This is a genomic window from Micromonospora echinospora (genome assembly GCF_900091495.1).
Classification (GTDB): domain Bacteria; phylum Actinomycetota; class Actinomycetes; order Mycobacteriales; family Micromonosporaceae; genus Micromonospora; species Micromonospora echinospora.
The window spans coordinates 2,960,408-3,017,498 of sequence record NZ_LT607413.1 but is presented as its reverse complement, the minus strand read 5'-3'; the positions used below and the strand labels follow the sequence as shown (position 1 = coordinate 3,017,498).

The window sequence follows — 57,091 nt, the reverse complement described above, 5'->3', positions numbered from 1 at the left end:
GGACGAGGCTCACCGGGCCCGCCTTTCGTTCGTGGCTGCGGGGATCCGCTCCGCCGCACTCCTCGCGCTCACGGGTGCACCACCTCCAGCAGGGCCTCGACCGGCGCCTCGGCCACGCCGAGCACCAGCGTCGGCACCAGTCCGATGACCAGGGCGAGCAGCACCAGCGGGGCCCAGGCGACGAGTTCCGCCCCGGCGAGACCCGGGGAGAGACCCGCCACCGCCGGGCCGGGTCGCCCGTGGGTGACCCGGCGCAGCAGCCGCAGCAGGTACGCGGCGGTGAGCGCCCCGCCGACCGCGGCGAGCACGCCGAGCGTGATCCAGAGCGCCCCACCGACCTCGATGGCGGCCACCACGGCGAACGCCTCGCCCCAGAAGCCGGCGAGCCCGGGCAGGCCGAGCGAGGCTACTGCGGCGAAGGCGAGCAGCCCGGCGAGGCGGGGTGCGGTCTCCCGCAGCCCGGACAGGTCGGCCAGCTCGCCGGTGTGGGTACGGTCCTTGATCGCTCCGGCGAGGAAGAAGAGCAGACCGGTGATCACACCGTGCGCGACGTTGCCGATCAGGGCCGCCTGGATGCCGGTGGCGGTGAGCGTGGCGATGCCGAGCAGCACGAAGCCCATGTGTCCCACGCTGGAGTACGCGATCAGCCGCTTCAGCTCGTCCTGGGCGAGGCAGACCAGCGAGCCGACGAGGATCGCCGCGACGGCGAGCACGCCGAGCGCCGGCGCGGCCCAGCGGGCCCCCTCCGGGGCCACCCCGACGGCGACCCGGACCAGGCCGTACGTGCCCATCTTGAGCAGCACCCCGGCGAGGATCACGCTGCCGACGGTGGGGGCCCGGGTGTGCGCGTCGGGCAGCCAGGAGTGCAGCGGCCAGAGCGGGCTCTTCACCGCGAAGGCCAGCCCGAGCAGGATGAACGCGGCCAACTGGGTGCCCCGGGACAGCTCCGACCCGCCGGTCAGCGCCACGATGTCGGCGGTGCCGGCGGCCGACACCACGACGTACACCCCGACCAGCAGCAGCACCGATCCGGCGAGGGTGTAGAGGGCGAACTTGCGGGCCGCCGCGCGGGCCGCGTCCCGGTCCACCGGCCGGTAGGCGGCGTGTCGTCGGGACGGCCCGGCACCGCCCGTGCCGCCCCAACCGGCGATCACCGCGTACATGGGCAGCAGGACGACCTCGAAGAAGAGGAAGAAGAGGACCAGGTCGAGGGCGAGGAAGGTGCCGAGGATGCCGACCTCGATCACCAGCAGCAGGGCGACCAGGACGCTCCCCCGGCCGCCGTCGGGGACCCGCCAGAGGGAGTACCCGCAGCAGAGCAGGGTGAGCAGGGCGGTCAGCACGACCAGCGGGTACGAGATGCCGTCCACGCCGAGGTGGAACCGCAGCTCCAGGGCGGGCACCCAGGGCACGTCGAGCCGGTGCCAGGGGAGCACCCCGGGCGTGTCCGCCGTGTACGCCGTCCAGGTGCCGTCGCCGGTGGCGAGCAGCGCCGCCGCGACCAGGGTGAGCGCGGCGGCTGCCGTGCCGGCCAGCCGACCGGCCCGGTCGCCCGGCAGCGCGGCGGCCAGCACCGCGCCGAGCGCGGGCAGCGCCAGCACCGCCACCAGCAGGACCTGACCGGCCGTCACGCGACACCCCCGGGCCGACCGGGCGGACAGAACGGGTGGGTCGTCATGCGACACCTCCGACCAGGACAGCGGCGAGGCCGATGAGCAGGACGCCGGCCAGCACCGCCACCGCCGCCCGGGGCAGGGCCGCCCGGTGCAGCGCGGCCAGTCCGCCGCCGAGGCCGGTGGCGGCACGCCCGCTCCCCTCGACCGCCCCGTCCACCACCCGTTCGTCTCCGGTGCGCGCGAGCCGGGCCAGGCCGACGACCGGGCGTACCACCAGGGTGTGCTGGGCGTCGTCGAGCCGGAACGCGGCGGCGAACACCGGCCGCAGCGGGCCGAGCGCGGACGCCGGGTCGGCGGTGGGGTCGCGCCGCCACCGCCACCCGGCGAGCCCCGCCCCGGCCAGCAGCAACGCCAGCGGCAGCAGCAGTTCGGGGCCGAGGTGGACCAGGTCCCCGTCAGCGCCGAGCCGGTCGGTCAGGGCGGGGGTGAAGCCGGCCAGGCCGAGCAGGGCGGCCGGCACGGCGAGCAGCAGGATCGGCCACCGCATCGCCGCCGGCGGGTCGTGCGGGTGGGCCAGCGGTGCCCGGCTGGCGCCGAGGAACGTGCGCAGCAGCAGCCGGGTGGCGTACCAGGCGGTGACCGCGACGCCGACCAGGCCGGCGAGCCAGACCAGCCAGCCGACCCAGGTCGGGGCCGGGCCGCCGCCGTGCCGGGCGGCGTCCTCGGCGGCGGCGAGCACGCCCTCCTTGCTGAAGAAGCCGGAGAGCGGCGGCACCCCGGCCAGCGCGGCGAGCCCGACCAGGGTGCACCAGAAGGTGACCGGCATCTGCCGGCGCAGTCCACCCATGCCGGACATCAGCGTGGTGCCGACCGCGTGGATCACCGCACCGGCGGCGAGGAAGAGCAGCGCCTTGAACGCGGCGTGGGTGAGCAGGTGGAACAGGGCCGCCGAGGAGGAGCCGACGGCCAGCGCGCCGGTCATGTAGCCGATCTGGGAGACCGTGGACCAGGCGAGCACCCGTTTCAGGTCGTCCTGGGCGGTGGCGGCGAACGCGCCGAGCAGCAGGGTGACCGCGCCCATGACGCCGAGCACCGCCAGCGCGACAGGGGCCGCCTCGAACAGCGGGTACAGGCGGGTGACCGCGTACACGCCGGCGGCGACCATGGTCGCGGCGTGGATCAGCGCGGAGATCGGGGTGGGACCGGCCATCGCGTCCGGCAGCCAGGTGTGCAGCGGGAACTGGGCGCTCTTGCCGGCCACCCCGGCGAGCAGCAGCAGGCAGGCGGCGGTGAGCGTGCCGGTGGCGTGGTCGTGGGCGAGCACGTCGGCGATCCGGAAGCTGCCGGCGCTCACCCCGAGCAGTGCGATGCCGAGAAGGAAGCCCACGTCACCGACCCGGGTGACCAGGAACGCCTTCATCGCGGCGGCCGGGGCCTGCGGCAGCCGCCGGTCGTGGGCGATGAGCAGGTAGGAGCAGACGCCCATCACCTCCCAGCCGACCAGCAGCGGGATCAGGTCACCGGAGACCACCACCAGCAGCATGGCGCCGGTGAAGAGGCTGATCTGCGCCGCGTAGGGCGGGTAGCGGTGGTCGACCTCGACGTCGTCGTCCGGGCCGCGCCGCAGGTAGGCCACCGAGTAGACCTGGACGGCGAGCGCGACCGCGGCCACCGCGACCGCGACCAGTGCCGCCGCGCCGTCCAGCCGGACGCCGAGGGTCACCCGCAGGTCGCCCAGCTCGATCCAGGTCCGGGTGTGCTCGGTCGGGCCGTCGAGGGTGACCAGCAGGGCCACCGCGAGCAGCAGCGCCCCCGCCGCCCCGGCCACCCCGAGGCCGATCGCCACCCGCCGGGCCCGCTCCCCGCCGCCGGCCCGGCCACGCGGGGAGGGCGCCAGCAGCAGCCCGGTCAACCCGGCCACCAGCGGTACGGCCGGCAGCAGCGCGCCGAGGGTCTGGACACGGTTCACCGGGCGGCCTCCTCGGGGCGCTCGGCCGACTCGGGACGGGCGTGCTCGGGGCGCCCGGCCGGCTCGGGACGCTCGGTGAGCGGGACCTCGTCCACCGCGACGGTGGCCCGCAGCCGGTAGAGCTGGAGCACGATGGCCAGCCCCACACCGATCTCGGCGGCGGCGAGGACGATCACGAACAGCGCGAAGACCTGCCCGCCGTGCGGCAGGGCGGCCCGGACGGTGGTGTCGGCGGTGACCAGGATCAGGTTGACCGCGTTCAGCATCAGTTCGACGGCCATCAGCACCAGCACGGCGTTGCGCCGGCGCAGCACGCCGTAGACGCCGAGCCCGAAGAGCAGGGCGGCGGTGACGTACGGGATGACCGGCCTCATCGGACGTCCCCGGCCGCCGAACCGTCGGTCCCGGGTCGTTCCCGCGTCACGTCGTCGGCCTCCGGTCGTTCCCGCGTCACGTCGTCGGTGCGCCGGTCGGCGGTCGCGTCGTCGTCCGGCCGGGCGACGGGCGAGCCGATGTCGGGGCGGGAGATGACGACCGCCCCGACCAGGGCGGCGAGCAGCAGCACCGAGAGCAGCTCGAACGGGAGGACCCAACTGCCGAAGATCTCCGCGCCGAGGCGTTCGGCGGTGCCCGCCTCGGGCAGCTCCACCGTCGTCCACCGGTACGCGTCGATCAGCAGCGCGCTCAGCCCCAGACCGGTGCCGCCGCCGACCAGGGCGGCCGGCCAACCGGGCCGGTCCAGGTCGTCGGAGGCCCCGATCGGGGCACGGGTGAGCATCACCGCGAAGAGCAGCAGCACCACCACCGCGCCGACGTAGATCAGCACCTGCACCCAGGCGACCAGTTCGGCGGTGAGCACGAGGTACATCCCGGCCAGCGCGCCGAGGCAGACCACCAGGTGGAGACCGGCCCGGACCAGGTGGCGCGTGGTCACCACCAGGGCGCCGGCACCGACCGCCACCGCGCCGAGCGCGAGCAGCAGCACGTCCACACCGGTCACTGTCGGGTCCCCTCCGTGCCGCCGTCGGGGCGGGCCCGGGTCGGTCCGGCGGCGGGGGCGGGCCCGGCGGCGGCCTTGCGCGCGGCGGTGGTCTCCTCCTTGGAGGGTTCCCCGTTCGGGTCGTGCGCGGGCGGCGGCGGGACGGTCGCCATCCACTGCCCCAGGTGGTCCTTGTCGTGCAGGAGGTCCCGGATGTCGTATTCGGCGTACTCGAACTCGGGCGACCAGTAGAGCGCGTCGAACGGGCAGACCTCGACGCAGATGCCGCAGTACATGCAGAGCGAGAAGTCGATGTCGAACCGGTCGAGCACGTTGCGCTGGCGGGGGCGGGCCGCGCCGGGCACGGCCACCTCCTCCTTGTGCGAGTCGATGTAGATGCACCAGTCCGGGCACTCCCGGGCGCAGAGCATGCAGACCGTGCAGTTCTCGGCCAGCAGGGCGATCACCCCACGGGAGCGGGGCGGCAGTTCGGGGGCCACGTCCGGGTACTGCTGGGTGGTCGAGCGGCGGGTCATCGTCTTCAGCGTGACCGCCAGTCCCTTCGCCAGTCCGCTTCCGGGCACACCGCTGTCACTCATGTCGCCATCCTGCCCTGTGTCCCCGGCGTGCGCGACCACCACCCGGCAGTTGCCGGCGGTACCGTGACCGGTGGGGAGAACGACGCACCGGTAGGCACCGCGAAAGGACAGCCCGATGACCGCCGCGCTGCAGAACGACGATCCGCCCGAGGGCGGGTGGACGACCGACGATCTGGACGCGCAACCCGACGACGGGCGTCGCCGTGAACTGCTCGATGGAGTGTTGCTCGTGTCCCCCTCCCCCACCCGGCTCCACCAGACCATCGCCGGCCGCCTGATGGTCGCGCTGGAAGAGGAGTGTCCCGACGAGTACGACGTGACCCAGGCGGTCGAGGTGCGGCTCAACCGCACCCGGTCGTTCATCCCGGACGTGCTGGTCACCACCGCCGAGGCCGCCGCCGGCAACCCCGCCCACTACGCGCCGCACCAGGTGATGCTGGCGGTGGAGATCGTCTCGCCGAGCACCCGCTCGATCGACCGGGTGCTGAAGCCGGCGCTCTACGCCCAGGCGGGCATCCCGTACTACTGGCGGGTCGAGGTGGAGGACGAGGCAATCGTGGTCTACACGTCCCGGATCGACCCGGTGGACGAGGTCTACACCGAGACCGGGCGGTGGACGAAGGTCGTCGACACCGGGGAGCCGTTCCCGGTGAACCTGCCGATCGCCCGGATCACGCCCCGGGGCCGGTGACCGGCGGCAACACCTCCACACCGAGTTGCAGCAGGAGCTGGAACAGCTCGTTGACGCTCCACACGTCCACGATCCGGCCGTGCGGGTCGAACCGCAGGAAGCTCGCCCCGGAGTAGCTGACCACCTGTCCGGTCGGCGGCACCGGCCCGAACTGCCCGGTCTGGGTGCCGGCGGCCCGCCACCGTACCGCGACCCGGTCGCCACCGGCCGCCACGTCCACGATCTTGTAGCGGAGGTCGGGGAAGGCCGCCCGGCGGTCCCGGTGCCAGGCCAGCGTCGCCGCCGGGCCGGTCCCGCCCAGCCCCGGGCACTCCGGCGCGATGAGGTCATACGCCGTCTCCTCCCGGCCGCCGTTCCAGACGTCGGTGACGAGGCGACGGGCCAGGGCCTCCAGGTCGGTCACCCGGCGAGCCTAGCCGTGGACGGTCGGCGGCCCGGCCGACGGACGCCCGACGGCGACGGCCGGCGGACGGCCCACCGCGACGGCCGGCGGCGCGTGAGTCGGCGGGCGTGAGTCGGCGGGCCCGCCGTCGGCGGATCGGACATGATGGGGACGGCAGACGATCTGGCGCACCGCGAGGGGGCGACGTGAGCGACACCGGCAGCGGCTCGACGACGAGCGACGACGAGGTCCTGCAGCGGAACGGGGGCAAGTACGTCGAGCCGGGAGGCGAGTTCACCCGCGACCAGCGCTACATCGCCACCCGGATCACCGCCGACGGGCGGGACGGCTATCCGGTGGAGCCCGGCCGGTACCGGCTGGCGGTGAGCCGGGCCTGCCCGTGGGCGAACCGGCTGATCATCGTCCGGCGGCTGCTCGGCCTGGAGGAGCCCATCTCGATGGCGGTGGCCGGCCCCACGCACGACAAGCGGAGCTGGACCTTCGACCTGGACCCGGACGGCCGGGACCCGGTGCTCGGCGTCGAACGGCTGGCCGAGTCCTACTTCAAGCGCTTCCCCGGCTACGACCGGGGCATCACCGTGCCGGCGATCGTGGACGAGCCGACCGGGCAGGTGGTCACCAACGACTACGCGCAGATGAGCCTGGACCTGTCGACGGAGTGGACCGCGCACCACCGGCCGGGTGCCCCGGACCTCTACCCGGACCGGTTGCGCGCCGAGATCGACGAGGTCAACGCGCTGGTGTTCAAGGACGTCAACAACGGCGTCTACCGGTGCGGCTTCGCCGGCAGCCAGGAGGCGTACGAGCGGGCGTACCGCCGGCTCTTCGAGCGGCTGGACTGGTTGAGCGACCGGCTGGCCGGCCAGCGCTACCTCGTCGGGGACACCATCACCGAGGCCGACGTGCGGCTGTTCACCACGCTGGTCCGTTTCGACCCGGTCTACCACGGCCACTTCAAGTGCAACCGGCAGAAGCTCACCGAGATGCCGGTGCTGTGGGCGTACGCGCGGGACCTGTTCCAGACTCCCGGCTTCGGCGACACGATCGACTTCGACCACATCAAGCGGCACTACTACGAGGTGCACCGGGACATCAACCCGACCGGGGTCGTGCCGCTCGGGCCGGACCTGGCGAACTGGCTGACCCCGCACGGCCGGGAGGAACTGGGCGGCCGTCCGTTCGGTGACGGCACCCCACCCCCGCCGCCCCCGGCGGCCGAGCGGGTCGACCCCGCGCACACCCCGCTGGGCTGACATCGGCCCTGGATGCCCTCCCGTCCCGCCTGGCCGTCCGGGTGGGGCGGGCGGTTCCACAGGCACCCGGAACACCGCAAAGACATCGACATTCCTCACGCCTTAACATAACGTTCAATCGAACCTGATCGAATTGTTGGCGATTCGGCCGGCTCGCGTCGGCCGACGTCCGACCACAGTGTCCACTGTGGACGACGATTCCTGAGGAGGATCGAACCTTGCGGAAGCCAGGTGGCAGAACGGTACGCCGGGGCGTACTGGCCGGCATGGTCGTCGTTGCGCTCGTGGCCGCCGTCACCGCTCCGGCGGCGGCAGCCCCGCGTGCGGCGACGCCGGAGCGGCCCGTGCCCGCCCCGTTGCGGGCGGGCGGGCCGGAGGCCGCGCCGGACCGGTACATCGTGGTGCTCTCCGATGCGCCGGCCGGCACCGACCGGGCCGCGCGGACCGCGCAGGCGCGCGTCGCCTCCGTCGCGGAGCGGGCCGGCGGCACCGTGCTGACCCGCTACACGCAGGTCCTCGACGGGTACGCGGCCCACCTGCCCCCGGCCGCCCTCGCCGCGGTGCGCAACGACCCCGCCGTGGCGTACGTCGAGCGGGACACCCGCATCCGGGGCGGCCTGACCAGTGACGTGTCGACGCAGGCCACCCAGCCGAACCCGCCGTCGTGGGGGCTGGACCGCATCGACCAGCACTACCTGCCGCTGAACAACAGCTTCGGGTACACCTCGACCGGCTCCGGCGTCACGGTCTACGTGGTCGACTCCGGTATCCGGGCCACCCACGTCGACTTCGGCACCCGGGCCAGCGGGGTCTACGACGCGGTCGGCGACGGCAACGGCACCAACGACTGCCACGGTCACGGTACGCACGTGGCCGGCACCGTGGGCGGCGCGACGTACGGCGTCGCCAAGTCCGTCACGATCAAGGCGGTACGGGTCCTCCAGTGCGACAACACCGGCTGGACGTCGGACCTGATCGAGGGCATCGACTGGATCGCCGCCAACCACGACCCGGTCTCGGTGGCGAACTTCAGTCTCCAGGGCTACGGCACCACCCCGAACACCGCCGTGGAGAACCTGATCGACGAGGGAGTGCACACGGTCTTCATCGCCAACAACTTCAACACCGACGCCTGCACGAACGGCCCGCGCTCGGCCCGGGGGGTCACCGTCGCCGCGACCGACTCCACCGACACCCGGGCCTCGTTCTCCAGCTACGGCACGTGCGTCGACATCTTCGCCCCCGGCGTGAGCATCACGTCGGCCGGCATCGCCTCGAACACCGCGGTCGCCTCCGGCTGGTCCGGCACCTCGATGGCGGCGCCGCACGTCAGCGGGTGGCTGGCCCGGTACCGGCAGCTCAACCCCACGGCCACGATCGCGACGGCCAAGAGCGCGTTGATCGCGGCCGCCACCACGGGCGTCGTGATCAACCCGGGCACCGGGTCACCGAACCGCCTGCTCTACGCCGCCCCGTGACCGCGCCGGCCGCCCGGGCGTGACCTCGCCCGGCCGCCGGCGGGAAAGTGCCCCGTCTCCAACCCGGGAGGCGGGGCATCCTTCTGCCGGCCGAGCGTCAGCGGGCGACCCGACTCACGTCGCCACGCGGACGGCGGCGGTCAGGACGAGCTGGCCGAGCGCGACCGGCACCAGGACCAGCCAGCACAGGCGCTGGAGCTGGTCCTCCCGGAGCCGGGGGTACGACACCCGCAGCCAGATAATCACGAACGAGACGGCGAAGACCTTCAGCAACGTCCAGAGCCAACCGAGGTACTCGTCGCCGAAGGGGCCCTGCCAGCCCCCGAGAAAGAGCACGGTGGTCAGCGCGGCGATCACCACGATGCCGACGTACTCGGCGAGGAGGAAGAAGGCGAACCGCAGGCCGGTGTACTCGGTCATGTAGCCGAAGACCAGCTCGGAGTCGGCGATCGGCATGTCGAACGGGGGTCGCCGGATCTCGGCGAGCCCGGCGACGAAGAACACCACCATCGCGGGGGCCTGCCAGAGCAGCCACCACGGCTGCCACGCCTCGACGATGCCGGACAGGCTGAGCGTGCCGGCCGCCATCGCCACCGACGCGGCGGCCAGCACCAGGGGCAGCTCGTAGCCGAGCAGCTGGGCGGCACCGCGCAGGCCGCCGAGAAGGCTGTACTTGTTGGCCGACGCCCAGGCCGACATGAGCACCGCCACCACGCCGACCCCGACCACGGCCAGGACGAAGAAGAGGCCGATGTCCAGCGGCTGCCCGACCAGGTCGCCGGGGCCGAGCGGGATCACCAGCAGGGCGAGAAGGTACGGCACCAGCGCCACCGCCGGGGCCAGCCGGAACACCGGGCGGTCCGCCGCACGCGGGGTGACGTCCTCCTTCTGCACGAACTTGATGCCGTCGGCGACGAGTTGCGCCCAGCCGTGGAAGCCACCGGCGTACATCGGGCCGAGCCGGCCCTGCATGTGGGCCATCACCTTGTGCTCGGCCTGCCCCACGACGAGCGGCAGGACCAGGAAGGCAGCGAGCACCCCGACCACCCGCAGGGTCAGCTCCAGCCAGAGCGGCATCAGAGCGTACCCCCGTCGTCACCGGGCGCGGGCCGCGGCGGGCGGTCGCCGGCGGCAGGCCGCTGGGGTGGGCCGTCAGGGGAAGGCCGCTGGGGTGGGTCGCCGGCGGCAGGCCGCTGCGGCCGGTCGCCTCGGGGCGGGCGGTCGCCCGGGGGTCGGCGGGCCGGGCGGGCGGGCGTGCCGCCGCGCGGCCCCTCCCCGACGCCGCCGGCACCGGCCGGGGTCGGCGTGGAACCCCACTCCCCCGGCGCGGGGACGCCCGGCGGGCGGACGGCCCGGCGGCCACCGCCGGCCTCCGACTCGCCCGGTTCCTTCGCCCCCGGCCACGGTTTCGCCACCCGGGAGGCGAGCACGAACTCCTTGCGCAGCGGATGCCCCTCGAACTGCGGCGGCAACAGCAGCGGGCGGAGTCCCTCGTGCCCGGCGAACGCGATGCCGAACATCTCGTGTGTCTCGCGCTCGTGCCAGGCCGCGCCGGGGTAGACGTCCACCACCGACGCCACCTCGGCGGCCTGCCGGGGCACCCGGGTGCGCAGCAGGACCCCGTGCCGGTGTGTGGTCGACCAGAGGTGGGTCACCACGTCGAAGCCCGCGTCCAGCTCGTCGACGGCGGAGAGCCAGTCGAAGAAGTCGCAGGCCAGCTCGGCGTCGTCCCGCGCCGCGCGCAGCGCATCCCGCCAGCGCGCCGGCGGCACGTCGACGGTCGCGCGAGCGTACGCCTGGCCGCCGGAGATGCCCGCGACCGCCGCCTCGTCCGCGACCAGCTCGACCAGCCGCCGCCCGACTCCCTCCGCCTCCATGCCCCGATCCTATGGCCCACCCGGTCCCCGCACCCGCCCCCATCGGTTGATCATGGAGTTGGTGGCGTGCCGCGCCGCCATCTTCATGATCAACTGCGGTAACGCGATGTGTGCGGAGGTGGGAACGGGGAGGATCGGGTGGTGCGGGCGATAACGGTGGCACCCGGGGTGGCGGACTCCCTGCGACTCGACGACGCCTGGCCGGAACCGCACCCCGAGGAGGGGGCGATCCTGGTCGAGGCGCTCGCCGTGGGCATCTGCGGCACCGACCACGAAATCGTCGCCGGGGAGTACGGCGAGGTGCCCCCGGGGGCCGACCGCCTGGTGATCGGGCACGAGTCGCTGGGCCGGGTGCTGGAGGACCCGACCGGCACCCTGCACCCCGGCGACCTCGTCGCCGGGATCGTCCGCCACCCCGACCCGGTGCCCTGCGCCAACTGCGCGGTCGACGAGTGGGACATGTGCCGCAACGGCCGTTACACCGAACACGGCATCAAGGCGCTGCCCGGCTTCGCCCGGGACCGCTGGCGCCTCTCCCCGAAGTTCGCCATCGGCCTGCATCCCGACCTGGCTGACGTCGGGGTGCTCCTCGAACCGGCCAGCGTGGTGGCCAAGGCGTGGGACCACATCGACCGGATCAGCCAGCGGGCCGAGTGGCAGCCGCAGAACGTCCTGGTCGCCGGGGCCGGCCCGATCGGTCTGCTCGCCGCGCTGCTGGCCAGCCAGCGCGGGCTGACCGTGCACGTGCTGGACCGCGCCCCGACCGGACCGAAACCGGCGCTGGTACGGGCGCTCGGCGCGACGTACCACACGAGCACGGTCGACGAGCTGGACTTCGAACCCGACATCACGGTGGAGTGCACCGGCGCTCCGACCGTGGTGCTGGACGTGATGTGCAAGGCCGCCCCGGTCGGCATCGTCTGCCTCACCGGTGTCTCCAGCGGCGGGCGGATCATCGACTTCGACGCGGGCGCGCTGAACCGGGCGATGGTGTTGGAGAACACCGTCGTCTTCGGCTCGGTGAACGCCAACCGCCGGCACTGGGAGCTGGCCGCCGAGGCCCTCGGCCGGGCCGACCCGTCCTGGCTCGGCAGCCTGGTCACCCGCCGGCTCCCGGTCGAGGCGTACGCCGAGGCGTACCACCCCGGGATGGACGACATCAAGGTGGTGCTGGACTTCGCCCGCTGACCCGACCGGGCCGACCGGGTCGGGTCGGCGGAGCAGGCCGGGTCAGCGGAGCGGGCTCAGCGGCCGGGCACCTCAGAGGCCGGGCAGCTGGCCGTTGCGGAACAGGTCGACGAAGAGCTGGTGGTCCCGGCGGGCCTGGAGCCCGTACGTGTGGGCGAACTCCGTCAGGTACGTCACGAAGCCCTGCTCGTCGGCGTCGACGGCGGCGACGATCGCCTCCTCCGTGGAGTAGTCGACCAGGTCGTGGCTGGACTCGTCGTCGGCGACCGAGTGCATCCGGGCGACCGCCCGGCCCAGGTCGGCGATCACCCCGGCCAGTTCCTCCGGCTCGTTGACGTCGGCCCAGTCCAGGTCGGCGGCGTACGGGGACACCTCGGCGACCAGCTGGCCCACCCCGTTCAGCTCGGTGAAACCCAGCCACGGGTCGGCGTGCGCCTGGAGTGCCCGCTGCGACTCGGCCGTCCGGTGCCCCTGGTGCCGGAAGTAGCCACGGACGCCCTCGTCGTCGATGTGCCGGGCCACGGCGGGCACCTGGGCCTGCTTCATGTAGATGACGACGTCGTTCTCCAACGCCTGGGTGTGCCCCTCCAGCAGGAGGTTGTACGACGGCAGCCCGGCCGAGCCGATGCCCACGCCCTTGCGCAGCACCACGTCCTTGACGTGCGCGGCGACCGGACGCAGCCGGGCGCTGGAGGCGGGCAGCGTGTCCAGGTAACTGTGGAACGACTGGCAGACCGCCTCCCGGGTCGCCTCGTCGACCTCGTAGACCCCGTCGCCGAGGGAGAAGCGGCGCTCGTAGTTGTCGACGGTGGTCTGCGCGGCGAGCAGGTCGACCCGGGTGTTCAGCCGGGCCTGCTGGAGCACACGGCGCAGCACGCCGTCCGCGTTGTCCAGGGTGATCGAGCCGATCGCGTCGTCCCCGCCGTGCGCGATGGCCCGCAGCTCGGTCAGGTACGACCGGGCGAACGCCCGCACCAGGTCGCTGATCACCTGGTCGGAGAGGGCCTTGGCGTACCCGATCAGCGCCACGCTCGCCACGAACCGTTTCAGGTCCCAGGAGAAGGGGCCGACGTACGCCTCGTCGAAGTCGTTGACGTTGAACACCAGCTGCCCGGAGGCGTTCATGTAGGTGCCGAAGTTCTCCGCGTGCAGGTCACCGTGGATCCACACCCGGCTGGTCCGCTCGTCGAGGAACCGGTCGTCGGCGTACTCGCCGACCTGGTCGGCGTAGAAGAGCGAGGCGCTGCCCCGGTAGAAGGCGAACGGCGAGGCGGCCATCTTGCGGAACTTGCGCCGGAAGGCGGCCGGGTCGAGGGCCATCGACGGCCCGAACTCCTCGATCAGGACGTCGACGATGTGGGCGGACCGGCGGTCCAGGGTCTGGCTCATGGACGCTCACGCTAGTCCCCGGTCACCACTGCTTGATCTTCGCCCGCCGACCGGAACGGCGGCCCTGGTCACCCGGTCGCAGGGCGGCGGATCAGTGCTCCGAAGGCGGGCGGACCACCGGCGCGGTGAGCGACTCGACCGGGCGGGGCGGCGACGCGGAGTCCGGCGACGGGGCGTCCGCCGGGGAGGCCAGCGGGTCCGGGCGTGGCACCCCGCCGATGCCGGACTGCTCGGCGGCGATCTTCTCCTGGAGGCGCAGGATGCCGTGCAGCAGCGCCTCCGGCCGGGGCGGGCAGCCGGGCACGTAGACGTCGACCGGGATGAGCTGGTCGACCCCCTTCGTCACCGAGTACGAGTCCCAGTACGGCCCACCGCAGTTCGAGCAGGCGCCGAAGGAGATGACGTACTTCGGCTCGGGCATCTGGTCGTAGAGACGCTTGATCGCCGGGGCCATCTTGTCGGTGACCGTGCCGGAGACCACCATCAGGTCGGCCTGACGGGGGCCGTGCGCGAAGGGGATCACGCCGAGCCGCATGAAGTCGTGCCGTCCCATGCTGGTGGCGATGAACTCGATCGCACAGCAGGCCAGCCCGAAGTTGAAGACCCAGAGCGAGTAGCGGCGGCCCCAGTTGAGCACGAACCGGATCGGCTCACCGAGCACTCCCGGCAACTGCACCTCGGTCTCCTCCCGTCGCCCCGACCAACAGTCAACCACAGCGTGCCGGGAGCACCCGGGATCAGTAGGTGGGGCGTTGGAGCAGGCCGACGAACTCGACCAGCAACCGTTCACGCAGGGCGGGCGGGGCAGCGTCGAGCAGCGTGTTCACCGTGGCCGTCCGGTCCGGCAGGCCCCCGGCCCCACCCAGGCCGAGCCCTTCGGCGAGACCCGCCACCAGCTCGGGCGTGAGCGCGTCCGGGCTGAGCCCGGCTGCCAGGCTGAGCAGTTCCGCCGGCAGCCGGACCGGGCCGGCCGCCCGGGCCGCCGCCACCGCGTCGGCCAGGTCCGGGCCGAACTCGGCGACCTTCGGGGCCACCGAGGCGGTGACGGTCAGGTGGACGCTCGCCGGCAGTTCGCCGTACGTCATCTGGGGTTGGGTGTGCCAGCCCCGCGCGGTCAGCTCGTCGACCAGGACGAAAAGGTCGAGTCCGGGGTCGGTGCTGGTGAAGCAGACGACGGTGGACTCCGGTTCGGCCATCAGCCGCAGTCCCTCGGTGCCCCGCACCGAGGCCGCCAGGTGGCGGACCGCCTCGACGGTACGGCCGGCCAGCTCGACGTAGCCGGCGTCGCCGATGTGCCGCAGGGTGGCGTACGCGGCGGCGATCGGCCCACCGGAACGGGTGGAGGCGATCACCGGGTTGATCATCGTGTAGCCGGGCCAGTCGGCGAAGGCGAAATACTGCGGGGCGCGCAGCGCCGGGTCCCGGTGCAGCAGCACCGACACGCCCTTCGGGGCGTACGCGTACTTGTGCAGGTCCACCGAGATCGAGGTGACCCCGGGCACGGAGAGGTCGAACGGGGGCACCGGCAGACCGAGCCGACGCAGGTACGGCAGGGTCCAACCGCCGAAGCAGGCGTCCACGTGGCAGCGCACCCCGGACCGGGCGGCCACCGCCGCGATCTGCTCCACCGGATCGACCACCCCGTGCGCGTACGAGGGCGCGGAGCAGGCCACCAGCACCGTCTCCGGACGGATCGCGGCGGCCACGTCGGCCACCTCCGGCCGCAGCGTCCGGGGCGACACGGGCACCGGGTCGAGCGCCACCCGCAGGTAGTGCGCCGCCTTGGCGAACGCCGCGTGCGCGCTGACCGGCACCACGATCCGGGGCTCGGCGACGTCGGGGCGGGCGTCCCGGGCGGCCTTCACCGCCAGGATCAGCGACTCGGTGCCCCCGCTGGTGACACTGCCCACCGCGTCCGGGGCGGCCGTGCCCGGCCCACCGCCGAGCAGCTTCACCGCCGCCCCGACCAGCGCGTTCTCCATCGCCAACAGGGACGGGAAGGCGGTCGGGTCGAGCCCGTTGACGTGCGCGCTGCCCGCGTGGGCGGCGCTGGTCAGGTCGTCCAGGCCGGGCACCGCCGGGTCGTAGACGTAGGCGAAGAGGCGTCCGCCGTGGGTGGGCCGGTCGGCGGCACGCAGCGCCCGGATCTCGGCGAGCACCTGCTCCGCCGGTACGCCCCGCGCCGGCAACGCCGACGGCACCGCGTCCGCCGGGTCACCCGGAGCCGTCCTCAGGTCGTCGGTCATCGGCTGGCGCTCCCCTTCTGTACGCGGTCGGCGGTCCGCTCGGTGGCGGCCCGGCCCGTGGCCTCCTCGGCGATGGCCTGCTCGGCGTTCTGCTCGGCGGCGGCGAGCCGCTCGGCGGTCAGGTCGTAGCGGCGCAGCAGCAGCACGGCCGGGCCGACCAGCAGCGCGGGCAGCACGGTGAAGCCGAGCAGCACGCCGAGGCGGGCGGTGTCGGACTGGGCCGCCGCCGAGCCGGTCGCCGAGGAGACGTACCCGGAGAGCTGGAGCACCAGCCCGAAGATGCCGGGGCCGAGAGCCAGACCGAAGGTCTCCCCCGCCGTCCAGAGCCCGGTGAACACGCCCGCCTGGCGGCGGCCGGTGCGTGCGGTGTCGTACGCGATGCAGTCGGGGAGCATGGCCAGCGCGAAGACCTGCTGCCCGGCGTAGCCGCACCCGATCGCCGCGACCAGCGGGTAGACCACGGCCGGGGGAAGCACCGGCGCGGCGGCGAGCGCCAGCGCGCCGGCCGCGAAGAGCACCGACGCGGCGACCAGCGCCGCACGTTTGCCCACCCGCGCGCCGACCCGGGTCCAGATCGGCATGACCAGCAGGGCGGGGCCGACGAAGCACGCGAACAGCAGGGTCGGTCCGGTCTCCGGGTCGACCAGGATCTGGTCGGCGAAGTAGTTGACCCCGGCGAGGATGGTCGCCACCCCGGCCGACTGCACCACGAAGCAGATCAGCAGCAACCGGAACGGGCGGTTGCGGCCGGCGACGGCGAGCTGCGCGCGCAGGGTCGGCTCGCTCTCCCCGACCTCGCCGGCCGGGGCGCCACGGGTGCCGAGGAACGCGCCGAGCGCACCCGTCACGATCAGGGCCGCCACGAACACCCCCATCCAGCGGTGCCCGGGAACGCCGTCCCCGCCGGCGGTGACCACCAGCGGCGCGACCGCGCCGGAGACCAGGATGGCCACCGCCAGGACGGCGATCCGCCAGCTCATCAGCCGGGTCCGCTCGGCGTAGTCGCCGGTCAGCTCGGCCGGCATCGCCACGTACGGCACCTGGAAGAAGGCGAACGCGGTCGCGGTGGCCAGGAAGGCGACCGCGACGTACACCGCGGCGGCCGGGCCGGTGCCGAGCGGCGCGGCGAAGATCGCGGCGAACAGCACCGCGAGGGCGATCCCGGCGAGGAGGAGGTACGGCCGGCGCGCGCCCCAGCGGGACCGGGTCCGGTCGGAGATGCGTCCGGCGACCGGGTTCACCAGCACGTCCCACGCCTTGGGCAGGAGCACCAGCAGGGCGGCCACGCCGGCCGCGACGCCCAGGGTGTCGGTGAGGTACGGCAGCAGCAGCAACCCCGGCACCGTGCCGAAGGCCCCGGTCGCCAGGGAGCCGAGGGCATAGCCGAGGTGCACCCGACGGGGCAGCTCAGCCGACGGCGCGTCCATGGAGCCGAATGGTACTCACATTGTGTCTATCGTCACGTCCTCGGGTGCGGGCGGCGCTCATTCCTCCGGCTGCCAGGCGGCGGTGGTGATGTCCACCCGGTCGCCGCGCAGCGGGGTGCCCTCGGCGCGCAGCCGGGCCCGCGCCTCCCGCTCGTGACCGGGCGGGAGGCGGCCCGCCGCGTTGACGACCCGGTGCCAGGGCACCCCTCCGCCGTGGCGGGCCATGATCGATCCGACCAGTCGGGCCGAGGCGCGTCCGCTGCGTTCCGCCAACGCGTCGGCGACCCCGCCGTACGACATCACCCGCCCCGGCGGGATCCGCTCTACCAGATCCAGCACCGCCTCGACGTACTCCTCGGGTGTCATGGGCAGCCACGATATGGGAACGGCGGCGGGCTGAGCAGGACCGACCACGCAGAATGGGCGGGTGCGCGAAGCAGTCACCTCAGCCCGACGCGTCGTCGTCAAGATCGGCTCCTCCTCCCTGACCACCGCCGACGGGGGGCTGGACGAGGCACGCGTGACGGCCCTGGTGGACGCCCTCGCCGGGTGGGCCGGGCACGGACGGGAGGTGGTCCTGGTCTCCTCCGGCGCGATCGCCGCCGGGCTCGCCCCACTCGGCCTGCCCCGCCGCCCCCGCGACCTGGCCACCCAGCAGGCCGCCGCGAGCGTCGGGCAGGGCCTGCTGATCGGCCGGTACGCGACCAGCTTCGCCCGGCACGGGCTGACCGTCGGGCAGGTGCTGCTCACCGTCGACGACGTCACCCGGCGGGCGCACTACCGCAACGCGTACCGGACCCTGCGCAAGCTGCTCGACCTGCGGGCGGTGCCGATCGTCAACGAGAACGACACGGTGGCCACCGAGGAGATCAGGTTCGGCGACAACGACCGGCTCGCCGCGCTGGTGGCCGCGCTGGTCCACGCCGACCTGCTGGTGCTCCTCTCCGACGTCGACGCGCTCTGGACCGGCGACCCGCGCCGACCCGACTCCACCCGGATCACCGAGGTCCACGGCGAGGGGGACCTCGCCGGGGTGGAGATCGGCGGGGCGGGCCGGGCCGGGGTGGGCACCGGCGGCATGGTGACCAAGGTCGAGGCGGCCCGGATCGCCACCGGTTTCGGCATCCCGGTGGTGCTCACCGCCGCGCCGCTGGCCGCCGCCGCGCTGGCCGGCGAGCCGGTGGGCACCTTCTTCCACCCGGTACGCCAACGGCCCACCGCCCGGCTCTTCTGGCTCGCCCACGCCACCTCCCCGCGGGGCCGCCTGCATCTCGACCCGGGTGCGGTCCAGGCCGTGGTGGGCCGGCGCAAGTCCCTCCTCCCGGCCGGGATCACCGCCGTCGACGGCGCGTTCACCGCCGGAGATCCGGTGGACCTGGTCGACTCCGGGGGCGCGCCGGTCGCCCGGGGGCTGGTCAACTACGACGCGGTGGAGCTGCCCGGCCTGCTCGGACGCTCCACCTCCGAACTCGCCGCGGCGCTCGGTCCGGCGTACGAACGTGAAGTGGTCCACCGCGACGACCTGGTGCTGCTGTGACGGCGGGTGCGCCGGGTTCAGGTGGTTGCAGGGGTCCCCTGCTACGCAAAAGGCGGTAACAGGGGGCCCTTCCTAACAGGGAAGGTGAGAGATGAGCGTTACCGAGCAGGCCCGTCGGGCGCGGGAGGCGGCGGGGGCGTTGGCCGTGGCGACGCGGACCGCGAAGGACGCCGCCCTGCACGCGATGGCCGACGCGCTGGTGGCGCGTACGCCGGAGATCCTGACCGCGAACGCGGCGGACCTGGCGTCCGGGCGCGAGGCCGGGTTGAGCGCGGCCGTGCTGGACCGGCTGGCGCTGGACGCGGGACGGGTGGCCGGGATCGCCGACGCGCTGCGGCAGATGGCGGCGCTGCCCGACCCGGTCGGTGAGGTGGTGCGCGGCTCGACGCTGCCGAACGGGTTGGAGCTGCGGCAGATCCGGGTGCCGTTCGGGGTGGTCGGGATCATCTACGAGGCCCGCCCGAACGTAACGGTCGACGCCGCCGGGATCTGCCTGAAGTCCGGCAACGCGGCGCTGCTGCGCGGGTCGTCCTCGGCGGCCCACTCGAACGCGGCGCTGGTGGCGGTGCTGCGCGACGCGGTCGCCTCGGCCGGGCTGCCGGCGGACGCGGTGCAGTTGCTCGACGCCACCTCACGCGACTCGGTCAAGGAGCTGATGCGGGCCCGGGGCCTGGTGGACGTGCTGATTCCGCGCGGCGGGGCGTCGCTGATCCGGACGGTGGTCGAGGAGTCGACCGTGCCGGTGATCGAGACCGGGGTGGGCAACTGCCACGTCTACGTGGACGCCGCCGCCGACCTGGCGAAGGCGGTGGCGATCACCCTGAACGCCAAGACGCAGCGCCTCTCCACCTGCAACACCGCCGAGTCGCTGTTGGTGCATGCCGACGTCGCGGACGCGTTCCTGCCGCCGATGCTGGCCGCCTTCGCCGAGGCCGGGGTGACCGTGCACGGTGACGCGCGGGTGGCCGCGTACTCGGCCTCGGTGGTGCCCGCCACCGACGAGGATTTCGCCACCGAGTACCTGTCGGCGGACATCTCGGCCGCCGTCGTCGACTCGCTGGACGCGGCGGTCTCGCACATCCGGCGGTACGGCAGCGGCCACACCGAGGCGATCGTCACCGACTCGCAGAGCGCGGCCCGGGAGTTCGTGGCCCGGGTGGACTCGGCGGCGGTGATGGTGAACGCCTCGACCCGGTTCACCGACGGCGGCGAGTTCGGCTTCGGCGCGGAGATCGGCATCTCGACCCAGAAGCTGCACGCCCGGGGGCCGATGGGCCTGCCCGAGCTGACCAGCACGAAGTACGTGGTCACCGGCGACGGCCACCTGCGCGGCTGACCGCGTTCCCGGTCGGGTTCGGCGGGTGCGCCGGCCCGACCGGGACCAGCCGACACCCGGTCCCGACCGACGAGGCCGAGACGGACCGACGCGGCCGGGAGCGGACCAACGCGGCCGAGGCGGACCGGCGAGCGGAGCGGCGGCGGGCCGAGACGCAGGGAGCAGGGCCTCAGGGGCGACACCGACCTCACCGAGCGTGTCCGGCCAGTTGACACGCCGAGACGGACTATCGGATTGCCGACACCCAACCACGGGGAAAAATGATCACATGTCTTCATGATCACCCCCACTCCCCTCATGCAACTCGTGTCCGGTTACTGGGCCTTCAAGACCCTCGCCGCCGCCGTCGAACTCGACCTGTTCGGGCGGCTCGCCGGAGGGCGGGTGGTCACCCGGCAGGACGCCGAGAAGGAGTTCGAGCTTCCCGAACGGCCGGCGGACCTGCTGCTCTCCGCGTGCGCCTCCCTCGGTCTGCTGGAACGGGCCGGCGACGGCTACCGCAACACCGCGCTGGCCGAGGAGTTCCTCGTCCCGGGTCGGCCGCACTACTTCGGCGGCCAGGTGCGCTACTGCGACGAGCGCACCTACCTGCCCTACCACCGGCTCGGCGAGGCGCTGCGCACCGACCGGCCGCTGACCTGGGACCCGGAGACGCAGGAGTCGCTGTTCACCACCGCCGACCCGGAGATGCTGGCGCTGTTCTGGGAGGCGATGTACTCCACCTCGGCCTTCACCGCACGGGCGCTCGGTGAGACGTACGACTTCGGCGCGCACCGGCGGCTGCTCGACGTCGGCGGCGGGGCCGGGGCCTTCCCGATCGAGCTGTGCCGGCAGTACCCGGAACTGCGGGCCACCGTCTTCGACCTGCCGCACGTCACGGCCAAGGCGGAGGCGAAGGTCGACGCCGTCGGACTCGCCGACCGGATCGGCACGGCCAGCGGCAACTTCCTCACCGACCGGGCGCTGCCGACCGGCCACGACGTGATCCTGCTGAGCATGATCCTGCACGACTGGGACGAGGCGCAGAACCGGTCGATCCTGGCCAAGTGCCACGACGCGCTCCCCTCCGGCGGCGCGATCGTGATCTGCGAGCTGCTGCTCAACGACGAACGCACCGGTCCGCCGGCAGCGGCCCTGATGGGCATGACCATGCTGGTCGAGACCGAGGGCGGCCGGAACTACTCCGGCGCCGAGTACACCGCCTGGCTGACCGACGCCGGCTTCACCGACGTACGGACGATCACGTTCGACGCGCCGGGGGCCAACGGGGCGGTGGTGGCCCGCCGCCCCTGAGCCGGTCGCGTCCGGGGTGTGAGCAGGGGTCCCCTGTTACCGCCTGGTGCGTAACAGGGAGCCCCTGCTCATCGGCAAACCGGGTTCAGCGGAAGGCGCGGATCACCGCGAGGGTGGTGTGCACGTCGAACTGGTGGCCGTCGTCGCTGCTCCAGCCGCCGTCGGTGCGTTGTGTGCTGGCGAGCCGGTGGCGGGCGGCCACCAGCGTCCACTCCGCCGCCGGCACGTCCACCCGGCGCAGGGTCGCCGCCAGCCAGGCCGCGTCGGCCGAGGACATGTCACGCATCCGCTCGTCGAGCACCGCCCGGATCCGCGCCGCCTCGTCGTACATCTGCTGGAGGTGCAGCACGGCGGCGCTCAGCCAGCCCACCGGCAGGTACGACGGCCAGGTGCCGTCGGGGCGGAGGGCGTCGGCCAGGGCGCGGGCGGCGGCGTGCACGACACCGGCGTACGCCCCGCCCACCCGGTCGTCGAGCGGGCCGGCGGACCGGGCGTCGCGGCCGGCGACGCTGAGCCGGAAGGCGGCGTTCGCGGTGAGGAAGAGCCGCGCCTCCGGGTCCCCGGGAAGCGCCCAGGCCGGGGCGCTGTCGGCCAGCGCTACGTCCTCCTCCCAGCAGCCGTCGGGCTGCTGGCGGGAGGCGAGCCAGTCCAGCGCCGTCCGGGCGGCCGGACGGTCGAGCGCGCCGAGGTCGTCCAGCTCGCCGAGGCGGAAGCAGGTCGCGTCCACCGAGGTGACCTCACCCGCCCACATCGCCGGCCAGCCGCCGTCGCGCGTCCGCCCCACCTCGGCCAGGTCGAGGATCTCCGGCGGAGGCGGCGTGCCGGCGCGGAGCCAGCTGAGTCGCGCACGCTCCACCGCGTCACCGTGCGCCACGACGAAGCCGATAGCACCGTCCAGATCGACCACGACGACGACGCTACCGACGCCGGCCGGTTCCGCGCCTCGGTAGCTCGGCCGACGAAACCCCAGCTGGCGGGGGTACGCGAACCGGGGGCGGACGTGTTAGGGGCCCCGCCGGTCGGCGGGGCCCCTAAGTGGACGAATCAGTACGCGGGCAGCGAGGGATCGATCTGCTTGATCCAGCTGAGCACGCCACCCTGGACGTGCACCGCGTCGGAGAATCCGGCCGCCTTGAGCGCGGCGAGCGCCTCGGCGGAGCGGACGCCGGACTTGCAGTGCAGCACGATCTGCCGGTCCTGCGGGAACTTCGCCAGCGCCTCGCCGGAGAGGATCTCGCCCTTGGGGATCAGGGTGGCCCCGGGGATGCGGACGATCTCGTACTCGGCCGGCTCCCGGACGTCGACCAGGAAGACGTCCTTGCCGGCGTCCTGCCACTCCTTCAGCTCGGTGGCGGTGATGGTCGCGTCGACCACCGCCTCCTGGGCCTCGACCGAGACCGCGCCGCAGAAGTCCTCGTAGTCCTCCAGCAGGTCGGTGACGGTCGGGTTCTCGCCGCAGAGGACGCAGTCCGGGTCCTTCCGAACCTTGATCTTGCGGTAGCTCATCTCCAGGGCGTCGTAGACCATCAGCCGGCCGACCAGCGGCTCGCCGATGCCGGCGAGCAGCTTGATCGCCTCGTTGACCTGGATCGAGCCGATCGACGCGCAGAGCACGCCGAGCACGCCACCCTCGGCGCAGGAGGGGACCATGCCGGGCGGCGGGGGCTCCGGGTAGAGGCAGCGGTAGCAGGGGCCGTGCTCGGCCCAGAACACCGACGCCTGGCCGTCGAAGCGGTAGATCGACCCCCAGACGTACGGCTTGCCGAGCAGCACCGCCGCGTCGTTGACCATGTACCGGGTGGCGAAGTTGTCGGTGCCGTCGACGATCAGGTCGTACCGGGAGAAGATGTCCCGGACGTTGTCCCGGTCCAGCGCGGTGTTGTGGATCTCGACGGTGACCAGCGGGTTGATCTCGCGGACCGTGGCGGCGGCGGACTCGGCCTTTGACCGGCCGACGTCGGACTGGCCGTGGATGACCTGGCGCTGGAGGTTGGACTCGTCGACCGTGTCGAAGTCGATGATGCCGAGCGTCCCCACGCCGGCCGCCGCGAGGTACATCAGGGCGGGCGAGCCGAGGCCGCCCGCGCCCACACAGAGCACCCGGGCGTTCTTCAGCCGCTTCTGCCCCTCCACCCCGACGTCCGGGATGATCAGGTGGCGCGAGTAGCGGCGGATCTCGTCAACGGTCAGCTCGGCGGCAGGTTCGACGAGCGGGGGCAACGACACGGTGGACTCCCCGGGATCGGCGTTGGTTGCCGCGCCATTGTTGCTCGCCGGGCCGCTGGTCGGCCATGAGGAGGGACACCCGCCCGACATGCGGGAGCGGGAATAACCGGCGGTCCCGCCCGACCGGCCGGGACGACCGCCGCCCGTAGAGCTCGCGCCGGGCGGCGGCGCGGTGCCGACGCGGGTCAGGGGACGAGGTCACCGGCGTACCGGCGGCCGTCGACGTACGGCCAGGCGTTGGCGACGCAGCCGGCCAGGCCGTACGTCTGCTGCTGCATGACCGGGGCGGGACGGCCGGGGCCGGGGCAGGCCTCGTGCAGCTCGCCGAACTCGTGCCCGACCTCGTGGTTGATCACGTACGCCCGGTAGACGCCCAGCGGCGCGGCGTAGTCCGGCACCGCGGTGAGCCACCGGTCCAGGTTGATGATCACCTTTCCCGGCAGCCGGCAGGAGGTGTAGCCGGCGGTGTGCAGGCCGCCCTCGGCGCACATCCGCTCCGAGGTGGCGGCGGTGGCGAGGTAGACGGTGAAGTCCGCCGGCTCCGACCCGGCGACCCGCTGCACCCGCAGTTCGCCCGAGGCGATCCAGCTGCGGGGATCGGCCAGCGTCGCGTCGACCGCGTCGGCGAAGTCGGCCGGGTCCTGTCCGGTGCCGGCCTCCACGTCGACCCGGTACCGGTGGACCGGACCGTCGGTGCCGGCCACCGGCGACCCGCCTGCCGCCGTCAGGAAACGACCGCCCTCGTCGGCGGCTCGACGCTGCTCGCCGTGGTCACTCCGGGCGGTCGTGGGCCGGTCGTCCGGCTCGGTCGACGGGCCCGAACCGGGGGCCGGGACGCCGCCGCCCTCGGTCCGCCCCCACGGCCCGGGGCCGGTCGAGGTGGTGGCGGACCAGAGCAGGGCCAGCGCCGCCGCCCCGGCCACCAGCACGGCCAGCAGTGCGCGGAGGCGGGACCGACGGCGGCCGGCATCCGTCACCGCTCCGGCCACCCCGGCGGGAGGGCCACCGGCCGGGTCGGCGGGAACAACGGGCCCGCCGGAAGGGGTAAACGGTCGCATACCAGCAGGATGCCCGGTAAATCAGAATTAATCTCCTGATTCGCCTATAAAGCCGCACACCTGCGGTCCGACGGTCACCCAGCCACCGTGCGCTGGCAGCGGGCGAGTGCCGCCCGGAGGTCACGGCGCAGCGCCCGGTCCAGACCGGGTTGGGCGAGAGCGTGGGAGAAGTCCCGGGCGGCCTCGTCCCACCGGCCCAGTCGCATCAACGCCGTACCCCGGTTGAAGCGCGGCACGGGCGCCACCGACAGCGCGACCGCCCGGTCCAGGTCGGCCACGGCGGCGGCGACCTCACCGCGTTCGAACCGGACGGCCGCCCGGTTGGTCCACGCCTCCACCAGTTCCGGATCCTGTGCCAGGGCCCGGGTGAGCAGGTCGTCGGCCTCGGCGGCGCTGCCTCGCTCCGAGCAGATCAACCCGAGGGTGCACAGCAGGGCGGCGTCCCGGGGCGCACGGGCCAGCCCGGCCCGCGCGCCGGCCTCGGCCGCGTCGAGCGCGCCGCGCTCCCGGTGCAGGTTGACCAGGGCGATCCGGGCGTCGAGGTGCCCGGGGTCGATGGCGAGCACGCGCTCCAGGTCGTCGCGGGCCCGATCGACACGGCCCCGCTCCTGCTGGAGCACCGCCCGGTTGTAGTACGCCTCGGGCAGGTGCGGACCCAGCCGGATCGCGGTGCCGTAGTCCCTGATCGCGGCGCGGTAGCGGCCCGCCGCCCGGTGCAGGGCCGCGCGGTCCACGTAGTACTCGCAGTTGCCCGGGTCGTGGGCGATCACCGTGTCCAGGTCGGCCAGGGCCCGTACCGGATCGCCGAGGGCGAGGTGCACCTGCGCCCGGTTGTGACGAAGCCGGGCCAGGTCCTGTGGGCGCTCGCCGGGGGCGAGCACCGCCGACAGCCGGGCCAGGCCGTCGTCGATCAGCCGTAGCGCGCGGTCGGGTTCACCGGCCCTGCTGTCCAGCAGCGCCAGGCCCTGCTCGTAGAAGACGGTGGAGATCGTGCGCTGCCGGGGATCGTCGAGGCCGGCGGCGAGGTCGAGGGCCCGTTCCAGCCAGTGGCGGGCCCGTTCCGGCTCCTGGTCGCCCGCGGGCAGGTGCCGGGCGTACAGCATGGCGGTGGAGTACGCCGCCGACATGGTGATCTTCCGGTCGTCGGTGGTGGCTCGCACCTCGTCGTAGAGCCCCAGGGCCTCGGTGGGGCGGTCCAGCGCCACCAGGGCGGTGGCCAGGCCGGTGGTGAACGCCCACCAGTGCCGCAGATCGTCGACCGGGGTGACCGTGGCGCGACCGTCCCGGGCGACCCGGGCCGCGTGGTGGTAGAAGCCGCGCGCCAGGCTGTCACCGAGGGCGGCGCGTACGGCTTCCGGCGCCGGGTCTGCCACCGTCGCCGGGCGGTCGCCGCCGTCGCGCAGAGCCAGCTTCAGCGGGGACGACCCGACCCGGCGGACCAGGGTCTCGATCAGCTCGCGGGTGGTCTCGTCGGCTTCGGCGACGTGGGAGAACCGTACCGTGACGGGGCGGCGGAGCCGGTCCGCCCAGGCCGCCACGAACTCGGCGGCGCCGTAGGCCAGGCAGGCGGTGCGTCGCGCCGGATGGAACCGGATCGGCTCCTCCTCCGCCGCGGGGCGTGCCGTCCGGTCGAGGCCGGGCGCGATGGCGTGCAGCTCGACCCGGTGGCGGGCGGCCAGGCGGGGACGGTCGGTGGCGACGTGGCCGAGGAAGTCGGCGACCCCGGCGTACGGCCCGAGGTCGCGGTGGCAGTCGTAGTCGCCGGACACGTCGGTCACGGCCGGGCCGATCGCCGCATGGGCGGGCGCCCGGGGACGCCCGCCCGGCCGGCAACTACCAGCACCACTCGAACCAGAGCCGGCGGGCGCCGGACACCAGGCGCAGGGCGCTCGTACGACGAATGGCCATCTTCCTCATCGGACCTCCATTGTGATTCACTTCAGGACCGCCCGAGCGTAAACCTGATCTGTCGATATATGAAGGGTTCTCGCGACGGTGCCGCGACGGTTTCGCCGCGCGAAGCCACCGGGTACGTAGCTGGTCACCGTGGGTGCGGGGCCGGTCGCCAAGTGATCGGCGCGCGCGGTCAAGTGGCCGGCGCGAGCCGGCATCACATTTATCCCGTGCCGATTCCGGCAATTAGTGGCGGCACCGGACCAGATGACCCTGCGGCGACTCACCTATTGTGCGAAAGGCAATACCCTGAGTCATTTCCGGGGGAGGAACTCAGAGCCGGGGGCCGGCATACCGCTGGCCGTCGAGGAACGGCCACGGGTTCGCGACACAGCCCTTCAGGAAAAGCGTCTGCTGCATCATCACCGGCGCCGGCCGCCCCGGCTTCGGGCAGCGCTCGTGCCGGTATCCCAGCTCGTGGCCCACCTCGTGGTTCACCACGTACGCCCGGTAGACCGTCAACGGCACCCCGGCGTCGACGAAGTGCGGCACCGACGTCCGCCACCGGTCGAGGTTGAGGATCACCTTCCCGGGGGCCCGGCACGAGGTGTACGGCCGACCACCGACCCGGATGTTCACCCCGCCCGCCGCACACATCCGGCCCGCCGTCCCGGGGGTCGCCAGATAGACGGTGAAGTCGTGCGGCGCGTTCCCCGGGACCCGTTGCAGGCGGAGCCGTCCGCTGCCGATCCAGCTGCCCGGCGCGGCGAGTACCTGCTCCACCTCGGCGCCGAACGCCCGGACGTCCTCCCCGGAACCTGTCTCCACCGCCACCCGGTAGCGGCGCAGGGTGCCGGCACGGCCCAGCAGCTCACCCGGCTGGTCGTCGTAGCCGAAGGTGCCCCGCCCGGCCGACGGCACCGGACCCGGCATCCGCAGCAGGGGCGGGGACGCGGTGACACTCGGCGACGGCGTGGGCGACAACGCGACGAGAGGACCGACCGGTCCGGCCGTGGTCGGCTCGACGGCCGCCGAACCGGTGGTGGCCGGTCGGGTGCCGGACCGGGCGGGCAGCACGGCCGTCACGGCCGCGACCACGACCGCGACGGTCGACGCGGCCAGGGCGTATGCCAGGACCCTCCGATGTGGACGGCGCGGGCGGGAGGAAGTCGTGGACATCCCGCTCAGGGTGCCACGTCACCCCCGGTCACGCACTTTCGCCACGTCGTCGAGAAGTCCCAGAACCGCACGGGCCACCGTACGGGGCAGCTCCATCTGGGCCACGTGCCCGGCATCCAGCATCAGCAGCCGGCTGTCCGGGATCACCCGGGCCGTCTGCGGCGCCACCCGTACGTCGACCAGCCGGTCCTGCCGTCCGCCGATCACCAGCGTCGGGGCCCGCACCGCGGCGGCCATCCGCCACAGCGAACCCGAGCCGGGCAGGTACGACCGCAGGAAGCTGGAGACGATGCCCCGGAACGTGCGCACGTACGCGGCGGCGTGGTGCTCGGTCTGGTGCCGGAGCCGGAGCTCCTCCAGCGCCTCACGGCGGCGCTGCTCGCCGATCCGGGTCAGGTCGGCGATGCACGCCTCCAACACCTGCTGGGCCATCAGCTCGGGAGCCAGTTGGGCCAGCCGCCAGGCGGCCAGTCGCTCGCCCCGGGGGATCACCAGCAGGGGCAGCATCCGCCCCTGCAACGAGCGGCGGAAGTCGAGGAAGGGCAGGGCCGGCGAGATCAGCGTCAACGTCCGGACCAGCTCGGGTCGCAGCGCCGCCACCCGGACCGCGACCGCCCCGCCCAGCGAGTTGCCGAACAGGTGCACCGGCCCCCGGTCGGAGTGCTCGATCCACCGGACGATCCGGTCGGCGAAGGACCCGATGGTGTAGCGGCGGGCCGGGTCGCTGTGCCCGAATCCGGGCAGGTCGACGGCCTGGCCGTCCAGCCGGCCGGCGAGCAGCCCGGCCAGGTCGGTCCAGTTCTGCGCCGATCCGGCCAGGCCGTGCACGTAGAGCGCCGGTTCCGCGTCCGGCGCGGTGGCCGGCGTGTCCCGGACGTGGATGACCGAGCCGTCGAGGAGCACCGACCGGCCGGGCCAGGGCGGCGGGATCCGGTCGGCGGGGAGCAGATCGTCCGGACCGAGCGTCGCGGGCTTCATGTTTCCAGTCTGCCGCCGGACGCTCAGGTCAGCAGCGCTTCCAATCGACGGTTGACCGCGGCGAGGGTGGCCCGCACCACGGCCTGCCGGGGGTCGGCGCCGGAGACCAGTGCCGAACCGGCCAACTGCTCGACCCAGCCGTCGCAGACCAGCAGGACCACCACCGTGGCCACCTCGCATGTGCCGAAGGGCACCACGGCGGCGTGCTCGACAAAGCACCGCCCGCGCCCGGAGCCGGCGACCCGGAGCAGTTCGTCGACGGCCGCCGCGGCGGCCACCGCGCAGAGGCGCAGGACGTACCCGTCGACGGCTGGTCCGACGGCGCGACCGGAGGCGTCACGCGCGCCGGCCAGCAGGCGTACCTCGACGTCCGCGTCGAGGCCGAAGGTGCTGACCTGCACGTGGTCGATCACCACCCGGGGGCCGGGGGCACCGCCGGTGTCCAGCGGCCGGGACGGCGCGGTCTCCGTCGTGGTCCGCTGCCCACCTGAGTACGAGGCACCCAGCGTCGCCGGGCTCCCGGTGGCCCCCATGGGGCTTCCGGCGCCCCCGCCACCGAAGGCGGCCCAGGGGCTGAGCTGCTCCTCCACGCTGGCCCGGCCCTGGGGTATGCCGGGTTGCCGGCGACGACGGCGTACGTCGGTCGGCACCTCGGCCCGACCCTCGGGCGGGGGCGGCGCGATGCGGCGGCGCACCGGCGGGTCGGGCGCGGGCACCGGACCGGGCACGTTCTGCGGCGCGGCGGCCAACCCCATCCGTTCCTGGAGCAGCCGGGCGACCATACGACTCACCTCGGCCGCGTCCGCCCCGTCGGAGAGGTCGAGCCGCAGGCTGTGCGCGCCGGCCGCGGTGCGGCGCAGCGACGCGTCGCGCACCCCGGTGACGCCCCGGACGGCGTCGAGGATCGCGTCGACGTCGAAACCCTCGGGGCGTTCCTGCGGCGGTGCCGACTCGTCCTCCCGTCTCAGGTGGGTGGCGATGCGGGCGGGTTCGGGGGTCTGGGCGGGGGGATCCACGGCTGGCGGCTCCGGCACGACGGGCACATCCGGCTCGGCGGGTACGCGCTGGGGCAGCACCGCCGGCGTGCCGCCCGGATGCCGGTCGGCGACGGTGGACGGAGCCGGGGACACCGGGTCGGGCGCGGATCGACGGGCCGTGTACGGGGGTGCGCTCGCCGGAGCGGGCGCGGGCAGGGTGGGATCGACGCGCCCGGCCGCGCTCGTGGCGGGTGCCGCGAGCCGACCGGCTCCGGCGCGGTCCGGGTGGCGACCAGCCGACGGGGGATGATCGGCTTCGGCGGCCTCGGGCCGGAGTCGGAAGGGCCGGACGGTACGGGTCTCGGGACGGACGCCGGGCGGCTCCGCCGGTTCGGCCGGGGGCGGCCCGGGTGGGGCGCTGGATGGCGCGGCCGTCGGGCGGCCCGCCCAGGTGTTCTGGTCCACCGGCGGATACGGTCGGCGCGGCTCGGCCTCCGGCTCGTAGGAGCGTCGCCCGGCGGCCCGGTACGGCGCGGCCTCCCCCGACGGCATCCGCGCGTCACCGCTCGCCGCGACCCGGTACGGCGTACCGGCCTCGGCCGCCGGTGTTCGGTCGGGAGCGGGCTCCGGCCGGGGGGTCCGGCCGGGAAGGGGCTCCGGCGACGGTGACCGGGGGACGGTGGAGTCGGTCGACGGGGCCCGGACGGCGTCGGGGAGACGACGCGACTCGGGCTCCCGGGCGTCGGACGGCGGTGCCCAGGTGGGCGGCACGTCCTCGGCCGGCCGTTCCTCGCGGAACCGGCGACCGGTCGGCTCGTCGTCCTCACGGTGCCGCTCGGCGCGGGACCGCCGGCCACCGCCACCCTCCTGGGACCACGGCGGCGCCCAGCCGCCCCCGGCCCAGCTCGGACGCTCCGGTTCGGTGGGCGTGTTCCAGGGCCGGCGCTCCGGGTCGGCGGCGGACGACTGCGCCGGGGGCACCGATGTCGGGCGGCTCCCCTCGGCTGGGTGTTCCGCGTGCGTGGCCGGGGGCCCGTCCGAGGCGTGCCGCGCCGGCCGGCCCTCGGCGGAGAGCGTCGGGTGCCCACCGGTGGGATGACGGAGCGCCCCGGGGTCCACCGCCGGACGCGTCGTCGCCCCGCCGGCCTCCACCACCGGGTATCCGCCGGTGGGATGACGGACGGCGGTGTCGTCCGAGGGCAGCACCGGCTGCCCGCCGGTGGGATGACGGAGAGCGGCGGCCTCCCGACCGGGCTCACCGGTCTGCTCCAGGGCGGGCGAGGGCCGCTGCGCCGGGACGGCGAGCCGCCCGTGGTCGGGGTCACCGGCCGGGCCGGGAGGCGCGCTGACCGGCACCTGTCGCCCGCCCGGGGCGTCGTCGCGGAGGGCGTGGCCGTTGAGCCGCCGGCCGTTGACCCGGCTCGGCAGCTCGCTCACCTCGTCGGCCCCGGGCATCGGGGCAGGCAGGTCGCCGTGCTGCGGAGACGACGAGGCCCAGCCGTGGCCCGGGTCGGAGGGACGCCACTGGGTTCGGGCCGGTTCCCCCCGGAACCCGTCGTCGGCGGCACGGGACCAGCCGGCGCCCGATGGCGCCCATGCGCTGGTCGAGTGGGCCAGGTCATCCTGCTGACCCGTCCCATCGCCGTGCTCTCCCGGGGTGGCGGCACCGGGTTGCCCTGTTTCATCCACCGCGCGCTCCTTGGTCGCCCCCGCTGAGGCTACCGTGTGGTGACAGTGGCGATAAGTTACAGCGGCGGGCCAAATTCCACGGCGGGGCGAGTGATCCGGCCGGTCTGGGTAGGAGTACCGGCCCGTACGAGGAACATCGGAGGTTCCCATGACAGCTGTGGGGAACGGCTCACAGACGGCGGGTCGTCCCACGCGCCTGCCCCGGTCGGCGCGGCGCAAGCAGCTGCTCGCGGCGGCCCAGGAGGTGTTCGTCGCGCAGGGCTACCACGCCGCGGCGATGGACGACATCGCCGAGCGGGCCGGGGTCTCGAAGCCCGTCCTCTACCAGCACTTCCCGGGGAAGCTGGAGCTCTACCTCGCCCTGCTGGACACCCACTGCGACGGGTTCCTGGCCAAGGTGCACGAGGCGATGCGGGGGACCAGCGACAACAAGGAGCGGGTCAGCGGCGCGGTCCGGGCGTACTTCGACTTCATGGACCACGAGAGCGAGGCGTTCCGCCTGGTCTTCGAGTCGGACCTGCGCAACGACCCGGCCGTCCGCCAGCGGGTGGAGCGGGTCGAGCAGGGCTGCATCTCGGCGATCACCGACACGATCATCTCGGACACCGGGGTCAGCCGGGCGCACGCCGAACTGCTCGCGTCCGGACTGGTGGGGGCGGCCGAGACCGCCGCGCAGTTCTGGTTGGGCGGGGGACGGCAGGTGCCGAAGGCGGAGGCGGAGGCGTTGCTCGCCGCCCTCTCCTGGCGGGGCATCGCCAGCTTCCCGTTGCAGGGTGAGCCGGCCGCGGGGGCGGGGCAAACCGAGTCACCGTGACCATCACCTGCCCGGATCGGCTAGCCTTCCCAGGGCGGTCGTTTCGCCCGGATGAGGAGGCACAGTGGAGGTCAAGATCGGCGTGCAGTACGCGCCGCGTGAGCTGGTCATGGAGAGCGCGCAGTCGCCGGCCGAGATCGAGCAGATCGTGACCGACGCCATCGCCGGCGACGGGACGCTCTCGCTGACCGACGAGAAGGGCCGGCGGGTGATCGTCCCGGTCAGCAAGCTCGCCTACGTGGAGATCGCCGAGGCCGCGCCGCGCGCCGTCGGGTTCACCGTCCGCTGACGGGCCGGTCCACCCGGGTCGCCGCGGCAGGTGTCGGAAGTTCACCTGCCGCGGACTCGGCGCCGGAGCGCCGCGAGACCGGTGCCCGGCACGACCGGTGACGGTGCGTCCCGGTCGAATGTTCAGTTGTTGAGTCCGACCGCGCCCATCCGCGCGGTGTGCGCGGCGGTCAGGTTGCGGAACAGTTTCTGCGGGTCCCCGTCCTCGCCCCGCGCGATCAGCCCGGTCAGCGTGCCCCGGTCGGCGGCGGCCACCCGGCCCGCCTGGGAGAGCCCCTCCCCCACCAGCCGTCGCGCCCACATGGAGAGCCGGTTGGCCACCCGGGGGTCCGCCTCGATCGCCGCCCTGATCTCGGCGGCGGCGAAGTCGGCGTACCGGGAGTCGTGCAGCACGTCGAGGACCAGTTGCCGGTCCGGCTCGACCAGCGCGTCGGCGATCTGCCGGATGAAGTCGTCGGCGATGGCGTCCCCGACGTACGCCTTGGTCACCGCCTCCAGCCAGTCTTTCGGCTCGGTCGAGTCGTGGTACGCCTGCAACGCCGTCACGTACGGCGCCATCGCGTCGTCGGGCAGTGCGCCCAGTTCGGTGATCCGGTCGGCGAGCCGCCGGTAGTTGACCATCTCCGCAGCGGCCATGGCGCTCAGCTCGGCCCGGCGTCGCAGATCGGGGGCGAGCCGGGCGTCGGCGGCCATCCGGTCGAAGGCGAACAGCTCGCCGAGGGCCACCAGGCCGAGCAGATCGACGACGGCGGACGAGGGTGCGGGGGCGGCGGACACGAGCGCAGGTTACCCGTCAACGGGACGGCTCGTGGGGCAGCCGATCACGGATTCCCGAACCACAGATATTGTGACCTGCATCACAATATAGACCCCCGCGTGGAGCGCTCCTTGCCCGGACCGGGACGCCATCCGGGTTAACCAGGTAGTATGGAGCAGTTGCCGTGGGCGCCGTTGGAGATGTTCGCCCGCCGCAGGTGCGGCCGACGATCCGGCCAGACGTCCTGCCCACGGCGCGCGTGCGGCCCGGTCCGGCATGGCGTTCTGCCGCCGACCGTGTGGCCCGCGCCATACCGAACGCGCCCTGCGGACATGACGGGGCGCACCACGAGAGGGCACCCCCAACACCACATGAGCGAACAGAATCTCCACACGGACGGCCAGGAACTGGCCCCCACAGATCTCTCCACGGAGGGCCAGGAACTGGCCCCGACCGCCCCGGTTCGCCCGGAAGCGCCCACCTTCGCCGAACTCGGCGCACGGCAGGAGACCGTCGAGGCGCTCGCCGCCGCCGGCATCACCCGCGCCTTCGCCATCCAGGAGTACGCGCTGCCGATCGCGCTGCGCGGCACCGACCTGATCGGCCAGGCCCCGACCGGCACCGGCAAGACCCTCGGCTTCGGCGTACCGCTGCTCGAACGGGTCTTCGCGCCCGGCGAGGGCAGCGACGGCGTGCCGCAGGCGCTGGTCGTCGTACCCACCCGTGAGCTGGGCATCCAGGTGGCGAAGGACCTCGCCGCCGCAGGCCGCACGCGGGGCGTGCGGGTGCTGCCGATCTACGGTGGCGTCGCGTACGAGCCGCAGATCGAGGCGCTGCGCAAGGGCGTCGAGATCCTCGTCGGCACCCCGGGCCGTCTGCTCGACCTCGCCAAGCAGAAGCACCTCCGGCTCGACCGGGTGCACGCGCTGGTGCTGGACGAGGCCGACCGGATGCTCGACCTGGGCTTCCTCGACGACGTCGAGAAGATCCTGTCGATGCTGCCGGAGGACCGGCAGACGATGCTCTTCTCGGCCACCATGCCGGACCCGATCGTCACCCTCTCCCGGCGCTTCCTGCGCCGGCCGGTGACGATCCACGCCGGGCACACCGCCGAGACCGGCCCGTCGCCGCAGACCCAGCAGCTCGCGTACCGCACCCACTCGATGAACAAGATCGAGATCGTGGCCCGGATCCTCCAGGCGGAGGGGCGTGGCCTGACCATGATCTTCACCCGGACCAAGCGGGCCGCCGACCGGGTCGCCGAGGACCTCGACTTCCGGGGCTTCGCGGTCGCCGCCGTCCACGGCGACCTCGGGCAGGGTGCCCGGGAGCGGGCCCTGCGGGCGTTCCGCGCCGGCAAGATCGACACGCTGGTCGCCACCGACGTGGCCGCCCGGGGTATCGACGTCACCGGCGTCACCCACGTGATCAACTACGATTGCCCCGAGGACCAGGACACCTACACCCACCGGATCGGCCGGACCGGCCGGGCCGGGGCGACCGGGGTCGCGGTGACCTTCGTCGACTGGGACGACATGCCGCGCTGGCGGATCATCGACAAGACCCTCGGGCTGGACCTGCCCGAGCCGCCGGAGACGTACCACACCTCCGCCCACCTCTACACCGACCTGGGCATCTCCACCGAGATGACCGGCACCCTGCCCACCGCTGAGCGGACCCGGGCCGGGCTGGCCGCCGAGGTCGAGGAGGATCTCGGCGGTGGCCGCCGCCGGGGCGAGGGTGGCCGGCGTGGCGAACGCCCGCGCCGCTCCCGCCCGCGCGGCTCCGACACCCGGCCCGACGGCCCGTCCGTCGAGGCCGTCGTGACCGACGAGGAGACCGCCCGCACCCCGCGCCGCCGGCGTCGCCGCCGGGGCGGGGAGGTGGTCTCCGACGGTGAGCCGACCGCGGTGATCACGGACGACGCCGCCGCCGGCAGCCCGACCGGTGCCGCCGCCGAGGGCGAGGCGAAGCCCCGTCGTCGCCGTCGCCGTCGCAGTGGCTCCGCCACCGGTACGCCCGCCGAGGCGATCGCCGACTGACCCACCGCACGCCCGACGTCCCCCGCACCGGTCCGCCGGTACGGGGGACGTTCGCTTCCGGCCCACGTCGATATGGATGATGGAGCGATGCCCGTACCACTGGACGACGCCCTCACCGACCTGCGGTCCCTGCTGCTCGGTCCCGCCCTGACCAGGGCGGTCGCCGCCGGACGACGCCGTGGGCAGCGCCCCTCGGTGGTGCGCGCCGAACTCCGGCCGGTCACCCTCAAGGCCGGCCCCCGGCTCCAGATCTCCACCTCCGACGGGAACCGCCCGCGCACCCGCAACGTTGCCCCCGGGCAGGAGGCGGACGAGGCCGTCGACGCGCTGCTGGCCGAGCCGTTCGGCAACTGGCACGTGGAGACCACCGACGCGACCGTCCAGCTCCGGGTGACCAAGTCCGGCGAGGCGCAGGTGCACCGGGCCGCCGCCAGCCGTCCCGCCGCCGCGTCCGACGGTCACGACCGGGAGAAGGAGTACCTGCTCGACCCGGGTGACCCGATCTTCGCCGAGATCGGCGGGTCGGCGGCCAAACGCCGACAGGTGGACGCCTTCCTCCGCGCCCTCGCCGCCACCCTGCCCGACGAGCTGACCGGTCCCCTGCGCGTGGTCGACCTGGGCTGCGGCAACGCGTACCTGACCTTCGCCGCGTACCGCTACCTGACCCGGCGCGGCCTCGACGTGGAACTCGTCGGCGTGGACGTCCGGGAGGACCAGCGGCAACGCAACAGCGCCCTCGCCGAGCGCCTCGGCTGGGCCGACCGGGTCCGGTTCGTCGCCGGCACCATCCTCGACGCGGAGGTCGACCCGACCCCCGACCTGGTGCTGGCGTTGCACGCCTGTGACACGGCCACCGACGAGGCGCTGGCCCGGGCGGTCCGCTGGGGGGCCCGTTGGGTGCTCGCCGCCCCGTGCTGCCACCACGACCTCGCCGCGCAGCTGCGGGCCCGACCCGCCCCGGCCCCGTACGAGCTGCTCACCCGGCAGGGCATCCTGCGGGAACGCTTCGCCGACGTGCTGACCGACGCGCTCCGGGCCGGGCTGCTCCGGTCGCACGGCTACCGGGCCGAGGTGGTGGAGTTCGTCGACTCCCGCCACACCCCCCGGAACCTGCTGATCCGCGCCCGACGCGGCACCGGCGCCAGCACCGGCGAGCAGGACGCCGAGTACCGCGCCCTGGTGGGACAGTGGCAGATCACTCCCCGCCTGGAGACCCTCCTCGACGGCGGCGCGTAGCCCGCCGTCCGCACCGCCGAGTTGGTTGCCCAGCAGCAATGATTGCCGCCGGTGTACCGGATCAGGGGTGACTAGCCAGGCGATCGGGCGACCCCCTGACCTGCTGGGGGTACTACGCTCGAAGACGCACCGTCCGGTGCGACCGGCCGGAAAGGGACACCCGCTCATGGGCTCCGCAGAGGTTTCGCCACAGATGGCCTTCGCGCGCTTCGTCCGGCGGGCCATCGACGACGCCCGTCAGGAGCGCGGGTGGACCGTCACCGATCTGGCCACCCACACCGGGGTCGGCCGGTCCACGATCTTCCGTTGGCTGGCCGGCGACTGGCAGGACTATCCCGAGTTGGCCAAGGTCCGAGGCTTCTGTGCCGCCCTGGACGTGCCGGTCACCGCGGCGTTCCGGGCGCTTGGCCTGCCCGACGGCGCTCCGGCGGCCCGGCGGCGGGTCGACGACGCCCCGGTCGAGGCGGACGTCCGGGTGATCCTCGACCGGCTCGCCGACCCCACCGTCCCCACCGACGAGAAGCAGCAGATCCGGGACCTGCTGCGGTACCTCGCCCACCGGCCCGCCCGCCGCGCGGGCTGAGCCCCGCCGCGCAAGCTGAGCCCCGCCGCGCAAGCTGAGCCCACGATCGGCGCAGGGGTCGTCAGGGGATCGTCACCGTGTACTCGGCGGTGTGCACCTCACCGGCCACCTGGAAGTCGAGGTAGAACCGGTAGCGACCGGGGCCGGGCACGGTGAGCCGGAACATCACCGCGTTCCCGGCCAGTTCCGTCTCCGGATGCACGTGCAGGTAGCCGAGGTCGCCCTCGCGGAGCACCACCAGGTGCCCGTACGCGCCGAGGTAGCGCTCCAGCGTGGGCGTGCTGTCACCGACGCGCACCCGGAACGCCATCGGCGCGTTCACGCCGATGCGGGGGTCACCCTGGAAGTCGACGGTGAACCGGTCGACGGTCGCGGTCCGGGCCGGCGGGGGCAGGTCCCGGGGGGTGTACGCGCCGGGGACGACCAGGTCCACCCCGAGGGTCACCGGCGTCTGCACGTTGTCGGCGGTCACCGTGGAGAAGTCGGTGTACGCCCGCCAGATCCCCGGCTCGGGCAGCGTCAGCGGGACCGACCAGGTGCCGTCGGCGCCCATCGTCGGGTGCAGGTGCTGGAAGCCGGTGAGGTCCCGGCGCACCACGATCAGGTGCATCGGCTTGTCGTGCACGATCGCGAACCGGGTCACCGGTCGCTGCCCGGCCTCCTGGATCTGGAAGCGGAACTCGCCGGCCCGGCCGGCGGTGAACGTCACGCCCAGCGGGGCGAGGGTGTAACCCGCCGAGGTGACGGCCAGGCCGCCGACCTCCGTACCGCCGTCGAGGTGCTCGTGGGCCGGGGTGCCCGCCGGATGGCTGTGGTCGGCACCGGCCGTGGTGGTGGACGCTCCCGCCACCGCCGACGGGTGGGGGTTGAGCCGCCCGATGCCGAAGCCGGCGATCAACGCGAGGACCAGCCCGGCCACCACCAGCGCCAGCCGGAGGGTGCTGACGGGGAACTGGTCGTTCATGCGGTTCACGGTACCGTCGGAACGGCTGGTCACCGGTCGACCACGGCGACGGCGTGGTAACGGTCGCATTCCGCCCCGGCCGGGAACTTTTCCGGCCCGACCCGGGACGCGCCCACCTGCCACGGCCCCGGTGGACGATGCCCGCCACGGCCCCGGCGGGCCACCCGCCTCTCAGCCGGCGACGGCCAGGGCCAGGGGCAGGACGTCGGGCGCGCCGTGGCGGCGCAGCAACCGCGCCACCAGGGTCAGCGTCCAGCCGGAGTCGACCAGGTCGTCGACCAACAGTACCGGGCCGGTCAGCCCGGCGAGCGTGCCGGCCAGGTCGTCCGGCACGGCGAAGGCGTCGTGCAACGCGCGTACCCGCTGGGCGCTGTTGCCGCGCGGACCGTCCGCGCCGGCGGCACCGGTCGGCGCGACCTGGCCGAGCAGGGGCAGCCGGCCGATCTCGGCGATCCGCTCGGCGAGCGAGCCGACCAGCCGGGGACGCCGTCGGGAGCCGACCGCCACGACGCCCGCCGGACGCCGCGGCCACGGGTCGTCCCCGTGCGACCACTCCTTGAGCACCTCGACCACGGCGGCGACGACGTCGTCCGGCACCGGCGCGTCGGCGGCGTCCGGGCCCACCAGCGCGCGCAGCCGCCCACCCCACCCGAGGTCGGAGAGACGCCCGACCGCGCGTCCGGGCAGTGCCTGCTCCGTCGGGGCGATGCGCCCCTTCAGCGGTACGCCCACCGCGTCCAGGCCGGTGGGCCAGAGCTTCTTCGGGGCCAGCTCCACCCCGGGGCGGCCGAGGAACGCCTGCGCGGCGGTGAGCGCCGGACCGGACACCGTGGCGTCGAACAGCGGCCCGGCGCACCGGTCGCACCGGCCGCAGGCGGTGGCCGCGTCGTCGTCCAGGCACTCGCGCAGGTAACGCATCCGGCAGTCGGGCGTGGTGGCGTACTCGCGCATGGCCTGCTGCTCGGCGGTGCGGGCCTGGGCGACGCGGCGCAACCGGGCCTCGTCGTAGGTCCAGGGTTCGCCGGTGGCGAGCCAGCCGCCCCGGACCCGGCGGACCGCGCCGTCGACGTCGAGCACCTTGAGCATCATCTCCAGCCGGGCCCGGCGCAGGTCGACGACGGGTTCGAGGGCCTGGGTGGAGAGCGGCCGGTCGGTGCGCAGGGCGGCCAGCACGGCGCGGACCTGCTCCTCGGGCGGGAAGGCGAGCGAGGCGAAGTACCGCCAGATCGCCGCGTCCTCGGCACCCGGCAACAGCAGCACCTCGGCGTGTTCGACGGCCCGCCCGGCCCGGCCGACCTGCTGGTAGTACGCGATCGGCGAGGGCGGCGCGCCGAGGTGCACGACGAAGCCGAGGTCGGGCTTGTCGAAGCCCATGCCGAGCGCGGACGTCGCCACCAGCGCCTTGATCTTGTTGTCGAGAAGGTCCTGTTCGGCGGCACGCCGGTCGGAGTCGTCGGCCTGCCCGGTGTACGCCGCGACCGGGTAACCCCGCGAGCGGAGGAACTCGGCGGTCTCCCCCGCCGCGGCCACGGTCAGCGTGTAGACAATCCCCGAGCCGGGGAGGCGGTCCAGGTGGTCGGCGAGCCAGCCGAGCCGGTGCGCCGGGCTGGGCAGGTCGAGTACGGCCAGCCGCAGCGACTCCCGGTCCAGGCTGCCGCGCAGCACCAGCACGTCCGCCCGGTCGGTGCCCGGGGCACCAGCGGTGGTGTCGAGCTGATCGGCGACGTCGGCGGTGACCCGGGCGTTGGCGGTGGCCGTGGTGGCGAGCACCGGCGTGCCGGTCGGCAGGTTCGTCAGGAAGGTACGCAGCCGGCGGTAGTCGGGACGGAAGTCGTGCCCCCAGTCGGAGACGCAGTGCGCCTCGTCGACCACGAGCAGCCCGGTCGTGGCGGCCAGCCGGGGCAGGACAGTGTCCCGGAAGTCCGGGTTGTTGAGGCGTTCGGGACTGATCAGCAGGACGTCGACCGTGCCGGCGTGGATCTCGGCGGTGATCCCGTCCCACTCGTCGAGGTTCGCCGAGTTGATGGTGCGGGCCCGGATACCGGCCCGGGCCGCCGCCTCCACCTGGTTGCGCATCAACGCCAGCAACGGCGACACGATCACCGTCGGGCCGACGTCGCCGGTCGGGGCGGTGTCGGCGGTCGGGGCGGTGTCGGCGGTCGGGGCGGTGTCGGCGGTCGGGGCGGTGTCGGCGTCCCGCCCGCGCAGCAGGGCGGTGGCCACGAAGTAGACGGCCGACTTGCCCCACCCGGTGCGCTGGACGCAGAGCACCCGACGCCGGTCGACGACCAGCGCCTCGATCGCCCGCCACTGGTCCTCGCGCAGTCGGGCGTGCTCACCGGCCAGGCGCCGCAGCACCGCCTCGGCCCGCTCCCGTACCGCCGCCCGATCCCCCATCCGCCCTTTCTACCAGTCCGGCCCGCCGTCCCCCACCGGCCGACCCCGCCGGCCGGTGGGGGCGGCGGGGGCGGCGGGGGCGGCGAGCAGGTGCGGTCAGGGAGTCCGGCGGAGTCGGCGAGCAGGTGCGGTCAGGGGGTCCGGCGGGGGCGGGTGAGGGCGGTGCGGAGCGGGCCCAGCCGGGTGGCCAGGGTGGCGAGGCCGCCGGGGAAGAAGTAGACCGCCAGGATGAACACCGTGCCGAGCACGAACAGCGGCTGCGAGAGCGGGGCGCTGAGCCAGCCGGGCAGCGCGTCCACCGCCTCGGACGCCCCGAAGGCGGTCAGCCGGTGGTCGAGGTACATGTAGAGGATGCCGCCGAGCACCGGGCCCCAGCGGGTGCCCGGCCCGCCGAGCACCACCATGACCAGCAGGGAGAGCGTCAGCTCACTGGAGGTGATGTGCGGCGAGGCGCCGCCGATGATCAGGCAGTAGACCGCTCCGCCGGCCGTCGCCAGCCCACCCGACAGGGTGAACGCGACCAGCTTGAAGCGGTACGGGTCCAGCCCGAGCACCCCGATCCGCCGCTCGTCGTCGCGCAGCCCGGCGAGCACCCGTCCGGTCGGCGACGCGCTGACCCGGTGCACCACCAGCACGACCACCGCCAGGTACGCCAACGCCAGCCAGTACAGGTTCACCGTGTTCGTCACGCCGACCAGCGCCGCCGGCAGCCCGGAGACGTCCAGCGGAAGCCCCTCCTCACCGCCGGTCAGCCCGCCGAAGTCCCGGGCCACCAGGATCGCCCCGACCTGGGCGAACGCCAGGGTGACCATGGCGAAGGCGATACCCACGGTCCGCAGGGCGACCGCGCCGAGCAGCGCGGCGAGGGTCGTCCCGCCGGTCAGGGCGAGCAGCGCCGCCTGCCACAGCGGCAGCCCGGCCTTGGTGACCAGGATGTCGGTGCCGTACACCCCGGCGGCGAAGTAGAGCGCGTGCCCGAAGGAGAGCATCCCGGTCCGCCCGAACAGCAGGTCGTAGCCGGCGGCGAGCCCGCCGAAGACCAGGCAGACGGCGAGCAGTTGCAGGGTGCCGGGCGAGTTCAGCGGCCCCTCGAAGATGCCCGGCAGGTGCACCGTCGAGTACGGCAGGATCGCGGCGACCGCCAACGCCACCAGCGGCAGGAACGGCCGCAGCCGCTGCCACCCCGACGGCCTAGGCTCGGCCGGGACGGCCGCCTTCGGCGGCTCCACCGCGCCGTCGACCACGGAGTTCGTCATGCGGTGGCCACCTTTCCGGCGATGCCCTGCGGACGGAGCAGCAGCACCACGGCCAGCAGCGCGACGACGCAGATGTCGCCGAGGCCGGAGGTGCCGTAGTAGTTCACGAACTGTTGCAGCAGCCCGACCGCGACGGCCGCGTACGCGGAGCCGACCACCGAGCCCATCCCGCCGATCACCACCACGATGAACGCGAAGATCAGCAGCGAGCCGCCCTGACCGGGCGAGACCGAGCCGAAGTAGACCCCGCCCAGCGCGCCGGCCAGCGCGGCAGCCGCCCCGCCGATCGCGAAGACCAGGGTGAACGCCTTCCGCACGTCGATGCCGAGCGCGGTGACCATCTCCCGGTTCTCCACCCCGGCCCGGATCACCAGGCCGTACCGGGTGAAGCGGAGGAAGGCCAGCAGCGCGGCGAGCACCAGCCCGGCGGCGACGATCAGCAGCAGCCCGGCGTTCGGCACCTTCGCCCCGAACACCGAGGTCACCTGGCGGGTCCACTCCGGTCGCGGGAACGGACGCGGGTCGGCGCCCCAGACCGCCTGGAGCAGGGCCACCCCGGCGAGCGAGAGCCCGACGGTGACCAGGACCTGCGCGATGGTGCGGGAGTAGAGCGGCCGGATCAGCACCAACTCCACCAGCACCGCGACCAGCGCGCCGGTGAGCACGCCGAAGGCAGCGGCCACCACGAAGCCGAGGCCGTCCGGGCCGGCGCCGGGCAGGTTCCCCGACGCCCACCAGGTCGCGTACGCCCCCACGCCGAGGAAGAGCCCGTGCGCGAAGTTGAGCACGTCGGCCAGGCCGAACACCAGGGAGAGCCCGGAGGCGACCAGGAAGTAGAGCGCGGCCAGTCCGAGGCCGGTCAGGGTGAGCAGCACGACGGTGCTCATGCGAGCTGGTCCTTCCTCGCCACTGCGGGGCCCGGGGAGTGCGCCTCCGCCGATCCGACGCCGAGCAGCGACTTCGTCAGCTCCGCCTCGGCGAGCAGGTCCCGGGCGCTGCCGCTCCAGGCGACCCGCCCGGCGTCGATCACCACCGCGTCGGTGGCGAGCCGGCGCACCACGGCGAGGTTCTGCTCGACGAGCAGCACCGGCACCGTCTCGGCGACGCGTTCCAGCACCTCGGCCACCTCGGTCACCACCTTCGGGGCGAGCCCCTTGGTCGGCTCGTCGACCAGGAGCAGCTTGTTGTCGTTGAGCAGCACCCGGCCGATGGCGAGCATCTGCTGCTGGCCGCCGGAGAGCGAGCCGGCCCGCTGGCGTCCGCGCCGGTCCAGCTCCGGGAAGAGCGCGAACACCCGGTCGTACGCCGGGGTGCTGCCGCGCCGCTCGGCGAGCCGCAGGTTCTCGGCGACGGTGAGGCCGGCGAAGACGCAGCGGTCCTCGGGTACGTAGCCGAGGCCGTCCCGGACCAGCCGGTGGGTGGGCCGGTCGAGCAGGCTGCGCTCGCCCATCCGGACCCGGCCGGTCACCTCGCCGCCGGCCGGGGTGAGCCCGACGACGGCACGCAACGTGGTGGTCTTGCCGACGCCGTTGCGCCCGAGCAGCACGGTGACCCCGGTCGGGGCGACCGTGAAGGACACCCCCTGGAGGATGTGCAGCCCGGCGATCCGGACCGACAGGTCCTCGACGGTGAGGATGGCGGTCACAGGGCCTCCCCCAGGTATGCCTCCTGGACGGTGGGGTTGGCCATCACCGTCTCCGGGGTGTCGCAGGCGAGCAGCGCGCCGTGGTGCATCACGGCGATCCGGTCGGCCAGCTCCAGGATCACGTCCATGTGGTGCTCGACCATGAGCACCGCCCGGCCGCTCTCCCCGGTCAGCGACTTGATCACGCTGACCAGTTCGGGGACGTCCTCGGCGCTGACCCCGGCCATCGGCTCGTCCAGCAGCATCACCCGGGGTTCTCCGGCGAGCAGCAGGGCGATCTCCAGCTTGCGCTTCTCGCCGTGGGCGAGGGTGCCGGCGAGCGCCGTACCCCGGTGGGCGAGGCCGACCCGGTCGAGCGCCGCGTCGGCGGCGGCGACCACCTCCCGGTCGGCCGCCGCCCGCCGCCACAGCTTCATCGAACCCCCGCGGTGCGCCTGGACGGCGAGCCGCACGTTCTCCCGCACGCTGAGCGAGCCGAAGACCGAGGACGCCTGGAAGGTGCGCCCCAGCCCGAGCCGGGCCCGCCGGTGCGGCGGGAGGGCGCTGATGTCCCTCCCGTCCAGCAGGACCGTTCCGGTGGTGGGGCGACGCAGGCCGGTGATCAGGTTGAACAGTGAGGTCTTGCCGGCACCGTTCGGCCCGATCACGCCGAGGAACTCTCCGGCCGTCAGGTCGAGGTGCACGTCGTCGACGATGGCGACCTCACCGATCCGCCAGGTCAGACCGCGGGTGGCGAGCATCGTCGGATCAGCCCTTCATCGCCACGACCGGCGGCGCGGACTCGTCGCCGGTGAGGCTCTTCTGGGCGCTCGCGGTGAACGCGGTGCCGCTGCCGGTGAGGCTGGCCTGGTACATCGGCTGGAGCAGGGCGTGGTCCTCCTTGCGGATGGTCATCTTGCCCTTGACCCCGTCGAAGCTCCAGCCTTCGAGCGCGGTGACCATCTTCTCCACGTCGTCGCCGCCCTCGGCGACCGCGCGGACCACCATCTGGGCGGCGGCGAAGCCGTCCGGGTGGAACAGGTCGAGCGTCCCGCCGGTGACCTTGGCCTTGAGCGCCTTGGCGGCCTCGGTGTCGCTGGCCCCGTCGAAGTAGTGCGACAGGAACGAGATCTTGGTGCCGGCCGCGCCGAAGGTCGCCCAGGAGGCACGGATGTCGAGCCCGGTGACGACCGTGGTGGAGGTCAGCACGCCCTGCTGGTCGAGGGTCTGCCACATCGCCGGGGCGGTGGTGCCGGCCCAGGCGACGAAGAGCAGGTCCGGCTTGGCGGCGGTGATCTGGCTGGCGAACGGGGTGAAGTCGGTCGCGCTGGCCGGGGCCCGGACGCTGCTCACGGTCGCCCCGGCGCCGCCGATGACGGCCTTGACGGCGGCCTCGTTGGCGTCGCCGAACGCGCCGTCCTGGGCGAACACCACGACCTTCTTGCCGGCCGGGTCGCCGATGAACGACTTGGCGGTCACCACGTCCTGGTACGACTGCCGGCCGGACCGGAACGTGTAGCGGTTCGCACCGGTCACCGCGTCGGTGGCGGCCGGGCCGGAGATGAAGAGCACCTTGTTCTGCGCGGCAATCGGGGCGACCTGCAACGCCACCCCGGAGGCGGTGGACCCGGCGAGGATCTTGTGCCCCTTGCCGATCAGGTCCTTCGCTGCCGACACCGCCTTGGCCGGGTCACCGGCGTCGTCGACCTCGGTGACCTCGATGGTCCGGCCGTCGACCTTGCCCGTGCCGTCGGTGGCGAAGTCGAGGCCCGCCCGGAACCCCTCGATGTACTGCTTGCCGTAGCTGGCCAGGGCTCCCGACTGGGAGTACACCAGGCCGACCTTGACCGGGGCGGCGTCGTCACCGCCACCGGAGGCGGTCTCCTGCGGGCTGCCACAGGCGGTCGCGGCGACCGCCGCAGCCATCATGGTGGCGGCGGCGAGGACCGCGCGCCGCGTCGTCCGGACCGTCATTGCGACTCCACGTGAGGACTCGGAGGAAGGGAAATCCGTTGTCGGCTCACGCTAGGAGTGACGTCACCCACGGGCTATGTGGCGGCAACACACAAGTAACGCCGACCAGGTGGCCGACCGGGACAATTGGGCACCCCGGTGTTTCCGGTCGATGGCCGACACCGCCACCGGGACACTGACCATCGTGTCGACGCCCGCCACCTACCGGTGTCGCTCGGCCCCACAGTCGCCGTCGTGTCCGGCCGGCCGTGGACAGCGCCGGCCGCGCGCGAACAACCGGTCGCAGAAGACCCGGTGCCGTACGCCCTGCGCGTCCTCGGCGGAGACCGTCGTCTCGCCCCGGTCCACGTCGGCCAGGAAGCTCACCGCCCGGGTGATCGACCGGGCGAAGCGCAACGCCCCGGCCAGGTCGGTGGCGACCACCGGCAGGTGCACCACGAAGCGCTCGCGGTCCCGGTACACCGGCACGCCCCCGCTCACCGGCACGCCCTCATTCACCGGCACGCCCTCATTCACCGGTGCGTCCTCACTCACCGGTGCGTCCTCGGTGCGAACCGGGACTGCCAGCTCCGCAGCGCCCGCTTGATCCGGACGTTCTCCTCGGTGGTGTAGGTCAGCTCACGCCGGGCGGCGGCCAGCTCACCGGCGACCCGGTGCAGGAACGCGTACACCTCCAGCGGGTCGAGGCCGCCTCGACGCACGCTGCGGAACTGCCGGTCGCGGACCTGCCCGGCGGTCAGCGACCGACAGGTCGCCGAGCGGTACCACCCCTCGTTCGGCGACCGCCGCCGGTGCTGCTCCGGCCGCCCGTGCCGGGCCTGGTCATGGCGGGCCTGTTGGTCATGGCGGGCCTGGCCATGGCGTGGTCGGCCCGCCGGCCGGAACAGTCTCTCCAGGATTCCCATGTGCGGACATCCCTCCGTCACCCGTCGTCGCTGGAAGGCGGCCCGGTCCACAGCAAGGGGAGACACGGACCGGGCCGCCGGCCCCGCGACCGCAGCCCTCATCGGCGGTACGACCCCGGAGCCCACTCGAATGCCCACCTCCGAGGGTTTGCCGAACCAACCGGAGCCGGACACCCAGCAACTTACACAAAATGTTTGTGTAGGTCGACCCCGTAGAGTAACGACACGACCGCTTATTGCAGCTACTGGTGCAGGTCCGGCATGATCGGTGATGCCGAACCAACCGGAGTCCTCACCATGCCCACAGCACAAGCCCCATACCGCCAGATCGCCAACGACATCGCCGCGAAGATCAAGAGCGGCGAGTTGAAGCCCGGCGACAAGCTCCCCTCCACCCGCGAGCTGGCCGAGGCGTATCGCGTCCACATGAACACGGCCTCGCGCGCGCTTTCGCTCCTGCACGACCGGGAGCTGATCACCGGACAGCCGGGGCGTGGCACCTACGTCGCCGAACGGACGCAGTGACCAGAGCACGCCGGTGACCGACGGTCCCACCCCGGCCGCGCGCGTTCCCACGCCTGGCGGCGATCCAACCCTGCCGGAGCTGGTGGTGGCCTGGGGCCGGGGCTGGGCCCGCTGCCGGAGCACACCCGCTCCGACAGCCGTACCCGGGGGCTTCCGGGTCGAGGTGGGGCGGCCGGGCCACCGGGTGCGTTACGTGCTGCACCGCCACGACGCGGCGGTACTGGACGACCTCGGCCGACGCCTGACCGCCCCCGGCACCTGGATCAAGGCCATGGGAAGCTCCGCCGAACTGCGCGGCGCGCTGCCCCCGCACTGGACGATGGCCCCGGTCAACCACCTGATGAGCGCCCCGTTCGGTGAAGGCGTGGTGACCCCGCCCGCGCCGTACGCGGTGCGGATCGACACGACCGGCGGGGCGGTCGTCGCGACGGTGGTGGACTCCACCGGAAGCCCGGCGGCCTCCGGGCGGCTGGCCCCCGCCGGGTCGTACGGCGTCGTGGACCAGGTGGAGACCACGCCCGCGCACCGACGGCGCAGGCTGGGGACGGTCGTCATGCGGGCCCTGGCCGACCATGGCGCGCAACACGGACTACGGACCGGAATCCTGGTCGCCACCGACGACGGGCGCAGCCTCTACGAATCGCTCGGCTGGACGACGCACTCGACCGTGGCGGCGGCCTTCCTACCCGAGAACTGACCCTCACCCCATGTCAGCCTCCAGATCTTGGACACTTACCGTCCGCATTCGACGGTAAGTGTCCAAGATTCACGACGCCGGACGCCATCGAGCCCACCGCGCGGCACCGCCAATCGGCCGGCCGGGGGCCGACCGGCGCGGGCCGACCGGCGGGGACCGACCGGCGGGGACCGACCGGCGGGCAGGGACCGACCGGCGGGCGGGCGCGGGCGGCGGAGGGCTGGGGCCGGCGGACGGCCGGCGGCGGACGGGGCGGCGGACCGGACGGCGGACGGGGACCGACCGGCAGGCGGGCGCGGGCGGCGGCGGGCGGCGGGCGGCGGGCGGCGGGCGGCGGGGAGATCCTCCGCTGCCGAGAGGGCCCACGCCGGCCACGGTCGGCGGAACCACCCCGCCGCCCCCGACGCCCCGCCCTCGGCACTCCGGCGTGGGCGCACAGACGGGGCAGCTCTACAGCGTCGGCAGCACCATGGGTGCCGACCGCCGGTGGTGGACGAGATGGCGGCCACCAGCGGCGCTCGGGGACGGTGGCGCAGTGGCGGGGAAACGTCGGGCCTGCTGGCGGCGTCGGACGTCCGCTCGTGGAACCGTCTCCGACCTCCGGTGCCTTTGGGTGGATGGAGCCACCACACGGGGTGGCGCGTCCACACGAGGAGGACGTCGATGACGGAGCGGATCAGGGCACTGCTGGATTCGGCGGTCGCCGACACCCACCCGACCAGCGCCGACCCGGTACCGGAGGTGCTGAGACGCGGTGCCGCCGCGCGCCGACGCCAGGTCACGACCGGACTGGCCGGCGTCGTGACGGTCGCGCTGCTCGTCGGCGGCGGACTGGTCGCCACCGGCTGGCCGACCGGTGACGCGTCCGGGATCGGCCCGGCTGCCAGCCCCACCGGCCGCCGCACCCCTGACCCACTGCCCGACGGCAGCGGCCGCAAGGGCACGCCCCGTCCGTTCCTGGTTGAGCTCGGAGACGACGAGGCGATACGGGTCAACGGGCTGGTCGTGCCGGCGCCGCCCGGCTGGCGGGTGAACCGGGACGTCAGCCGGCCGCTGACCTACTGCGAGGTGCCCGCCCGGTCGATCCTGGTCGACGTCAACGTCGGTCCGGGCGGCGACTGCGACGCGCAACCGATGGTCGTGGTCCGCCGCTGGCATCCCCCGTACGACCCACCGAACCTACCGCCCCAGACCTTCAGCTCGGGTCTGACCGAGGTGGTCCTGCCCGGCGGGCAGCCCGCCTGGTTCGCCGACAATGACGTCGACGGCTTCGCGGCGTTCGGACGTGGCCGCTGGGCCGCTTTCAATGTGGAGATGCCCTGGTCGGGCGCGGGGCTCACGGTCGAGATGACGCCAGCGGAGTTGAACCCGTTCGCAGCGTCGATCCACAGCGCCACGGAGAAGCCCGGCCGCCTGGTGCTGCCGGAGGCCGCACCCGCCGCCCAGCTCGGCCAACGGGGACACGACCGGATCGACTCCAGCGACGCGACCGCCGTCGCGATGGTGCTGGACCGGCTACGTGACCTGGACCGGACGGTCGACGAGGACGAGCTGACCTGCTCCTCGGGGGAGCCTCTGACCCCGGCCTGGAAGCCGGCCGCCCGGGACATGGCCGCGCTCACGCTGATGTACCCCTCCGGATCGCCGCAGGCGGTGGTGGCGATCAGCAGTACCGACGACTGCGCTTTCGCCACCTCCTCGATGGGTGGCCGGGTCTGGCTGCCCGAGGGTTTCCTCGCCGAGATCCGCGCCCTGCTCGCCCCGGCGGGGCGCTGATGGCCCCCGCCACCACCGCCGGGCCGCCGGGGTTCGCCGAGTTCGTCAACGCCCGGTACGTCCCGCTGGTGCGGCACGGCACGCTGCTCACCGGCGACCACGGGCACGGCGAGGACCTGGCACAGGAGGCGCTGGTCAAGACGTACCGGGCCTGGCACCGGCTCCACCCGGACGGCGACGCCGAGGCGTACACCCGGCGGGTGATGGTGCGGGCGGCCTGGCGGGCCGGACGGCGGCTGTGGCGGTGGGAGATTCCCACCGGGGAACTGCCGGACCGGCTGGCCGAAGACCCGTACGAGCCGCGGGACACCGCCCGCCTGGTGCTCGCCGCGCTCCGTGCGCTCCCCGCCCGGCAGCGCGTGGTGCTGGTCCTGCGGTACTGGGCGGAGATGCGCGAACAGGAGATCGCCGAGCTGTTGGGCTGCTCGACGGGAACGGTGAAGAGCCGGGCCAGCCGGGCGATAGCCAGCCTGCGACGGCTCGACGGGCCCCTGGCCGAACTGTTCGAACCCGCCCGGGTGGACTGACGGGTCAGCCGGCACGGCCCTCCTGTCAACGGGGGCTGGCCCGCCACCCGGGCGGTCGGGTGGCGGGCCAGCAGGAGGAAAGACGGATCGGGCGGGTCAGGAGAGGCCGGCGCGCGCGGCGACGGCCGTGTCCGGGTGGTCGGCGAAGACGCCGTCCAGGCCCAGCCGGAAGAACAGCTCGTACTCGGCGGTGATGTCGCCCCGGGCGTTCGGGTCGGTGCCGATCCGGTGGTCGACGGCGAGGAACTGGTTCTCCGCGCGGAACGTCCAGGCGTGCACGTCCAGCTTCTCCCGGTGCGCGTCCCGGACGATGGTGGTCGGCGCGAGCAGCCTGCCGGCGGCGTCCCGGGGCACGATCAGGTTCTTCTGCGCGCCGACGATGTCGGCGTACCCGGCGATCCAGCGCAGGCCCGCCGGCGTGGCCAGGTCGGCGTAGGTGCGCGGGTCACCGGCGACCCTGAAGTCGTACGGGCGGCCGGACGCGTCGAGGAGCTGCGCCAGCTTGACGTCGATCATCTTGTCCAGCTTGCGCAGGTTGGCCGTCTCGAAGGACTGGATGACCACCGACGAGCTGGGCTTGGTCAGCTTGTTGGCCCGGAGCACCTCGACCAGCGGCTCCTCCAGGGGCAGCCCGATGGAGGCGAAGTAGGTGGGGTGCTTGGTCTCCGGGGCGATGCCGATCACCCGGCCGCGCTTCCGCCCCTCCTCCCGGGCCACGTCGACGACCTCCTGGAGGGTGGGCACCTCGAACCGGCCGTCGTACGCGGTGTTGGTGACCCGGACCTGCGGCAGCCGTTCCTTGGCGCGCAGCGTCTTCAGTTCGGCGAGGGTGAAGTCCTCGGTGAACCAGCCGGTCACCGCGACCCCGTCGATGGTCTTCGTGGTCTTCCGGGCGGCGAACTCGGGTCGGGCGGACACGTCGGTCGTCCCGGAGATCTCGTTCTCGTGCCGGGCGACCAGCACGCCGTCCTTCGTCGGGACGAGGTCGGGCTCGATGTAGTCCGCGCCCATCCGGATCGCCAGCCGGTACGCCTCCAGGGTGTGCTCGGGCCGGTAGCCGCTCGCCCCACGGTGGGCGATCACGACCGGCCGGTCGGTGGCCCGCGACCGGTCCGGGCGGGCCTGCGCTTCGGCCCCGACGGCCGTGGCGGTGGGCACGGCCACCGCGACCGTGAGCAGCGCGCCGGCCACACCGAGGGCGGAAAGGGTACGTCGCAACGCCGTCTCCTGTCATCGAGAGGAATCGCGATCAGCCAAGCGGCGGCCGGCGACCGGAAGATGGTCTCCGACTGACCGGCAGGTGAATGTCGGAATGGTTGTCCTCGCGTCTGCGGAGGATGCCCGTTTCCGCACCCGGTGCCGTGCTCCGGCACGAAGATTGGCTGGTGCGCCGGCTTCTCCGTCACCCCGTGCGGATCGTGCCCCTCGGTTTCCTGGTGGCGATCCTGCTCGGCACGGGTCTGCTGATGCTGCCCCCGGCGACCGAGGAGCACCGGATCACCCCCTTCCTCACCGCCCTGTTCACCGCGACCTCGGCGGTTTCGGTCACCGGGATGGTCGTGGTGGACACGCCGGACTACTGGACCCCGGTCGGACTGGTGATGATCACCGTCCTGACGCAGGTCGGCGGTCTGGGCATCCTCACCGGTGGCACCCTGGTCATCCTGCTGGTGGCCCGTCAGCTGGGGCTGCGCAACCGGTTGCTGGTGCAGGCGGAGACGGCCGAGTTCGGCATCGGTGACGTACGCCGGTTGCTGCTCAGGATCGGCCTCACCATGCTGGTCTGCGAGGCCGTGATGACCACGGTCCTGGCCCTGCGCTTCGTCCTCGCCTACGATTATTCGCCGGGCCGGGCCCTCTGGTACGGCTTCTTCCACGCGGTCCAGGCGTTCAACAACGGCGGCTTCTCCCTCTACCGGGACAACCTGACCGGCTTCGCGCACGACGGGTGGGTCACCCTGCCACTGGCGTTCGGCTCGATCATCGGCGGGCTCGGCTTCCCCGCGCTCTTCGAGGCCACCCGGAGCTGGCGACGACCGGGCCGCTGGACGATCGGCACCAAGCTGACCGTCTGGGGCAGCCTGGTGCTGCTCGCGGTCGCCTTCGCCGTCCTGCTGGCCGCCGAATGGAGCAACCCCCGCACGCTCGGCTCCCTCGGCTGGGAGGGCAAGGCGTTGGCCGCCTTCACCCAGGACGCGTTCGTCCGCACCGGCGGGTTCAACACGCTGGACATCACCGGGTTGGACGAGGCGAGCTATCCCCTGCTGATCGCCCTGATGTTCATCGGCGGCGGCAGCGCCAGCACCGCCGGGGGCATCAAGGTCGCCACCTTCTTCCTGCTCGCCTTCGCCATCTGGGCCGAGGTGCGGGGCGAGCCGGACGTCACCGTCGGACGGCGTCGGGCGGCCACGGCGAGCCAACGTCAGGCGCTCACCGTGGCCCTGCTCAGCGTGGCGCTGGTGGTGGCCGGCACGGTGGCGCTGATCCTGCTGACCGAGCGGCTGAGCTACGACCGGGCCCTGTTCGAGGTGACCTCGGCGTTCAGCACCACCGGGCTCTCCACCGGCGTAGCGCCCACCCTCCCACCCGCCGGACAGCTCATCCTGATCGCCCTCATGTACATCGGGCGGGTCGGCACCCTCACCCTCGGGTCGGCGATCGCGTTGAACACCCGAAGACGGCTGTACCGGTACCCGGAGGAGCAACCCATTGTCGGCTAGACGTAACCCCGGCGGAGACAGCCACGGCGTCGTGGTGATCGGGCTGGGCCGGTTCGGCACCTACCTGGCCGTGACCCTCACCCGGCTCGGCCACGAGGTGCTCGCCATCGACCGGGATCTCCAGACGGTGCAGCGGTGGTCGTCCCGGCTGGACCGGGTGGTGCAGGCCGACGCGACCGACGAGACGGCGCTACGCCAACTCGGCGTCGCCGACTTCAAGCGGGTGGTGGTGTGTATCGGCGCGGCGGTGGAGGCGAGCATCCTTACCGTCCTCGCGCTCATCGAGGTCGGCGAGTCGGCGATCTGGGCCCGCGCCACCTCCCGGAAGCACGCCCGGATCCTCTCCGCGATCGGCGCGCAGCACGTGGTCTTCCCGGAGGCGGAGACCGGGGAGCGGGTCGCCCATCTGATCGTCAGCAACATGCTCGACTTCATCGGGTTCGGCGACGACTTCGCCATCGCCAAGGTCCGGGTGCCACCGCCCCTGGTCGGCCGCACGCTGGCCGAGGTGGCGCCGGCCGCCCGCTACGGCGTCATGGTGGTCGGGGCGAAGCTGCCCGGCAGACCGTACGAGTACGCCGTGGCGGAGACGGTGCTCCCCGAGGGCTCCCTGCTGATCGTGGAAGGCGGCATCGACCAGGTGCAACGGTTCGCCGGGCTGACCTGAGACCCGTCGCGGGAGCGCGTGGTCACCGGCGAGGGACGGACCTCACCCCTCGGCCGGGTCCTCGCCGTCGTCGCCCCCATCGTCCCCGTCGTCGCCGTCGTTCCCGCCGGTGTCATCGGGACTTGGGGTCACGTCCGGAGTTGGCTCCGGATCCGGGGCCGGTTCCGTCACCGGGGGCGTGGGCTCCGGGCTTTCGTCTTTTTTTCCCTCACCGTCCTTGTCCTTGTCCTTGCCTTTGCTCTTGCCCTTGTCGTTCCCGTCGTCGTCCGAGTCCCTCGTGCGGGTGTTCGTGCCGGACGTGGTCGTGGAGCCGCCGGTCCGCGTCGCGCCACCGCCCGAGGCGACCGTCGGGATGGGCGTGGGCGAGCTGCCGGCCACCCCGGCGACCCGGACCTCGCAGGTCTCGGTACCGAGTTCGAACCGGACCGGCAGCGGGTTCGACCCGGCGTACCGGCCGGTCAGGGCGATCTTCTCGGCGGCACCGGGCGCCAGCGCGGCCTGCCCGGCGGCCGGGAGGACCTCGACCGTCCGCCCCTGCTGCCGGACCATCGCCGGGTTCGGGCCGCTGACCGTCTGGTCGCCCGGCAGGGTGAAGCGCATCGTCCAGTCCCGCAGCTCCGTCTTACCGGTGTTGGTCAGGGTCACGTCGGCGGTGAACGTGCGACCGTCGTCGCGGCGCAACGCGTAGTCGACCGTGCAGGGCGCCGGCCGGTCCAGCCCCATCCGGGCCTCGTCCGGGCTCACCTGGTCGCCGCTGGCCGGCTGTTGCGCGCTCATCCCCCACACCACGCCGGTCACCGCGAGCAGGCCGGCCGCCACCGCGCCCGCCTGCGCCTGCCGCCGTCGCCGGCCCTTCGCGCGCCGCGACCGGCTGACCGACAGCGGCAGCGCGTCGGTCGCCGCCGACCAGGGCAGGATCGTGGTGTTCGCGGCGGCCAGCAGCGCCGCGTCCGACGGGCCGGCCGGCGACACCGGCAGGGCGGCGGCCACCCCGGCCGCCTCGGCGAGGGTACGGGCCAACTCGACGCTGGTCGGTCGGTCCTCGGGGCGCTTTGCCAGGCAGCGGTCCACCAGCTCGACCACGTCCCCGGGCAGGCCGGGCACCGCTGGCATCGGCGCGGGGTCGGCCTGCACGTGGGCGCGGAGCATCTGGGTGGTGGTGCTCGCCTGCCAGGGGAGCCGCCCGGTCAGCATCCGGTAGAGCAGCAGCCCGACCGCGTACACGTCGGTGGCCGGGGAGACCGAGCCACCGTCGAGCCGTTCCGGAGCGACGTACGCCGGGGTGCCGAGCAGCGCGCCGTCCGGCCCCTTCTCGCTCTCCCCGACCAGGGCGGAGATGCCGAAGTCGACGACCTTCACGCCGGTCGGGGTGAGCATCACGTTCCCCGGGGTGACGTCCCGGTGCACCACGCCCCGGGCGTGTGCGGCGGAGAGGGCGGCGGACGTCTCGGCGGCGATGGTCACCGCCTCCCGCCAGGGCAGTTGCCGGTCCCGGCCGAGCCGGGCGGTCAGCGGCGGACCGTCGACCAGCTCCATGACCACGTACGGGACGGTCAGCCCGACCTGCTCCGACTCGCCGTAGTCGTAGACGTTGGTGATGTGCGGGTGGAGCAGTCGGGCGGCGGCCTGCGCCTCGGCGCGGATCCGGTGCCGGAAGGCCCGGTCACTGGCCAGCCGCGAGGCGAGCACCTTGACCGCCACCTGACGGCCGAGCACCTCGTCGTATCCACGCCAGACCACGGACATGCCGCCCGCACCGACCTGTTCGATCAGCCGGTACCGGTCACCGAGAAGTTGCGCGCCCTTGCCGACCCCATCGCCCATGGCAACAGGTGTTGCCCGACCGACCGGATAGTTACACCGACCACGACAAAATCGGTCAGCATCGCCACCGATCGGGCGGTGCGGAGGCCCCGCCGGGACGCCGTGTTCAGGCGGTGGCGAGAAGCTGGTCGACCGGGGCGTAGTCGTCAGTCAGCACCAGCGCGTCATCGACGAACGCGGTCAGGTCGGCACCGGACAGCAGCCGGGTCGGCTCGTCGAGCGTGGCGAGCCGTTCCTCGGTGGCGGCCAGCGGCAGTGGCTGGTCCGAGGCGACGATGAGGAAGTTGGACCCGTACTCGCCGCGCAGCGCGGCCGGCGGGGCGACCAGGGCCACGTGCCGGAACTCGGCGGCCACGGTGGCCACCTCGGCACGGATGAACCGCAGCGGCGGGTAGTCGATGACGTTCTGCACGTAGATCCCGCCGGGACGGAGCACCCGGCGGATCTCGGCGGCCATCTCCCGGGTCGCCAGGTGCCACGGCACCACCAGGTGTCCGAAGGCGTCTCCCACCACGAGGTCCCGACTGGCGGCGGGCTCCCCGGCGACCAGCATCCGGGCGTCGCCGACCTCGGCCCGCATGTCCGGTCCGGTGCGCAGGCCCAGGTCCGACCGGCCGAGGTCGACCAGTCCCCCGTCGATCTCGAAGACCAGGTTGTCGCTGCCGGGGCGGGTGGCGGCGAGGTAGCGGGGCATGGTGAAGCCGCCACCGCCGACGTGCAGCGCGTCCATCCGCTGCCCGGCCGGGGCCGCCACGTCGGCGACCGCCCCGATCCACTGGGTGTACTCGAACTTCAGGTACGTCGGGTCGGCCAGGTCGACGTACGAGTGCTGGGCGGAGTTCAGCAGCAGCGTCCGGCCGGTCGGCCGGCTGCCGTCCACCTCCACTGACGCGCAGTGGTATGCGGTTTCCATGTCGCACGGGTCCGGCGCGACGGCGGCCAGGCCCGCTCCGGCCAGCCCGAGCACCGCCAAGGCGGCGCGGGCGCGGGCCGGACCGGGCAGCCCGGTGCGGTCCTGCCGGTACAGGTAGACCCCGAGGGCTATCCCGCTCACCCCGAGCGCCACCGCCAGCCCCAGCATGATGACCGAGCTGGGCAGGGCCGCCACCAGGACGAATCCGGTGGCGAGGGTGGCGGTGATGCCGCCGAGGGTGCCGATGCCGGAGAGCCGACCGACCACCTGCCCGGTTCGGCGCAGGTCGGCGAGCTGGAGTTTCACCACCAGCGGGGTGACCGCCGACAGCAGTGCCGCCGGCACGAAGACGGCCGCCGCGACGAGCAGCAGGATCGCGCTCGCCGCACTGCCGCGCAGCACCTCACCGGCGTACCGGACCACGGGCAGGGTGACCGCGGTGGCGATGCCGGCCAGCACCAGCGCCGGGGCGAGCAGGGGGCGCGGGTCCCGCCGGTCGGCGAGCCAGCCGCCGGTCCACGCCCCGTACGCGATGGCGGCCAGCGCGATCCCGATCACTGAACTGGTGACCTGGAGGGTGACCCCGACGTACGGGCCGACCAGACGCAGGGCCACGGTCTCCAAGACCAGCACGGCCCCGCTGGAGAAAAAGACCAGGAACGCGGCGAGACCGGTGGGCAGCGCCCGAACCGGGGCCGGCGCGGACGGGGTGACGTCGACGTCGACGGGGGACTTCGGGGAGCTCACCGCTGCGATGGTACGCAGCGTTCCTGGTAGGGACGGTCAGTACATGGAGAGATGAACGTGGTTCGTGTGGTCGGCAGCGGGGCTGCCCCGGCCGCCGTACGCCTGCCAGCCGGTGCCCGGATGCCAGATCTGCCGGTACCAGATCACGTAGAGCACGCCGAGGCGGCTGGCGTTGCGGACGTACCAGGCGGCGAGCCGGTCACCGTAGTCCTTGTCGCCGCCGGTGGCCGTCTCGTCCTTGAAGCCGTTGGTGGCGGCGGAGAAGTCGCACGCCCGCCCCTTGGGGTGTTCGCCCGACCCGCCGCTGCGGAAGCAGGAGACGTGTCGCCGGTAGCCGGCCGCCTGGGCCTGCTGGAGGGCGTTGAGGGTGCGCGCGGTGATGCAGCCCGAGGTGGTCGGGTCGTTCACCGAGCAGGACTCCGACGGCCAGGAACCATCCGGATTGCGCGGCGCCGGCCGGGCGGTGGCGGACCCACCGCTGCCGAAGCCGCTACTGGGGCCGGAGCTGACCGCGGCGAGCGCCCGTTCGGCCTCCCGCTTCTTCTTGGCCAACTGGTTGACCTGCTTGATCTGC

52 protein-coding genes and 1 pseudogene (2 of these 53 cut by a window edge) are annotated in these 57,091 nt (G+C 73.6%); 18 read left to right on the top strand and 35 right to left on the bottom strand.

The window, feature by feature from the left end; genetic code table 11:
* The 6 genes in view from GA0070618_RS13925 to GA0070618_RS13900 are tightly spaced (at most 55 nt apart) and all read right to left on the bottom strand, a layout consistent with a single transcriptional unit that may run on beyond the window.
* A protein-coding gene (locus GA0070618_RS13925; protein WP_088982023.1) for an NADH-quinone oxidoreductase subunit N crosses the window boundary here: on the bottom strand, positions 1-13 show its 5' end (the start). It extends 1,448 nt beyond the left edge of the window; 13 of the gene's 1,461 nt are visible here — the first part of the coding sequence; the start codon lies at positions 11-13; its stop codon lies beyond the left edge, outside the window.
* Positions 14-68: 55 nt separating this feature from the next.
* Complete coding sequence (locus GA0070618_RS13920; protein ID WP_088982022.1) at positions 69-1,631, bottom strand: complex I subunit 4 family protein; 1,563 nt, start codon at positions 1,629-1,631, stop codon at positions 69-71.
* A 43-nt stretch (positions 1,632-1,674) separates the two neighbouring features.
* Positions 1,675-3,585 (bottom strand): NADH-quinone oxidoreductase subunit 5 family protein, encoded by a 1,911-nt coding sequence (locus GA0070618_RS13915; protein ID WP_088982021.1) that lies wholly within the window; start codon positions 3,583-3,585, stop codon positions 1,675-1,677.
* Positions 3,582-3,959 (bottom strand): NADH-quinone oxidoreductase subunit NuoK, encoded by a 378-nt coding sequence (nuoK, locus tag GA0070618_RS13910; protein WP_088982020.1) that lies wholly within the window; start codon positions 3,957-3,959, stop codon positions 3,582-3,584. Before nuoK ends, GA0070618_RS13915 begins: the two co-directional genes overlap by 4 nt.
* Positions 3,956-4,585 carry an NADH-quinone oxidoreductase subunit J family protein gene (locus GA0070618_RS13905; RefSeq protein ID WP_088982019.1) on the bottom strand — a complete coding sequence of 210 codons (630 nt, stop codon included), beginning with the start codon at positions 4,583-4,585 and terminating at the stop codon, positions 3,956-3,958. The genes nuoK and GA0070618_RS13905 overlap by 4 nt, the downstream gene beginning before the upstream one ends.
* Positions 4,582-5,163, bottom strand: a complete 582-nt coding sequence (locus GA0070618_RS13900) for a NuoI/complex I 23 kDa subunit family protein (protein WP_088982018.1) — start codon at positions 5,161-5,163, stop codon at positions 4,582-4,584. The genes GA0070618_RS13905 and GA0070618_RS13900 overlap by 4 nt, the downstream gene beginning before the upstream one ends.
* A 115-nt stretch (positions 5,164-5,278) precedes the next feature.
* Between GA0070618_RS13900 and GA0070618_RS13895 the strand changes: the two genes are divergently transcribed.
* Positions 5,279-5,854: a Uma2 family endonuclease gene (locus GA0070618_RS13895; RefSeq protein WP_088982017.1), complete on the top strand. Its 576-nt coding sequence runs from the start codon at positions 5,279-5,281 to the stop codon at positions 5,852-5,854.
* Here the strand turns inward: GA0070618_RS13895 and GA0070618_RS13890 are convergent.
* Positions 5,835-6,257 (bottom strand): ester cyclase, encoded by a 423-nt coding sequence (locus GA0070618_RS13890; RefSeq protein WP_088982016.1) that lies wholly within the window; start codon positions 6,255-6,257, stop codon positions 5,835-5,837. The genes GA0070618_RS13895 and GA0070618_RS13890 overlap by 20 nt on opposite strands.
* Before the next feature lie 185 nt (positions 6,258-6,442).
* On the opposite strand from GA0070618_RS13890, the gene GA0070618_RS13885 reads away from it, so the two are divergent.
* Together GA0070618_RS13885 and GA0070618_RS13880 are read left to right on the top strand one after the other, a co-directional pair.
* Complete coding sequence (locus tag GA0070618_RS13885) at positions 6,443-7,510, top strand: glutathione S-transferase family protein (protein WP_088982015.1); 1,068 nt, start codon at positions 6,443-6,445, stop codon at positions 7,508-7,510.
* A gap of 218 nt (positions 7,511-7,728) precedes the next feature.
* On the top strand, positions 7,729-8,988 hold the full coding sequence (locus tag GA0070618_RS13880; RefSeq protein WP_231931736.1) for a S8 family peptidase: 1,260 nt from the start codon (positions 7,729-7,731) through the stop codon (positions 8,986-8,988).
* 114 nt (positions 8,989-9,102) lie between these two features.
* Here the strand turns inward: GA0070618_RS13880 and nuoH are convergent, their stop codons facing one another.
* Positions 9,103-10,065 (bottom strand): NADH-quinone oxidoreductase subunit NuoH, encoded by a 963-nt coding sequence (nuoH, locus tag GA0070618_RS13875; RefSeq protein WP_088982013.1) that lies wholly within the window; start codon positions 10,063-10,065, stop codon positions 9,103-9,105.
* Positions 10,065-10,865 (bottom strand): NADH-quinone oxidoreductase subunit C, encoded by an 801-nt coding sequence (locus tag GA0070618_RS13870; protein WP_088982012.1) that lies wholly within the window; start codon positions 10,863-10,865, stop codon positions 10,065-10,067. Before GA0070618_RS13870 ends, nuoH begins: the two co-directional genes overlap by 1 nt.
* A gap of 141 nt (positions 10,866-11,006) precedes the next feature.
* On the opposite strand from GA0070618_RS13870, the gene GA0070618_RS13865 reads away from it, so the two are divergent.
* A complete protein-coding gene (locus GA0070618_RS13865; protein WP_088985510.1) occupies positions 11,007-12,053 on the top strand; it encodes a glucose 1-dehydrogenase in 1,047 nt (348 codons plus the stop codon).
* A 72-nt stretch (positions 12,054-12,125) separates the two neighbouring features.
* On the opposite strand, the gene GA0070618_RS13860 is transcribed toward GA0070618_RS13865, so the two are convergent.
* From GA0070618_RS13860 to GA0070618_RS13840, 5 genes are all read right to left on the bottom strand, one after another.
* A complete protein-coding gene (locus tag GA0070618_RS13860) occupies positions 12,126-13,442 on the bottom strand; it encodes a DUF2252 domain-containing protein (RefSeq protein WP_088982011.1) in 1,317 nt (438 codons plus the stop codon).
* 91 nt (positions 13,443-13,533) lie between these two features.
* On the bottom strand, positions 13,534-14,118 hold the full coding sequence (locus GA0070618_RS13855) for an NADH-quinone oxidoreductase subunit B (protein WP_088982010.1): 585 nt from the start codon (positions 14,116-14,118) through the stop codon (positions 13,534-13,536).
* Between the two features lie 61 nt (positions 14,119-14,179).
* Complete coding sequence (locus GA0070618_RS13850; protein WP_088982009.1) at positions 14,180-15,688, bottom strand: pyridoxal phosphate-dependent decarboxylase family protein; 1,509 nt, start codon at positions 15,686-15,688, stop codon at positions 14,180-14,182.
* A complete protein-coding gene (locus tag GA0070618_RS13845; RefSeq protein ID WP_088982008.1) occupies positions 15,685-17,115 on the bottom strand; it encodes an MFS transporter in 1,431 nt (476 codons plus the stop codon). Before GA0070618_RS13845 ends, GA0070618_RS13850 begins: the two co-directional genes overlap by 4 nt.
* 57 nt (positions 17,116-17,172) lie before the next feature.
* Positions 17,173-17,481, bottom strand: coding sequence for an MGMT family protein (locus tag GA0070618_RS13840; protein WP_088982007.1), 309 nt, complete (start codon positions 17,479-17,481; stop codon positions 17,173-17,175).
* A gap of 61 nt (positions 17,482-17,542) precedes the next feature.
* Between GA0070618_RS13840 and proB the strand changes: the two genes are divergently transcribed.
* From proB to GA0070618_RS13825, 3 genes are all read left to right on the top strand, one after another.
* Positions 17,543-18,652, top strand: coding sequence for a glutamate 5-kinase (gene proB / locus GA0070618_RS13835; RefSeq protein ID WP_088982006.1), 1,110 nt, complete (start codon positions 17,543-17,545; stop codon positions 18,650-18,652).
* Positions 18,653-18,743: 91 nt separating this feature from the next.
* Positions 18,744-19,988, top strand: a complete 1,245-nt coding sequence (locus tag GA0070618_RS13830) for a glutamate-5-semialdehyde dehydrogenase (RefSeq protein ID WP_088982005.1) — start codon at positions 18,744-18,746, stop codon at positions 19,986-19,988.
* A gap of 276 nt (positions 19,989-20,264) precedes the next feature.
* Positions 20,265-21,281, top strand: coding sequence for a methyltransferase (locus GA0070618_RS13825; protein WP_088982004.1), 1,017 nt, complete (start codon positions 20,265-20,267; stop codon positions 21,279-21,281).
* 85 nt (positions 21,282-21,366) lie between these two features.
* Here the strand turns inward: GA0070618_RS13825 and GA0070618_RS13820 are convergent, their stop codons facing one another.
* From GA0070618_RS13820 to GA0070618_RS33465, 7 genes and pseudogenes are all read right to left on the bottom strand, one after another.
* A complete protein-coding gene (locus GA0070618_RS13820) occupies positions 21,367-22,251 on the bottom strand; it encodes a prenyltransferase/squalene oxidase repeat-containing protein (RefSeq protein WP_331253157.1) in 885 nt (294 codons plus the stop codon).
* A 74-nt stretch (positions 22,252-22,325) separates the two neighbouring features.
* Positions 22,326-23,574, bottom strand: a pseudogene (moeZ, locus tag GA0070618_RS13815) (adenylyltransferase/sulfurtransferase MoeZ).
* A gap of 118 nt (positions 23,575-23,692) precedes the next feature.
* Positions 23,693-24,565 (bottom strand): DUF3152 domain-containing protein, encoded by an 873-nt coding sequence (locus GA0070618_RS13810; protein WP_088982001.1) that lies wholly within the window; start codon positions 24,563-24,565, stop codon positions 23,693-23,695.
* Positions 24,566-24,639: 74 nt separating this feature from the next.
* On the bottom strand, positions 24,640-26,343 hold the full coding sequence (locus GA0070618_RS13805; RefSeq protein ID WP_088982000.1) for a tetratricopeptide repeat protein: 1,704 nt from the start codon (positions 26,341-26,343) through the stop codon (positions 24,640-24,642).
* A 448-nt stretch (positions 26,344-26,791) separates the two neighbouring features.
* Positions 26,792-27,637, bottom strand: a complete 846-nt coding sequence (locus tag GA0070618_RS13800) for a DUF3152 domain-containing protein (protein ID WP_088981999.1) — start codon at positions 27,635-27,637, stop codon at positions 26,792-26,794.
* An 18-nt stretch (positions 27,638-27,655) separates the two neighbouring features.
* Complete coding sequence (locus GA0070618_RS13795) at positions 27,656-28,615, bottom strand: alpha/beta fold hydrolase (RefSeq protein WP_088981998.1); 960 nt, start codon at positions 28,613-28,615, stop codon at positions 27,656-27,658.
* A 23-nt stretch (positions 28,616-28,638) separates the two neighbouring features.
* Entirely contained in the window at positions 28,639-31,047 is a 2,409-nt protein-coding gene (locus GA0070618_RS33465; RefSeq protein WP_331253143.1) for a hypothetical protein, read from the bottom strand.
* Positions 31,048-31,429: 382 nt separating this feature from the next.
* Between GA0070618_RS33465 and GA0070618_RS13785 the strand changes: the two genes are divergently transcribed.
* Together GA0070618_RS13785 and GA0070618_RS13780 are read left to right on the top strand one after the other, a co-directional pair.
* On the top strand, positions 31,430-32,095 hold the full coding sequence (locus tag GA0070618_RS13785) for a TetR/AcrR family transcriptional regulator (protein WP_088981996.1): 666 nt from the start codon (positions 31,430-31,432) through the stop codon (positions 32,093-32,095).
* A 64-nt stretch (positions 32,096-32,159) separates the two neighbouring features.
* Positions 32,160-32,384, top strand: a complete 225-nt coding sequence (locus GA0070618_RS13780; RefSeq protein WP_088981995.1) for a DUF3107 domain-containing protein — start codon at positions 32,160-32,162, stop codon at positions 32,382-32,384.
* 122 nt (positions 32,385-32,506) lie between these two features.
* Here GA0070618_RS13780 and GA0070618_RS13775 read toward each other — a convergent pair whose 3' ends face one another.
* Positions 32,507-33,160, bottom strand: coding sequence for a ferritin-like fold-containing protein (locus GA0070618_RS13775; RefSeq protein ID WP_088981994.1), 654 nt, complete (start codon positions 33,158-33,160; stop codon positions 32,507-32,509).
* Between the two features lie 351 nt (positions 33,161-33,511).
* On the opposite strand from GA0070618_RS13775, the gene GA0070618_RS13770 reads away from it, so the two are divergent.
* From GA0070618_RS13770 to GA0070618_RS13760, 3 genes are all read left to right on the top strand, one after another.
* On the top strand, positions 33,512-35,182 hold the full coding sequence (locus tag GA0070618_RS13770; RefSeq protein ID WP_088981993.1) for a DEAD/DEAH box helicase: 1,671 nt from the start codon (positions 33,512-33,514) through the stop codon (positions 35,180-35,182).
* Positions 35,183-35,269: 87 nt separating this feature from the next.
* Complete coding sequence (locus GA0070618_RS13765; RefSeq protein ID WP_088981992.1) at positions 35,270-36,418, top strand: class I SAM-dependent methyltransferase; 1,149 nt, start codon at positions 35,270-35,272, stop codon at positions 36,416-36,418.
* Between the two features lie 166 nt (positions 36,419-36,584).
* A complete protein-coding gene (locus tag GA0070618_RS13760) occupies positions 36,585-37,001 on the top strand; it encodes a helix-turn-helix domain-containing protein (protein WP_088981991.1) in 417 nt (138 codons plus the stop codon).
* A 61-nt stretch (positions 37,002-37,062) separates the two neighbouring features.
* On the opposite strand, the gene GA0070618_RS13755 is transcribed toward GA0070618_RS13760, so the two are convergent.
* The 9 genes from GA0070618_RS13755 to GA0070618_RS13715 form a co-directional block, all read right to left on the bottom strand.
* A complete protein-coding gene (locus tag GA0070618_RS13755; protein WP_088985509.1) occupies positions 37,063-37,965 on the bottom strand; it encodes a hypothetical protein in 903 nt (300 codons plus the stop codon).
* Positions 37,966-38,136: 171 nt separating this feature from the next.
* Positions 38,137-40,362: a RecQ family ATP-dependent DNA helicase gene (locus tag GA0070618_RS13750; RefSeq protein WP_088981990.1), complete on the bottom strand. Its 2,226-nt coding sequence runs from the start codon at positions 40,360-40,362 to the stop codon at positions 38,137-38,139.
* A gap of 131 nt (positions 40,363-40,493) precedes the next feature.
* Entirely contained in the window at positions 40,494-41,618 is a 1,125-nt protein-coding gene (locus GA0070618_RS13745; RefSeq protein ID WP_088981989.1) for a branched-chain amino acid ABC transporter permease, read from the bottom strand.
* On the bottom strand, positions 41,615-42,505 hold the full coding sequence (locus tag GA0070618_RS13740; protein WP_088981988.1) for a branched-chain amino acid ABC transporter permease: 891 nt from the start codon (positions 42,503-42,505) through the stop codon (positions 41,615-41,617). Before GA0070618_RS13740 ends, GA0070618_RS13745 begins: the two co-directional genes overlap by 4 nt.
* Entirely contained in the window at positions 42,502-43,263 is a 762-nt protein-coding gene (locus GA0070618_RS13735) for an ABC transporter ATP-binding protein (RefSeq protein ID WP_088981987.1), read from the bottom strand. Before GA0070618_RS13735 ends, GA0070618_RS13740 begins: the two co-directional genes overlap by 4 nt.
* A complete protein-coding gene (locus GA0070618_RS13730; protein ID WP_088981986.1) occupies positions 43,260-44,003 on the bottom strand; it encodes an ABC transporter ATP-binding protein in 744 nt (247 codons plus the stop codon). Before GA0070618_RS13730 ends, GA0070618_RS13735 begins: the two co-directional genes overlap by 4 nt.
* Before the next feature lie 7 nt (positions 44,004-44,010).
* A complete protein-coding gene (locus GA0070618_RS13725; RefSeq protein ID WP_088981985.1) occupies positions 44,011-45,216 on the bottom strand; it encodes a substrate-binding domain-containing protein in 1,206 nt (401 codons plus the stop codon).
* Between the two features lie 201 nt (positions 45,217-45,417).
* Entirely contained in the window at positions 45,418-45,678 is a 261-nt protein-coding gene (locus GA0070618_RS13720) for a hypothetical protein (RefSeq protein WP_088985508.1), read from the bottom strand.
* A 68-nt stretch (positions 45,679-45,746) separates the two neighbouring features.
* Positions 45,747-46,121: a DivIVA domain-containing protein gene (locus GA0070618_RS13715; RefSeq protein ID WP_088981984.1), complete on the bottom strand. Its 375-nt coding sequence runs from the start codon at positions 46,119-46,121 to the stop codon at positions 45,747-45,749.
* 297 nt (positions 46,122-46,418) lie between these two features.
* Between GA0070618_RS13715 and GA0070618_RS13710 the strand changes: the two genes are divergently transcribed.
* From GA0070618_RS13710 to GA0070618_RS13695, 4 genes are all read left to right on the top strand, one after another.
* A complete protein-coding gene (locus GA0070618_RS13710; protein WP_088985507.1) occupies positions 46,419-46,646 on the top strand; it encodes a GntR family transcriptional regulator in 228 nt (75 codons plus the stop codon).
* A gap of 13 nt (positions 46,647-46,659) precedes the next feature.
* Entirely contained in the window at positions 46,660-47,343 is a 684-nt protein-coding gene (locus GA0070618_RS13705) for a GNAT family N-acetyltransferase (protein ID WP_088981983.1), read from the top strand.
* A gap of 663 nt (positions 47,344-48,006) precedes the next feature.
* Positions 48,007-49,119 (top strand): hypothetical protein, encoded by a 1,113-nt coding sequence (locus tag GA0070618_RS13700; RefSeq protein WP_088981982.1) that lies wholly within the window; start codon positions 48,007-48,009, stop codon positions 49,117-49,119.
* Positions 49,119-49,646: a SigE family RNA polymerase sigma factor gene (locus tag GA0070618_RS13695; RefSeq protein WP_088981981.1), complete on the top strand. Its 528-nt coding sequence runs from the start codon at positions 49,119-49,121 to the stop codon at positions 49,644-49,646. The genes GA0070618_RS13700 and GA0070618_RS13695 overlap by 1 nt, the downstream gene beginning before the upstream one ends.
* A 96-nt stretch (positions 49,647-49,742) precedes the next feature.
* Here the strand turns inward: GA0070618_RS13695 and GA0070618_RS13690 are convergent, their stop codons facing one another.
* Positions 49,743-50,864 carry a glycerophosphodiester phosphodiesterase gene (locus GA0070618_RS13690; RefSeq protein WP_088981980.1) on the bottom strand — a complete coding sequence of 374 codons (1,122 nt, stop codon included), beginning with the start codon at positions 50,862-50,864 and terminating at the stop codon, positions 49,743-49,745.
* Between the two features lie 119 nt (positions 50,865-50,983).
* On the opposite strand from GA0070618_RS13690, the gene GA0070618_RS13685 reads away from it, so the two are divergent.
* Together GA0070618_RS13685 and GA0070618_RS13680 are read left to right on the top strand one after the other, a co-directional pair.
* The gene (locus tag GA0070618_RS13685; RefSeq protein ID WP_088981979.1) at positions 50,984-52,366 is read left to right on the top strand and encodes a TrkH family potassium uptake protein; all 1,383 of its coding nucleotides are present in this window, start codon (positions 50,984-50,986) and stop codon (positions 52,364-52,366) included.
* Positions 52,356-53,033 carry a potassium channel family protein gene (locus GA0070618_RS13680; protein WP_088981978.1) on the top strand — a complete coding sequence of 226 codons (678 nt, stop codon included), beginning with the start codon at positions 52,356-52,358 and terminating at the stop codon, positions 53,031-53,033. The genes GA0070618_RS13685 and GA0070618_RS13680 overlap by 11 nt, the downstream gene beginning before the upstream one ends.
* Positions 53,034-53,075: 42 nt before the next feature.
* Here GA0070618_RS13680 and GA0070618_RS13675 read toward each other — a convergent pair whose 3' ends face one another.
* The 3 genes from GA0070618_RS13675 to GA0070618_RS13665 form a co-directional block, all read right to left on the bottom strand.
* A complete protein-coding gene (locus GA0070618_RS13675; protein ID WP_143740579.1) occupies positions 53,076-54,857 on the bottom strand; it encodes a serine/threonine-protein kinase in 1,782 nt (593 codons plus the stop codon).
* Between the two features lie 106 nt (positions 54,858-54,963).
* Positions 54,964-56,517, bottom strand: coding sequence for a fused MFS/spermidine synthase (locus GA0070618_RS13670; RefSeq protein WP_088981977.1), 1,554 nt, complete (start codon positions 56,515-56,517; stop codon positions 54,964-54,966).
* Between the two features lie 36 nt (positions 56,518-56,553).
* Positions 56,554-57,091: the 3' portion of a coiled-coil domain-containing protein gene (locus GA0070618_RS13665; RefSeq protein WP_088981976.1), read on the bottom strand. 476 nt of this gene lie beyond the right edge of the window; only the last 538 of its 1,014 coding nucleotides appear in the window; its start codon lies off the right edge, out of view — the gene reads right to left on this strand; it ends in the stop codon at positions 56,554-56,556.

Coding starts and splice junctions, on each gene's coding strand:
- nuoK (WP_088982020.1), bottom strand. CDS start 3,959: ATGAGGCCGGTCATCCCGTACGTCACCGCCGCCCTGCTCTTCGGGCTC.
- GA0070618_RS13900 (WP_088982018.1), bottom strand. CDS start 5,163: ATGAGTGACAGCGGTGTGCCCGGAAGCGGACTGGCGAAGGGACTGGCG.
- GA0070618_RS13895 (WP_088982017.1), top strand. CDS start 5,279: ATGACCGCCGCGCTGCAGAACGACGATCCGCCCGAGGGCGGGTGGACG.
- nuoH (WP_088982013.1), bottom strand. CDS start 10,065: ATGCCGCTCTGGCTGGAGCTGACCCTGCGGGTGGTCGGGGTGCTCGCT.
- GA0070618_RS13870 (WP_088982012.1), bottom strand. CDS start 10,865: ATGGAGGCGGAGGGAGTCGGGCGGCGGCTGGTCGAGCTGGTCGCGGAC.
- GA0070618_RS13860 (WP_088982011.1), bottom strand. CDS start 13,442: ATGAGCCAGACCCTGGACCGCCGGTCCGCCCACATCGTCGACGTCCTG.
- GA0070618_RS13850 (WP_088982009.1), bottom strand. CDS start 15,688: ATGACCGACGACCTGAGGACGGCTCCGGGTGACCCGGCGGACGCGGTG.
- GA0070618_RS13845 (WP_088982008.1), bottom strand. CDS start 17,115: ATGGACGCGCCGTCGGCTGAGCTGCCCCGTCGGGTGCACCTCGGCTAT.
- GA0070618_RS13840 (WP_088982007.1), bottom strand. CDS start 17,481: ATGACACCCGAGGAGTACGTCGAGGCGGTGCTGGATCTGGTAGAGCGG.
- GA0070618_RS13830 (WP_088982005.1), top strand. CDS start 18,744: ATGAGCGTTACCGAGCAGGCCCGTCGGGCGCGGGAGGCGGCGGGGGCG.
- GA0070618_RS13825 (WP_088982004.1), top strand. CDS start 20,265: ATGATCACCCCCACTCCCCTCATGCAACTCGTGTCCGGTTACTGGGCC.
- GA0070618_RS13810 (WP_088982001.1), bottom strand. CDS start 24,565: ATGCGACCGTTTACCCCTTCCGGCGGGCCCGTTGTTCCCGCCGACCCG.
- GA0070618_RS13800 (WP_088981999.1), bottom strand. CDS start 27,637: ATGTCCACGACTTCCTCCCGCCCGCGCCGTCCACATCGGAGGGTCCTG.
- GA0070618_RS13795 (WP_088981998.1), bottom strand. CDS start 28,615: ATGAAGCCCGCGACGCTCGGTCCGGACGATCTGCTCCCCGCCGACCGG.
- GA0070618_RS33465 (WP_331253143.1), bottom strand. CDS start 31,047: ATGCCCGGGGCCGACGAGGTGAGCGAGCTGCCGAGCCGGGTCAACGGC.
- GA0070618_RS13785 (WP_088981996.1), top strand. CDS start 31,430: ATGACAGCTGTGGGGAACGGCTCACAGACGGCGGGTCGTCCCACGCGC.
- GA0070618_RS13770 (WP_088981993.1), top strand. CDS start 33,512: ATGAGCGAACAGAATCTCCACACGGACGGCCAGGAACTGGCCCCCACA.
- GA0070618_RS13765 (WP_088981992.1), top strand. CDS start 35,270: ATGCCCGTACCACTGGACGACGCCCTCACCGACCTGCGGTCCCTGCTG.
- GA0070618_RS13760 (WP_088981991.1), top strand. CDS start 36,585: ATGGGCTCCGCAGAGGTTTCGCCACAGATGGCCTTCGCGCGCTTCGTC.
- GA0070618_RS13755 (WP_088985509.1), bottom strand. CDS start 37,965: ATGAACGACCAGTTCCCCGTCAGCACCCTCCGGCTGGCGCTGGTGGTG.
- GA0070618_RS13750 (WP_088981990.1), bottom strand. CDS start 40,362: ATGGGGGATCGGGCGGCGGTACGGGAGCGGGCCGAGGCGGTGCTGCGG.
- GA0070618_RS13745 (WP_088981989.1), bottom strand. CDS start 41,618: ATGACGAACTCCGTGGTCGACGGCGCGGTGGAGCCGCCGAAGGCGGCC.
- GA0070618_RS13740 (WP_088981988.1), bottom strand. CDS start 42,505: ATGAGCACCGTCGTGCTGCTCACCCTGACCGGCCTCGGACTGGCCGCG.
- GA0070618_RS13730 (WP_088981986.1), bottom strand. CDS start 44,003: ATGCTCGCCACCCGCGGTCTGACCTGGCGGATCGGTGAGGTCGCCATC.
- GA0070618_RS13725 (WP_088981985.1), bottom strand. CDS start 45,216: ATGACGGTCCGGACGACGCGGCGCGCGGTCCTCGCCGCCGCCACCATG.
- GA0070618_RS13715 (WP_088981984.1), bottom strand. CDS start 46,121: ATGGGAATCCTGGAGAGACTGTTCCGGCCGGCGGGCCGACCACGCCAT.
- GA0070618_RS13710 (WP_088985507.1), top strand. CDS start 46,419: ATGCCCACAGCACAAGCCCCATACCGCCAGATCGCCAACGACATCGCC.
- GA0070618_RS13700 (WP_088981982.1), top strand. CDS start 48,007: ATGACGGAGCGGATCAGGGCACTGCTGGATTCGGCGGTCGCCGACACC.
- GA0070618_RS13695 (WP_088981981.1), top strand. CDS start 49,119: ATGGCCCCCGCCACCACCGCCGGGCCGCCGGGGTTCGCCGAGTTCGTC.
- GA0070618_RS13685 (WP_088981979.1), top strand. CDS start 50,984: ATGCCCGTTTCCGCACCCGGTGCCGTGCTCCGGCACGAAGATTGGCTG.
- GA0070618_RS13675 (WP_143740579.1), bottom strand. CDS start 54,857: ATGGGCGATGGGGTCGGCAAGGGCGCGCAACTTCTCGGTGACCGGTAC.